This is a genomic window from Streptomyces sp. NPDC020875, from assembly GCF_040641415.1.
Taxonomy (GTDB): Bacteria; Actinomycetota; Actinomycetes; order Streptomycetales; family Streptomycetaceae; genus Streptomyces.
Genome location: NZ_JBFADP010000031.1, coordinates 1 through 56557, shown reverse-complemented (window position 1 = coordinate 56557; position 56557 = coordinate 1). Strand labels below are relative to the sequence as shown.

General features: G+C 71.3%; 52 protein-coding genes (1 of these 52 cut by a window edge). 21 read left to right on the top strand and 31 right to left on the bottom strand.

What is annotated here, in order from left to right; genetic code table 11:
* From AB0G74_RS19345 to AB0G74_RS19330, 4 genes are all read right to left on the bottom strand, one after another.
* Positions 1-570, bottom strand: partial view of a hypothetical protein gene (locus tag AB0G74_RS19345; RefSeq protein WP_361147754.1) — the start only. It extends 1020 nt beyond the left edge of the window; 570 of the gene's 1590 nt are visible here — the first part of the coding sequence; its start codon is at positions 568-570; the stop codon falls past the left edge of the window.
* A complete protein-coding gene (locus AB0G74_RS19340; protein WP_361147752.1) occupies positions 560-1135 on the bottom strand; it encodes a DUF6114 domain-containing protein in 576 nt (191 codons plus the stop codon). Before AB0G74_RS19340 ends, AB0G74_RS19345 begins: the two co-directional genes overlap by 11 nt.
* Positions 1136-1254: 119 nt before the next feature.
* Positions 1255-1908, bottom strand: a complete 654-nt coding sequence (locus tag AB0G74_RS19335; protein WP_361147749.1) for a DUF6230 family protein — start codon at positions 1906-1908, stop codon at positions 1255-1257.
* A gap of 681 nt (positions 1909-2589) precedes the next feature.
* Complete coding sequence (locus AB0G74_RS19330) at positions 2590-3561, bottom strand: tetratricopeptide repeat protein (RefSeq protein ID WP_361147747.1); 972 nt, start codon at positions 3559-3561, stop codon at positions 2590-2592.
* A 337-nt stretch (positions 3562-3898) separates the two neighbouring features.
* Here AB0G74_RS19330 and AB0G74_RS19325 point away from each other — a divergent pair, with 337 nt between their 5' ends.
* Positions 3899-4639 carry a TetR/AcrR family transcriptional regulator gene (locus AB0G74_RS19325; protein WP_361147745.1) on the top strand — a complete coding sequence of 247 codons (741 nt, stop codon included), beginning with the start codon at positions 3899-3901 and terminating at the stop codon, positions 4637-4639.
* Positions 4640-4708: 69 nt separating this feature from the next.
* Here AB0G74_RS19325 and AB0G74_RS19320 read toward each other — a convergent pair whose 3' ends face one another.
* The 4 genes from AB0G74_RS19320 to AB0G74_RS19305 form a co-directional block, all read right to left on the bottom strand.
* Positions 4709-6409: a methylmalonyl-CoA mutase family protein gene (locus AB0G74_RS19320; protein ID WP_361147743.1), complete on the bottom strand. Its 1701-nt coding sequence runs from the start codon at positions 6407-6409 to the stop codon at positions 4709-4711.
* A gap of 126 nt (positions 6410-6535) precedes the next feature.
* A complete protein-coding gene (locus tag AB0G74_RS19315; protein ID WP_361147741.1) occupies positions 6536-6862 on the bottom strand; it encodes a DUF3817 domain-containing protein in 327 nt (108 codons plus the stop codon).
* Positions 6863-6998: 136 nt separating this feature from the next.
* Positions 6999-7508 carry a MarR family transcriptional regulator gene (locus tag AB0G74_RS19310; RefSeq protein WP_361147738.1) on the bottom strand — a complete coding sequence of 170 codons (510 nt, stop codon included), beginning with the start codon at positions 7506-7508 and terminating at the stop codon, positions 6999-7001.
* Positions 7509-7662: 154 nt separating this feature from the next.
* Entirely contained in the window at positions 7663-8010 is a 348-nt protein-coding gene (locus tag AB0G74_RS19305; protein WP_361147736.1) for a DUF3817 domain-containing protein, read from the bottom strand.
* 166 nt (positions 8011-8176) lie between these two features.
* On the opposite strand from AB0G74_RS19305, the gene AB0G74_RS19300 reads away from it, so the two are divergent.
* From AB0G74_RS19300 to AB0G74_RS19285, 4 genes are all read left to right on the top strand, one after another.
* Positions 8177-8815, top strand: coding sequence for an AIM24 family protein (locus tag AB0G74_RS19300; RefSeq protein ID WP_361147734.1), 639 nt, complete (start codon positions 8177-8179; stop codon positions 8813-8815).
* Complete coding sequence (locus AB0G74_RS19295; protein WP_361147732.1) at positions 8816-9466, top strand: AIM24 family protein; 651 nt, start codon at positions 8816-8818, stop codon at positions 9464-9466.
* On the top strand, positions 9463-10248 hold the full coding sequence (locus AB0G74_RS19290) for an AIM24 family protein (protein ID WP_361147730.1): 786 nt from the start codon (positions 9463-9465) through the stop codon (positions 10246-10248). Before AB0G74_RS19295 ends, AB0G74_RS19290 begins: the two co-directional genes overlap by 4 nt.
* Positions 10249-10472: 224 nt before the next feature.
* Positions 10473-10949: a MarR family transcriptional regulator gene (locus AB0G74_RS19285; RefSeq protein ID WP_361147727.1), complete on the top strand. Its 477-nt coding sequence runs from the start codon at positions 10473-10475 to the stop codon at positions 10947-10949.
* A 138-nt stretch (positions 10950-11087) separates the two neighbouring features.
* On the opposite strand, the gene AB0G74_RS19280 is transcribed toward AB0G74_RS19285, so the two are convergent.
* Complete coding sequence (locus tag AB0G74_RS19280; protein ID WP_361147725.1) at positions 11088-12515, bottom strand: HAMP domain-containing sensor histidine kinase; 1428 nt, start codon at positions 12513-12515, stop codon at positions 11088-11090.
* Positions 12512-13177 (bottom strand): response regulator transcription factor, encoded by a 666-nt coding sequence (locus tag AB0G74_RS19275; RefSeq protein ID WP_361147723.1) that lies wholly within the window; start codon positions 13175-13177, stop codon positions 12512-12514. The genes AB0G74_RS19280 and AB0G74_RS19275 overlap by 4 nt, the downstream gene beginning before the upstream one ends.
* Before the next feature lie 117 nt (positions 13178-13294).
* Here AB0G74_RS19275 and AB0G74_RS19270 point away from each other — a divergent pair, with 117 nt between their 5' ends.
* On the top strand, positions 13295-13927 hold the full coding sequence (locus AB0G74_RS19270) for a PepSY domain-containing protein (RefSeq protein ID WP_361147721.1): 633 nt from the start codon (positions 13295-13297) through the stop codon (positions 13925-13927).
* A 1180-nt stretch (positions 13928-15107) separates the two neighbouring features.
* On the opposite strand, the gene meaB is transcribed toward AB0G74_RS19270, so the two are convergent.
* The gene (gene meaB, locus AB0G74_RS19265) at positions 15108-16061 is read right to left on the bottom strand and encodes a methylmalonyl Co-A mutase-associated GTPase MeaB (protein ID WP_361147719.1); all 954 of its coding nucleotides are present in this window, start codon (positions 16059-16061) and stop codon (positions 15108-15110) included.
* A gap of 78 nt (positions 16062-16139) precedes the next feature.
* Positions 16140-17354: an acetyl-CoA C-acetyltransferase gene (locus AB0G74_RS19260; RefSeq protein ID WP_361147716.1), complete on the bottom strand. Its 1215-nt coding sequence runs from the start codon at positions 17352-17354 to the stop codon at positions 16140-16142.
* A 147-nt stretch (positions 17355-17501) separates the two neighbouring features.
* On the opposite strand from AB0G74_RS19260, the gene mce reads away from it, so the two are divergent.
* The 7 genes from mce (at position 17502) to AB0G74_RS19225 (ending at position 27337) form a co-directional block, all read left to right on the top strand.
* Positions 17502-17930, top strand: coding sequence for a methylmalonyl-CoA epimerase (gene mce, locus AB0G74_RS19255; RefSeq protein ID WP_361147714.1), 429 nt, complete (start codon positions 17502-17504; stop codon positions 17928-17930).
* A 168-nt stretch (positions 17931-18098) separates the two neighbouring features.
* Positions 18099-21986, top strand: coding sequence for a polarized growth protein Scy (scy, locus tag AB0G74_RS19250; protein ID WP_361147711.1), 3888 nt, complete (start codon positions 18099-18101; stop codon positions 21984-21986).
* Positions 21987-22178: 192 nt separating this feature from the next.
* Entirely contained in the window at positions 22179-23117 is a 939-nt protein-coding gene (locus AB0G74_RS19245) for a cellulose-binding protein (protein WP_358827610.1), read from the top strand.
* Positions 23118-23242: 125 nt separating this feature from the next.
* Positions 23243-24337, top strand: a complete 1095-nt coding sequence (locus AB0G74_RS19240) for an ATP-binding cassette domain-containing protein (protein ID WP_361147709.1) — start codon at positions 23243-23245, stop codon at positions 24335-24337.
* A 4-nt stretch (positions 24338-24341) separates the two neighbouring features.
* A complete protein-coding gene (locus AB0G74_RS19235; RefSeq protein ID WP_361147707.1) occupies positions 24342-25121 on the top strand; it encodes an ABC transporter permease subunit in 780 nt (259 codons plus the stop codon).
* A 255-nt stretch (positions 25122-25376) separates the two neighbouring features.
* On the top strand, positions 25377-26510 hold the full coding sequence (locus AB0G74_RS19230) for an ABC transporter ATP-binding protein (protein ID WP_361147704.1): 1134 nt from the start codon (positions 25377-25379) through the stop codon (positions 26508-26510).
* Positions 26507-27337: an ABC transporter permease subunit gene (locus AB0G74_RS19225; protein ID WP_361147702.1), complete on the top strand. Its 831-nt coding sequence runs from the start codon at positions 26507-26509 to the stop codon at positions 27335-27337. The genes AB0G74_RS19230 and AB0G74_RS19225 overlap by 4 nt, the downstream gene beginning before the upstream one ends.
* Before the next feature lie 33 nt (positions 27338-27370).
* Here AB0G74_RS19225 and AB0G74_RS19220 read toward each other — a convergent pair whose 3' ends face one another.
* Positions 27371-27700, bottom strand: coding sequence for an ATP/GTP-binding protein (locus AB0G74_RS19220; protein WP_361147700.1), 330 nt, complete (start codon positions 27698-27700; stop codon positions 27371-27373).
* A 238-nt stretch (positions 27701-27938) separates the two neighbouring features.
* Between AB0G74_RS19220 and AB0G74_RS19215 the strand changes: the two genes are divergently transcribed.
* Positions 27939-29006, top strand: a complete 1068-nt coding sequence (locus AB0G74_RS19215) for an LLM class flavin-dependent oxidoreductase (RefSeq protein WP_361147698.1) — start codon at positions 27939-27941, stop codon at positions 29004-29006.
* Positions 29007-29330: 324 nt separating this feature from the next.
* Here AB0G74_RS19215 and AB0G74_RS19210 read toward each other — a convergent pair whose 3' ends face one another.
* A complete protein-coding gene (locus tag AB0G74_RS19210) occupies positions 29331-29723 on the bottom strand; it encodes an SCO5389 family protein (RefSeq protein ID WP_361147695.1) in 393 nt (130 codons plus the stop codon).
* A gap of 309 nt (positions 29724-30032) precedes the next feature.
* Between AB0G74_RS19210 and nucS the strand changes: the two genes are divergently transcribed.
* Positions 30033-30695 carry an endonuclease NucS gene (gene nucS, locus AB0G74_RS19205; protein ID WP_361147693.1) on the top strand — a complete coding sequence of 221 codons (663 nt, stop codon included), beginning with the start codon at positions 30033-30035 and terminating at the stop codon, positions 30693-30695.
* 340 nt (positions 30696-31035) lie between these two features.
* On the opposite strand, the gene AB0G74_RS19200 is transcribed toward nucS, so the two are convergent.
* The 4 genes from AB0G74_RS19200 to AB0G74_RS19185 form a co-directional block, all read right to left on the bottom strand.
* Entirely contained in the window at positions 31036-33681 is a 2646-nt protein-coding gene (locus AB0G74_RS19200; protein ID WP_361147691.1) for an ATP-binding protein, read from the bottom strand.
* A 616-nt stretch (positions 33682-34297) separates the two neighbouring features.
* Positions 34298-34621, bottom strand: a complete 324-nt coding sequence (locus AB0G74_RS19195) for an STAS domain-containing protein (protein WP_361147689.1) — start codon at positions 34619-34621, stop codon at positions 34298-34300.
* Between the two features lie 372 nt (positions 34622-34993).
* Positions 34994-35842 carry a 3-hydroxyacyl-CoA dehydrogenase family protein gene (locus AB0G74_RS19190; RefSeq protein ID WP_361147687.1) on the bottom strand — a complete coding sequence of 283 codons (849 nt, stop codon included), beginning with the start codon at positions 35840-35842 and terminating at the stop codon, positions 34994-34996.
* Between the two features lie 127 nt (positions 35843-35969).
* Positions 35970-36632, bottom strand: coding sequence for a TetR/AcrR family transcriptional regulator (locus tag AB0G74_RS19185; protein WP_361147685.1), 663 nt, complete (start codon positions 36630-36632; stop codon positions 35970-35972).
* Positions 36633-36746: 114 nt separating this feature from the next.
* Between AB0G74_RS19185 and AB0G74_RS19180 the strand changes: the two genes are divergently transcribed.
* The 3 genes from AB0G74_RS19180 to AB0G74_RS19170 all read left to right on the top strand — a co-directional run bounded on the left by AB0G74_RS19180 (position 36747) and on the right by AB0G74_RS19170 (position 39047).
* Positions 36747-37529: an ATP-binding cassette domain-containing protein gene (locus AB0G74_RS19180; protein ID WP_361147683.1), complete on the top strand. Its 783-nt coding sequence runs from the start codon at positions 36747-36749 to the stop codon at positions 37527-37529.
* 161 nt (positions 37530-37690) lie between these two features.
* Positions 37691-38440 (top strand): ABC transporter permease, encoded by a 750-nt coding sequence (locus AB0G74_RS19175; RefSeq protein ID WP_361147681.1) that lies wholly within the window; start codon positions 37691-37693, stop codon positions 38438-38440.
* Between the two features lie 34 nt (positions 38441-38474).
* The gene (locus AB0G74_RS19170; protein WP_361147679.1) at positions 38475-39047 is read left to right on the top strand and encodes a cob(I)yrinic acid a,c-diamide adenosyltransferase; all 573 of its coding nucleotides are present in this window, start codon (positions 38475-38477) and stop codon (positions 39045-39047) included.
* An 83-nt stretch (positions 39048-39130) separates the two neighbouring features.
* Here the strand turns inward: AB0G74_RS19170 and AB0G74_RS19165 are convergent, their stop codons facing one another.
* On the bottom strand, positions 39131-39775 hold the full coding sequence (locus tag AB0G74_RS19165; protein ID WP_361147677.1) for a hypothetical protein: 645 nt from the start codon (positions 39773-39775) through the stop codon (positions 39131-39133).
* 159 nt (positions 39776-39934) lie between these two features.
* Here AB0G74_RS19165 and AB0G74_RS19160 point away from each other — a divergent pair, with 159 nt between their 5' ends.
* The 3 genes from AB0G74_RS19160 (at position 39935) to AB0G74_RS19150 (ending at position 43907) form a co-directional block, all read left to right on the top strand.
* Positions 39935-41167: a histidine kinase gene (locus AB0G74_RS19160; protein ID WP_361147675.1), complete on the top strand. Its 1233-nt coding sequence runs from the start codon at positions 39935-39937 to the stop codon at positions 41165-41167.
* Positions 41164-41850 carry a response regulator transcription factor gene (locus AB0G74_RS19155; RefSeq protein ID WP_361147673.1) on the top strand — a complete coding sequence of 229 codons (687 nt, stop codon included), beginning with the start codon at positions 41164-41166 and terminating at the stop codon, positions 41848-41850. The genes AB0G74_RS19160 and AB0G74_RS19155 overlap by 4 nt, the downstream gene beginning before the upstream one ends.
* 221 nt (positions 41851-42071) lie before the next feature.
* Positions 42072-43907: a glycosyl hydrolase family 18 protein gene (locus AB0G74_RS19150; protein WP_361147821.1), complete on the top strand. Its 1836-nt coding sequence runs from the start codon at positions 42072-42074 to the stop codon at positions 43905-43907.
* A 503-nt stretch (positions 43908-44410) separates the two neighbouring features.
* Here the strand turns inward: AB0G74_RS19150 and AB0G74_RS19145 are convergent.
* From AB0G74_RS19145 to glyA, 12 genes are all read right to left on the bottom strand, one after another.
* The gene (locus AB0G74_RS19145) at positions 44411-44872 is read right to left on the bottom strand and encodes a DUF2550 domain-containing protein (protein ID WP_361147671.1); all 462 of its coding nucleotides are present in this window, start codon (positions 44870-44872) and stop codon (positions 44411-44413) included.
* A 176-nt stretch (positions 44873-45048) separates the two neighbouring features.
* Complete coding sequence (locus AB0G74_RS19140; protein ID WP_361147669.1) at positions 45049-45432, bottom strand: F0F1 ATP synthase subunit epsilon; 384 nt, start codon at positions 45430-45432, stop codon at positions 45049-45051.
* Between the two features lie 185 nt (positions 45433-45617).
* The gene (gene atpD / locus AB0G74_RS19135; RefSeq protein ID WP_358827630.1) at positions 45618-47060 is read right to left on the bottom strand and encodes a F0F1 ATP synthase subunit beta; all 1443 of its coding nucleotides are present in this window, start codon (positions 47058-47060) and stop codon (positions 45618-45620) included.
* Positions 47060-47974 carry a F0F1 ATP synthase subunit gamma gene (locus tag AB0G74_RS19130; RefSeq protein ID WP_361147667.1) on the bottom strand — a complete coding sequence of 305 codons (915 nt, stop codon included), beginning with the start codon at positions 47972-47974 and terminating at the stop codon, positions 47060-47062. The genes atpD and AB0G74_RS19130 overlap by 1 nt, the downstream gene beginning before the upstream one ends.
* A 20-nt stretch (positions 47975-47994) precedes the next feature.
* Positions 47995-49590 (bottom strand): F0F1 ATP synthase subunit alpha, encoded by a 1596-nt coding sequence (gene atpA, locus AB0G74_RS19125; RefSeq protein WP_361147665.1) that lies wholly within the window; start codon positions 49588-49590, stop codon positions 47995-47997.
* 156 nt (positions 49591-49746) lie between these two features.
* The gene (locus AB0G74_RS19120) at positions 49747-50562 is read right to left on the bottom strand and encodes a F0F1 ATP synthase subunit delta (protein WP_361147663.1); all 816 of its coding nucleotides are present in this window, start codon (positions 50560-50562) and stop codon (positions 49747-49749) included.
* Positions 50559-51119, bottom strand: a complete 561-nt coding sequence (locus AB0G74_RS19115; protein ID WP_361147661.1) for a F0F1 ATP synthase subunit B — start codon at positions 51117-51119, stop codon at positions 50559-50561. Before AB0G74_RS19115 ends, AB0G74_RS19120 begins: the two co-directional genes overlap by 4 nt.
* Positions 51120-51161: 42 nt before the next feature.
* Positions 51162-51392 carry an ATP synthase F0 subunit C gene (gene atpE, locus AB0G74_RS19110; protein ID WP_358827635.1) on the bottom strand — a complete coding sequence of 77 codons (231 nt, stop codon included), beginning with the start codon at positions 51390-51392 and terminating at the stop codon, positions 51162-51164.
* Positions 51393-51479: 87 nt separating this feature from the next.
* Positions 51480-52292: a F0F1 ATP synthase subunit A gene (gene atpB / locus AB0G74_RS19105; protein ID WP_361147659.1), complete on the bottom strand. Its 813-nt coding sequence runs from the start codon at positions 52290-52292 to the stop codon at positions 51480-51482.
* 225 nt (positions 52293-52517) lie between these two features.
* On the bottom strand, positions 52518-52964 hold the full coding sequence (locus tag AB0G74_RS19100) for a hypothetical protein (protein ID WP_361147819.1): 447 nt from the start codon (positions 52962-52964) through the stop codon (positions 52518-52520).
* Positions 52965-53228: 264 nt separating this feature from the next.
* Positions 53229-54602, bottom strand: a complete 1374-nt coding sequence (locus AB0G74_RS19095; protein WP_361147657.1) for an MraY family glycosyltransferase — start codon at positions 54600-54602, stop codon at positions 53229-53231.
* Positions 54603-54708: 106 nt separating this feature from the next.
* The gene (gene glyA, locus AB0G74_RS19090; protein ID WP_361147655.1) at positions 54709-55995 is read right to left on the bottom strand and encodes a serine hydroxymethyltransferase; all 1287 of its coding nucleotides are present in this window, start codon (positions 55993-55995) and stop codon (positions 54709-54711) included.
* Positions 55996-56557 lie beyond the last annotated feature (562 nt).

Below are 56557 nucleotides of genomic sequence, written 5' to 3'. Positions count from 1 at the left end.
GGGCGCGACCCCGGGCCCGGGCGGCGGCGACGCGGACGCCCGGGCGGTCGGCCGTACGGACGGTCGTACGGACGGCGGAGCCGCGGCCTGCTTCCTGACCGCGCCCTCCTGCGTCACGGCACCGTCCGGGACTCCCGTGCCCCCGACGTCCCCCTGACTCCCCGGCTTCTCTCCCGTACCGCCCTCCCCCGCCTCTTCCGGCTCACCGGGCGTCGGGTCCGGGGCGGACGACGGCCCCGGCGACGGAGTTTCAGCCGGTTCGGCTGTTTCGGATGGTTCGGCCGTACCGGACGGGCCCGGCGTCGGCTTCTCCCCCGGCGGGGGCTCGTCCGAGCGGGTCACACAGGGCCCGGGGGCGTACGGAATCCGGTCGTCGGCTATCGCCAGGCGCGGGGTGAGCCCCATCCCCATCAGTACGGCCGTCGGCATCGCCGCGAGCGCGATGACCTTGCCCGTCGGGGTCTGGAGCTTGCTCAGCAGGGACTTGCGGGGCGCCGCGTGCCGGGGGCCCTCGCGGCCGTGCGGGCCGGTCGTCCCGGCCGGATCCGGCGGAGAGACATCACCCTGCACTGTTCCTCCCACCGTCGGGCTCTGTGGTGGTGGACTCCCCGGATACCTCCGTCTTCTCCATGGAGACGGGCGGTGTCACGGACTCGGCCGGTGCGGCCGGAGCGGACACCGCCGCGACACCTCTGGTCAATGGACCGGGGTCGGTGTCCTGTGGCGGGACCGGCTCGCCGGGTGCCCAGGCGACCGAGAGCGCACCGCCGACCAGGGCCAGTACGAAGCCCATCAGGAAGCCGCCGAGGTTGGCGACGGGAATGGAGATCAGCGCCAGCAGGATCGCGGCGATCCCGGCGAAGACCCGGACGATGTGGTGGAACCACATCGTGAAACCGAGGGTGACCAGCAGTACGCCGATGATCAGCGACGCCGCCCCCGCCGTGGTCGACAGGGAGAGGGTGACATGCCCGAGCTTGAGGGTCGCGTAGGGGAAGTAGGCGATCGGGACCCCGCCGAGCATGGTGAACAGCCCCGCCCAGAACGGCCGCTGCCCCCGCCAGTCACGGAACCGCCGCCGGATCGCGCGAAGGACGTTCTCGTTCTGCCCGGTGGCCATGGAGTCGGCGCTCATGGAAAAACAGCTCCCTGGAACTGGTGTCGCTGGTGGTGAGTGGGGCGGGCGGTCACAGCCGCACCGGTGTCACCGCCCGCCCGGGAAGGAGTTCTAGAGCCCCTCTTCCACAGGAGGGCCTAGAAACACTCGACTCCGGGGCCGGAGCCCTTCTTGATCTTCATATCCAGACCGCCGAGCGTGAACGTGCCCGCCGTGGTGGCCCACGCCCGCTGTTCCACCTCGGTGAGCACGGCCTTGTCGGCCTGCTGGGCGAATCCGTTCGGCTGGATGTCGTCCTTGACGGCGGGCCCCTTCCCCACCTTTGCGTCGTCGGTGTGCTTGGCCGCGATACCGATGTCGATATCGGTGAACGTGGCATCACCCTTGAGTTCGGAGATGTCCAGATAAAGATTCTTGGCGGTGACGGATTTGTCGCCGTAACCCGCCTTCAACTGAAGGGTGAAGGTGCCCAGCAGCGGCACCTTGGTGACCACCGACTGGCACATGTCCTCGATCGTCGCGGACTTGAAGGTCGAGACCATGACCGGCCGGCCGATCGTCTCGTCCCCGTCGAGTTCCGCGTACGCGTCGACCACGCCCCCGTACTGAGAGAACCCCTGGCCGTCCAGATAACCGGCCCTGACCTTGAACTCCTGGCCCGACACGGCGAAGGACGCCGCGAGCGCCCCCTGAGCCAGGCCGACACCGATCGCGGCCGTGGCGGCCACACTCGGCACCATGACTATGGCGAACCTTTTCCATCTGGTTCCGCCACGAGCCACAGACTCCATGACTTGTTCCTCCTTCTCGGACGTACCACCCCGGAGGCGGACGACGGACGCCCGTCCGGAGATGGGAGAAGTGCTACGTCCCCGGAAAGGAGAGCGCTTGCGGTCCGGGCGCGCAGCGCGTCCGGAACACCGGCGATCACCCCCGAGCGACAACCACTGATCGCGCCTGACGCGTCAGGCGCGACCTCGGGTCGGACAGGCCCTGCCGTACGGAGTCGTACGGACGACAGGTACCCCCCTGTCCGCGTCCGGCGTGCCGCCGGCCGGCCCGATGGGGACCCACCGATCGCGGGGGCACGGCGGCAACCGGGCCGGTGCGATAGTGGACCGAGCGTGCCGATCGTTGTGCATTCCGAGCCGTGACACAAGGGGCTTGGTTACTGGCCAGTAACTCTTCGGCGACCGCCACCCCGTCACGCCACTCCGGGCAGCCACACAGGGTGCGGCGCCACCCATGCCAGAAGCGATGAAAGCCAGTAAAAACGGGGCGAAAGACGGCAGTTGACTTACTGCGAGTAACAGGGCTTCACTTTACCAATTTTTGGTAAAGCGCTTTCATCACCCGTCACGGGCGCCCCGGAGGCGGTACGGAATCCGTACCTCCGCGACCGCCGCCCCCGCGCGCGAAGACCGGCCGCCGACCGCCGCCGGGCGGACCCGGCGGCCGGTCGTGACGGCGGTTCAGAACAGTACGCGCGCCAGCGCCCCGCGGGCCGCCGTCACCCGGGGGTCGTCGGCCCCGACGACCTCGAACAGCTCCAGCAGCCGGACCCGCGCGGCGTCGCGCTCCTCGCCCGCGGTCCGCCGGACCGTCTCGATCAGCCGCCCGAAGGCGTCCTCGACATGACCTCCGACGAGATCGAGATCGGCCGCCGCGATCTGGGCGACGACATCGCCGGGCCGGGCCGCCGCGTCCTGGCGCACCTGCTGGGCGTTCAGATCCTTGACCCGGCCCAGCAGTTCGGCCTGGGCCAGCCCCAGCTTGGCCTCCGTATTGCCCGGATCGTCCGAGAGCACGTTCTTGTACGCCCGGACGGCGCCGGCGAAGTCACCCGCGTCCAGCGCGTCGACGGCGGCGGAGAGCAGGGAGTCGTACGGCCCCGGGGGCGCGGCCTGCGGCTCGGCGGCGGCGCCTTCGGCACCCGGGTCGACGGTGATCCCGGTCAGCCCGAACCGCTGCTCGGCGACCTCGATCAGCTGGTCCAGCGTCGCCCGGATCTGCTCCTCGGGCGCCGCGCCCTGGAACAGCGGCAGCGCCTGGCCCGCGACCACGGCGAAGACGGCCGGAATGCCCTGGATGCCGAACTGCTGCATCAGCGTCTGATTGGCGTCGACATCGATCTTGGCGAGCACGAAGCGCCCGTTGTACTCCACGGCCAGCCGCTCCAGCAGCGGGCCGAGCTGCTTGCAGGGCTGGCACCACTCGGCCCAGAAGTCGAGGACGACGGGCACCTCGGCCGACCGCTGGACGACATCGCGGTCGAAGCCCGCCTCGTCGACGTCGATCACCAGGCCGGAGGGGGCGACGGCTCCGCCACCGCCCTGGCGAGCGGCCTCGGCACGGGCCTGCTCCGCCTTGGCCTTGGCCTCGTTGGCCGCCTTCACCGCGGCGAGGTCGACGACACCGCTCATGGACATGTTCCTAGGCTGCATGGGTACATCCTCCCCCCTTCGCGCGCGCAAGTGAAAAGCACGGTGTGAAAACCCCGCCAGCGCTGTCCGGAACGGCTCGGACGAGCGGGTTCCCGCGGTCTCCGGCGGGTCGTACGGTCCTGCGGCGGCGCGCGGTCCCCCCTGCGCGCCGGTGGCTGTCGCGAAGAAGGCGGCGGACGCGCCCTGCGGCCTCGCAGTCTCGCGGCCTGTCAAAGGAAGGGGCGCCCACATTTTCGCTACGCTTCGTAGCGTAACCGTGGCGGTACTGTACCGTGCCGGACCCCCGCCGTGAAGTGGATCACAAGGATCCGTCTACCCGCGGGTATGGTCACTCGTCATGCAGAGTCGGCAGAGCCGCCGGAACCACCGGGGACGTCCCAGGACCGCCGGAACCGATACGGCGATCCTGGACGCGACCCGCGCCACCCTGGTCGACCTCGGCTGGTCGAAGCTGACCATGGGCGAGGTCGCGGCCAGGGCCGGGATCGCCAAGACCACCCTCTACCGCCGCTGGGACAACAAGAACGACCTCGTCGTCGACGCGGTCGCCGTCCTCTTCGACGAGCTGAGACCGCCCGACCGGGGCAGCCTCGCCGCCGATATGGAGGACGTCGTCCTCCAGTTCGCGGCGCTGCTGGAGCGCCCGGAGGCCCGGACCGCCCTGATGGCGGTGGTCGCGGAGGGCGCCCGGGACGAAGCGCTGCGGCGCCGGATCCGCTCCGCGATCGTGGACCGCCAGAAGCGGCTGGTCCTCCAGGGACGGGCCCGGGCCCAGGCCCGGGGCGAGCTGCCGTACCGCGACGCCGGACCGGGCCCGGCGGACGGCACGGCGCCCGGGCCCGGCATCCGTACGGCGGAAACCGGCACGGACACCGAAACCAGGACGGACACCGATGCCGGCACCGGGACCGAGACGGAGCCGCTCGCCGGAACCGACACGGAGGCCGATCTGATCTTCGACGTGGTCGCGGGCGCCGTGGTCCACCGGACCCTGGTCAGCTCCGCGCCCGTGGACACCGCCTGGGCCCGCTCCCTGACGTCCCTGCTGCTCGGCGGACTCCTCCCGCCGCCCCGCTGACCCCGGGCCGGAGGCGCGCCCGGGGCCGTACGGCTCCGGTACCCGCCGGATCGCCGTACGGCCCGGGGCTCAGAACCCGGGCGGCTCCGTGTACGTCCCCCACTCGTCCCGCAGCACCCCGCAGATCTCGCCCAGGGTGGCCTCCGCGCGGACCGCGTCCAGCATCGGGCCGATCATGTTGGTCCCGCTCCTGGCCGCCGTCAGCATCGCGGCCAGGGACGACCGGACCCGGGCGTCGTCCCGGTGGGTGCGCCGGTCGGCCAGGACCCGGACCTGCTCGCGTTCGACCTCGTGGCTGACCCGCAGGATCTCCAGATCGCCGGTGACGGAGCCGTGGTGCACATTGACGCCGACGACCCGCTTCTCCCCCTTCTCCAGCGACTGCTGGTAGCGGAAGGCGGATTCCGCGATCTCGCCGGTGAACCAGCCGTCCTCGATGCCGCGCAGGATCCCGGAGGTGACCGGCCCGATCGGGTGCCGCCCGTCGGGGTGGGCCCGGCGGCCCCGCTCCTTGATCTGTTCGAAGATCCGCTCCGCGTCGGCCTCGATCCGGTCGGTGAGCTGCTCCACGTACCAGGAGCCGCCGAGCGGATCGGCGACATTGCCGACGCCGGTCTCCTCCATCAGCACCTGCTGGGTGCGCAGGGCGATCTCGGCGGCCTGGGCGCTGGGCAGGGCCAGGGTCTCGTCGAGGGCGTTGGTGTGCAGGGACTGGGTGCCGCCGAGGACCGCCGAAAGGGCCTCGACCGCGGTCCGTACGACGTTGTTGTACGGCTGCTGCGCGGTGAGCGAGACCCCCGCGGTCTGGGTGTGGAAACGGAGCCACTGCGCCTTGTCGGTGCGGGCGCCGTAGACGTCGCGCATCCAGCGCGCCCAGATCCGCCGGGCGGCCCGGAACTTGGCGATCTCCTCGAAGAAGTCGAGATGGGCGTCGAAGAAGAAGGAGAGTCCGGGCGCGAAGACGTCCACGTCGAGGCCGCGGCTCAGGCCCAGCTCGACATAGCCGAAGCCGTCGGCGAGGGTGTACGCCAGCTCCTGCGCGGCCGTCGCCCCGGCCTCGCGGATGTGGTAGCCGGAGACGGAGAGCGGCTTGTAGGCGGGGATGCCCGCCGCGCAGTGCTCCATCAGATCGCCGATCAGCCGCAGATGCGGCTCGGGCTCGAAGAGCCACTCCTTCTGGGCGATGTACTCCTTGAAGATGTCGGTCTGGAGCGTGCCGTTCAGTACGGCCGGGTCGACGCCCTGGCGCTCCGCCGCGACGAGGTACATACAGAAGACGGGGACGGCGGGTCCGCTGATCGTCATCGAGGTGGTGACGTCGCCGAGCGGGATGTCCTTGAAGAGGACCTCCATATCGGCGGCGGAGTCGATGGCGACCCCGCAGTGGCCGACCTCGCCGAGGGAGCGCGGGTCGTCGGAGTCCCGGCCCATCAGGGTGGGCATGTCGAACGCGACCGAGAGACCGCCGCCGCCCGCGGCCAGGATCATCTTGTAGCGCTCATTGGTCTGCTCGGCGTTGCCGAACCCGGCGAACTGGCGGATGGTCCAGGTCCGGCCCCGGTAGCCGGTCGGATGGAGCCCCCGGGTGTACGGGTACTCCCCCGGCCAGCCGATCCGCTCGAATCCCTCGTACGTGTCACCCGGCCGGGGCCCGTAGACCGGCTCGACCGGGTCGCCGGAGAGCGTCGTGAAGTCCGCGTCGCGCTTGCGGGCCTTGTCGTAGCGGGCCTGCCAGCGCCGGCGGCCCTCCTCAATGGCGTCAGCGTCCATACCCCCAAATTACTAGGACGTCCTAGTAAATGTCGATGGAAGAACGCCGTACGAGGGATCCGTACGGCGTTCGGGCGGCTCGACGCCTGGTCGCCGGGGTACGGGCGGGGTGCGACGGGGTGCCGGTTACGCCTGGACGGGCTCCGGGGCCGTACCGTCGATCAGCGCCTGGGTCTCCCGGCTGATCTTCGGCTCGACGAAGAAGGAGGCGACCGGGATGCAGCCTGCGGCCAGCACCCACAGCAGCTTGCCGAAGGGCCACTTCGCCTTGGAGCCCAGATCGAAGGCGAAGATCACATAGACGATGAAGAGGACACCGTGGATCTGGGAGATCACCATGGTGTCGCCGGTCTCGAAGCCGTACTTCAGCACGATGGCGCCGGTGAACACCAGAAGCCAGACGGCGGTGATGTACGCCATCACCCGGTAGCGGGTCAGCACGGTTTGTTTCATGGCGCCGAGCCTAACGGGGCGCGGATACCACCTCGCGGCCGGGGGTGTCCAGCCCCGGCGCGCGCCGGAGCGCCGGAGGGCGCCCGCGGAGCGCGTACGAGGTCACCGGAGCGCCGGGCCCGCCGCGCCGCCCGGGTCACGCCTCGTCGAAGTCCTGGGCGGCCACCCGCAGCGGCCGGAGCATCGCGAAGATCTCGGCGCACTCGTCGGCGTCGTACGTGCCGAGACCGAAGTCCATGGCCATCAGGTCCCGGGTGGCGGCCTCGACGACCTCCCGGCCCTTCTCCGTGATCGACGCCAGGGTGCCGCGGCCGTCGTTGGGATTGGGCCGCTTCGCCACCAGACCCGACCTGACCAGCCGGTCGACCGTATTGGTGACGGAGGTGGGGTGGACCATCAGCCGCTCGCCGATCTTGGACATCGGCAGCTCACCGGCCTTGGAGAAGGTGAGCAGCACCAGCGCCTCGTACCGGGCGAAGGTGAGCCCGTACGGCTTGACGACGGCGTCGACCTCGGCCAGCAGGATCTGGTGGGCCCGCATGATCGAGGTGATCGCGGCCATCGAGGGCACCGGGCCCCAGCGCTGCCGCCACAGCTCGTCGGCGCGGGCGATCGGATCGAAGGAGAGGCTGAGCGGCTTGGACACGGGCCGACCCTATCGAGTGACCGCCGAAGCGTGAGGCCCGTCTCGCCCTTCGAACCCCGGCCGGGCCCGGGCCCGGCCGGAACGGCCCGGAAACGCGGACGGGTCGCCCGCCGCGTACTCGACGCGGCGGGCGACCCGTGGGGTCCGCCTGTACTCAGGCCGTTTCGACGGTGCCCTCGCGGCGCGCCCGGGCCGCGATCACCTCGTCGTCCGCCGCCCGCTTCAGCTTGCGCTCGGCGACGAAGCCGCCGAGCGGCACCACCGAGAGCACGAAGTACAGCGCCGCGGTCTTGAACTCCCACTTCGTCCGGTTCCAGGCGTCGAGCCAGAAGAGGACGTAGATGATGAAGAGGATGCCGTGGATCATCCCGAGGGCCGGGACCGCGTTGAAGTCCGTCGTGCGCTTCAGCACCGACGCGATGATCAGCAGGACGAAGGAGACGGCCTCCGGCGCCGAGATCAGCCGGAGGCGGTGGAGGGACGAAGCGGTCTTGATGTCCACGGCGGATGCACCTTTGACTCTTAGACGATCTTGTGAAAGCGCTCACAAGCGCAGCCCCTATTCTGACAGCCGCTTTGCCGAGTCTTTGTCCGGGGTGGCCTTCCGGCCGCCGTGATCCTGCCCACGGACCTGTCCCCGCCCCGCCGGTGCCGGATACCTTCGACCGGTGGCAACCTTCCGGCTCCAGGGGAGCAAGGTGCTCGCGGTCGACCTGACCGGCGACACCGTCAAGGCGAAGAACGGGTCGATGGTCGCGTACGACGGCCGGATGGCCTTCAAGAAGCTGTCCGGCGGCGGTGAGGGCATCCGGGGGATGGTGACCCGCCGGATCACCGGCGAGCAGATGACGCTGATGGAGGTGAAGGGGGAGGGCACCTGCTTCTTCGCCGACCGGGCGTCGGAGATCAATCTGGTCGATCTCACCGGCGACAAGCTCTATGTCGAGTCCAGCAATCTGCTGGCGGTGGACGGCGGGCTGCGGACCGGCACCAGCTTCACCGGACTGCGCGGCGGCGCCTCCGGCAACGGCCTCTTCACCACGACCCTCGAAGGCACCGGCCGGGCCGCGATCATGTCGGACGGCCAGGCGGTGGTGCTCCGGGTGACCCCGCAGTACCCCCTCTCGGTGGACCCGGGGGCGTACGTCGCCCACCAGGGCGAGCTGCGGCAGAACTTCCAGTCCGGGGTCACCTTCCGCACCTTCATGGGCGAGGGCGGCGGCGAGGCGTTCCAGATCCGGTTCGAGGGCGACGGCCTGGTCTACGTCCAGCCGAGCGAGCGGAACACGATCGCGGGTGACGTGTAGATGGCCTTCCGCGAGATCAACTCCAAGATGATCGAGGCGACCGTCGCCCCCGGGCAGCGCCTCTTCAGCCAGCGCGGCGCGATGATCGCGTACCGGGGCGAGGTCTCCTTCACCCCCAGCACCACCGGTGGCGCGGGCGGCATCGGCTCGATGATCGGCCGCCGGGTGGCGGGCGAGGCCACCCCGCTGATGAGCGTCGAGGGCAGCGGTACGGTGCTGTTCGGCCACGGCGGCCACCACATCCAGGTGGTCGAGCTGACCGGCGACACGCTCTATGTGGAGGCCGACCGGCTGCTGGCCTTCGACGGCGCGCTGGAGCAGGGGACGATGTTCCTCGGCTCGCAGGGCGGCGTGATGGGCGTGGTCCGGGGCCAGGTCTCCGGCCAGGGCCTGTTCACCACGACCCTGCGCGGCCACGGCGCGGTCGCGGTGATGGCCCACGGCGGGGTGATCGAACTGCCGGTCGTCCCGGGCCGCCCGGTCCATGTGGACCCGCAGGCGTACGTGGCCCACCACGGCGACATCCGCAACAAGCTCTCCACCGCCCTCGGCTGGCGGGACATGGTGGGCCGGGGTTCGGGCGAGGCGTTCCAGCTGGAGCTGAGCGGCAGCGGCGCGGTCTACGTACAGGCATCGGAGGAGAAGCTGTGACCGGTCCCGGTGGCCTGGTGGCCCACGATCCGACGACCCTGCCGGGCGACGACAACGTCAACCCGTACACCTTCTGTGTGGAGTTGAAGGGGAGCCAGTGGTTCCTCCAGAAGGGGAAGATGATCGCCTATTACGGGCGGATCGACTTCAACGGCATCGGCCACGGCCGGCTCGACCGGCTGCTGCGGACCTCCTTCCACTCGCCGCTGCACGCGGCCGACTGGGTGGTGGCGGAGGGCAGCGGGAAGATGCTGCTCGCGGACCGGGCGTTCGACGTCAACTCCTACGACCTCGACGACGGCAATCTGACCATCCGGGCCGGGAACCTGCTGGCCTACCAGCCGTCGCTGGCGCTGAAGCAGTCGATCGTGCCCGGCTTCCTCACCCTGATCGGGACCGGGAAGTTCGTGGCCGCGTCCAACGGTCCGGTGGTCTTCATGGAGCCGCCGCTGCGGGTGGACCCGCAGGCCCTGGTGGGCTGGGCGGACTGCCCGTCACCCTGCCACCACTACGACCACGGCTATATGACCGGGGTGATGGGCGGGGTACGGGCGCTGACCGGGCTCGGTGGTACGTCGGGCGAGGAGCACCAGTTCGAGTTCGTGGGCGCCGGAACCGTACTGCTCCAGTCGTCCGAGAGCCTGCTGCCGGAGACCGCGACGGGGGCGCCTCCGGCGCAGGCCGGGGTGCCGGGCGGGCCCGGCGGGAGCCAGGCGCAGCACGGCTCGGCCCCGCGTCTGCCCGGCCAGCTGGGGGATCTCCAGCGCCGTTTCGGACTGTGACCGGGGGCACCCGGAGTGTGCGGCGGGGCGGACTGCGCCCCTCGCGCGCTGCGTACACTGCGCAGTCCCACGGGTGGTCGCACGGGCGGTCGCACGAGTGGCCGCGGTACGACCGACGCCGTACGGGGCGCCCGGCGTCCCGGGTGTCGCGCGTCACACCCCCGCGGACCTCCGGCACCTCCCAAAATAGTCCGCCTTTCAACTTTTTTAGGTAGAATCCATCTATGGAGACCGAGACGGCCACCCGCTGGCTCACCGACGACGAACAGCGCACCTGGCGTACGCACCTCGACGTCAGCCGACTGCTGATGCACCAGCTCGAAAAGGACCTCCAGCCGTTCGGCCTGACGAACAACGACTACGAGATCCTGGTCAACCTCTCCGAATCGGCCGAACTGCGGATGCGGATGAGCGATCTCGCCGCCGCCACCCTGCAGTCCAAAAGCCGGCTCTCCCATCAGATCACCCGGATGGAGACCGCCGGACTGGTCCGCCGGGAGAACTGCGAATCCGACCGGCGCGGGCTGTACGCGGTCCTCACCGACCACGGCATGGAGACCATGCGGAAGGTCGCCCCGCACCATGTGGCGTCCGTCCGCCGCCACTTCATCGACCTCATGACCCCGGAGGCGCTGGCCGATCTGCGGGAGTCCCTCACCCCCGTCGCCGAACATCTGCGCGGCCACCGCGGCAAGGTCTGACCCGGGGCGGCACCCGGCGGGCCAGGACCCGGGCCCCGTACCACCGGCGGCGTGCCGGAGTACGGGGCCGGGGCGTTCCGGAACCCGTACGAGCCCGGCCCGTGCGGTCATACGAATGACCGCACGGACGGCCCGGGGTCACGCCGACGGCAACCGCAGTACGAAAAGCGCACCGCCCGCCGGGGAATCCGCCACCATCAGGGTGCCGCCGTGCCGCCGGGCCACATCCCGGGCGATGGCGAGCCCGAGACCCGCGCCGCCCTCGTCCCGGCCACGCGCCTCGTCCAGCCGGACGAACCGCTCGAAGACCCGCTCCCGCTCGTCCTCCGGCACCCCGGAACCGTCGTCGCCGACCGCCAGCACCGCGTCGGCGCCCTCCCGGCGTACCGACACCGTCACCGCCCCGGCCGCGTGCCGCTGCGCGTTGTCCAGCAGATTGCCCAGCACCCGGGCGAGCTGCCCCGGCGACCCCAGCACCTCCACCCCGTCCGCCGCCACCACCGTCACCGGCACCCGGTCCACCGCGCCCCGCTGCGACGACTCCTCCCGGGCCAGCGCCCCCAGATCGACCCGCGACCGCCCCGGCCGCTCCCCCGCGTCCAACCGCGCCAGCAGCAGCAGATCCGCCGCCAGCTGCTGCAGCCGTACGGTGTCGGCCACCGCGCCCGGCACATCCAGCAGCCCCGGATGGGCCTCCCCCACCTCCAGCTGCGTCCGCAGCGACGCGATCGGGCTCCGCAACTCGTGCGAGGCGTCGGCGACGAACCGCCGCTGCCGCTCCACCGACGACTCCAGCGCCGCCAGGGTCTCGTTGGTGGTCCGCGCCAACCGCGCCACCTCGTCCCGCGTCCCCGGCTCCGGCACCCGCCGCGACAGATCCTCGGACGCCGTGATCGCCGCCATCTCCGTCCGGATGTCCTCCACCGGACGCAGCGCCCGCCGCGTCACCAGCCAGGTCACCGAACCCACCACCAGCAGCAGCACCGGAAGACCGGCGAGCATGGCCTCCCGTACCGACTCCACCGCGTCCTGCTCAACCGTCAGCGGCGCGCCCGCGTAGACCGTGACATCCCGGCCCTCGCCGATCGTCACATCCACGGCGGCGAAGACGTACCCGGCCGACTCGCCGTCCACCGTCGCCTCGCCCCGGCTGAACCTCGGCGGCCCACCCGACACATGGCCCCGGTCCGGATCGTCGCCGTCCGGCTCGTCCCCGGTGTCGCCCTCCTCGGGATCCTCGCCACCGGACCGCCGGGGCTCCGGCGTCACATCGGCACTGCCCGTACCCGAGACCTTCTCCAGATCCTTGCTGACCGCGACCGTCCGGCCGTCCTCGTCGACGACCTGCACCGGCCGGTCCTCCGTCGACGGTACGGTGATCGGCCCCGCGTCGCCCTCCGCCGCGATCCGCGACGCCACCTCCCGGGCCGTGACCTCCGCCTGCAACTCGGCCTGATCCGTCAGATATGCCCGCAGCACCATCAGCACCGCGAACCCCGCCGCCACCAGCGCCACCGCCACCACGGCCGTCGCGCCGATCGTCGTCTTCGCCCGTACCGACCTCATCGCGGCGCCACCAGCCGGTAGCCCGCACCCCGCACGGTCTGGATGTACTGGGCGCCCAGCTTCCGGCGGAGCGCGCTGATGTACACCTCGATGATGTTCGGATCCCCGTCGTAGGCGAAATCCCAGACGTGCTCCAGGATCCGCGCCTTGCTGACCACATCGCCCGCGCGGATCGCCAGCTGCTCCAGCACCGCGAACTCCTTCGCCGTCAGCGTGACCTCCCGCTCCGCCCGGTACACCCGGCGGGCCGCCGTCTCCACCCGGAGATCCCCCACCACCAGCGACGGAGACACCGCGCCCCGGCCCCGGCGACGCAACAACGCCTTGATCCGGGCCGTCAGCACGACATACGAGAACGGCTTCGTCAGATAGTCGTCCGCACCCGTGTCCAGGCCCTCCGCCTCGTCGTACTCGCCGTCCTTCGCGGTCAGCATCAGAATCGGCACGTCGTTCCCGGCCGCCCGCAGGGCGCCGCAGACCCGGTAGCCGTTCATCCCCGGCAGCATGATGTCCAGAATCACCAGGTCGTAGCCGCCCTCGGAAGCCCGGTGCAACCCCTCCGTACCGTCGTGCACGACATCCACGGCATAGCCCTCGGCGGTCAGTCCCCGGGCCAGGGAGAGGGCGAGACGGCGCTCGTCCTCGACGATCAGCAGACGCATGACCACAGGGTCGCAAACCCAAGCTGAAGAAGGCTTCAGGTGACTTCAGCAAGCCTTCAGGTGCACTCCGTCACCTTGGGAACGTCCAGTCAGCCACGACGACCGACGGGAAACCCCATGAAGCGCAAGATCGTCCTCGCCACCGCCGTGGCCGCCCTGATGGCGGGCGGCACCTACACGGCGTTCGCCTCGTCCGGCGCGCTGTCCGGCACGCCCTCCGCGTCCTCCTCCTCCGCCACCTCCGGCGACGGCGCCGCGCCCGTCTCCCGGATCTCCGTGACCCAGGCGACCGACGCCGCCCTCGCCAAGTTCCCCGGCACCCTGGAGTCCGCCGACCGCGACGACGACCGCGGCCACTGGGAGATCGAGATCCGCGCCACCGACGGCAAGGAGCGGGAGGTCACGGTCGACGCGGTCACGGGCGAGGTGCGTGCGGACGACGACCGCGATGACGCGGACGACTCGGACGACCGCGACGACCGCGACGACCGCGACGACCGCGACGACCGGGACTCCGGGGACGACCGGGACTCCTCCGACTCCCGGGACGACGACGCGTCGGCGGCCGGCGCGAAGACCACCGCCCGCCAGGCGACCGACGCGGCACTCAAGCTCCACCCCGGCACGGTCACCGAGGTCCAGTTCGACGACGGCCACTGGGAGGTCGAGGTCCGCGGCGACAACGGCAAGTCGTACGACGTCGACGTCAACGCGACCACCTCCAAGGCGACGACCAGCCCCGACGACTGACGCCTCCCGCGGGGGCGCCTCCCGCTGTGGGGTTCCTGGTCCCCGGGCCCCCGGTGTGGGGTTTCCCGCCTCGTGCGGGGTCTTCGCGCCTCGCGCCCCGGGCGCCTGGTGCTGGGCCCCCGTTGCGTGCGGGGCCGTTCGCGCCTCAGGCGCCGGCGGGGCTGTTGAAGATGTGACCGTCACTCCGGCGGTATGCGGGCGCACTTGTGCAGCGTCGGGAGGGTCGGTGGCCTCCGGGCTCACCTCCTCACGGACGGCGGAAGTGGGGTTTCCTGGGAGGCAGACCCGGTCTTTTCCGCCGTCCGTTGCGGGGGCGACCCTGCACCCCCCGACCACGCCGACTGGACATGCTGCTCGGGGCTGAAGCCCGTCCCGGGGAGGGGAGGGTGCGACCTGATGTTGTCGGTCCACCCGCACCCCGGTGGCTGGCTGGTCGCGCAGTTCCCCGCGCCCCTGGCTCCCCCGTTGCCGCCCTTGGAAAGGTCCCCGCCCCTCATCTCGGGGCCGGGACCCATAGGCAAGGGCCCCGGCTCCTTCTCCCGGGGCGGGGCCCTTTTCAGGGCCGGTGAGGGGAAGGTGGTTAGGGGCGCGGGGAACTGCGCGACCAGCCAGCCACGGTCCGCAGACCGCGAACAACACCAGGCTGCTGGGCGCGGCCCGGGTTGTGGGCCTCACCCGGAGGACCAAGGCGCTGGGGGTCCCCCCATTGCCGAAGGCACAGGGGGCGGAACTGCGCGACCAGCCAGCCACCCAGGCGCGGGTGGACTGACAACACCAGGTGGCACCCGTCCCCTCCCCGGGACGGGCTCCAGCCCCATGACGCATGTCCAGTCGGCGTGGTCGGGGGGTGCAGGGTCGCCCCCTGGGGGTCCCCCCAAAGGCAGCTTTGGGGGAGGATGGCGGAAAAGACCGGGTCTGCCTCCCAGGAAACCCCACTTCCGCCGTCCGTGAGGAGGTGAGCCCGGAGGCCACCGGCCCTCCCGACGCTGCACAAGTGCGCCCGCATACCGCCGGAGTGACGGTCACATCTTCAACAGCCCCTTGGGGGTTCCCCCAAAGGCAGCTTTGGGGGAGCCTGAGGCGCAAGCAGCCCCGCCGCCGCAAGGAACCCGAGAACAAAGGGCCGCACGCCGCGAGGAACCCCGGCACCAGGAACCCCACAGCGAGCAGCGCCCCGGGGCTACCCCGTGAGGCCCTCCAGGAGTGTGTCGGCCGCGCCGTAGGGGTCGAGGGAGCCCGCGACCACGCGGGACGCGAGCGCGTCGACTCGCCGGTCGCCGTGGAGGTCCGCGATCCTCGCGCGGAGGGCCGTGACGGCGATGGTCTCCACTTCGCCCGCCGCCCGCCGCAGCCGGCGCTCCGCGAGGACGCCGTGTTCTTCCATCCAGGCGCGGTGTTTGTCGAGGGCCGTGACGACCTCGTCGATGCCTTCGCCGCGCGCGGCGACGGTCTTCACGATGGGTGGGCGCCAGTCGCCGGGGGCCCGGGCCTCGCCGAGGCCGAGCATGTGGTTGAGTTCGCGCGCGGTCGCGTCGGCGCCGTCGCGGTCGGCTTTGTTGACGACGTAGATGTCGCCGATCTCCAGGATGCCCGCCTTGGCGGCTTGGATGCCGTCGCCCATGCCGGGGGCGAGGAGGACGACGGAGGTGTCGGCCTGGGCGGCGATCTCGACTTCGGACTGGCCGACGCCGACGGTTTCGACGAGGACGATGTCGCAGCCCGCGGCGTCGAGAACGCGTACGGCCTGGGGCGCGGCCCAGGCGAGTCCGCCGAGGTGGCCGCGGGTGGCCATGGAGCGGATATAGACCCCGGGGTCGGACGTGTGTTCGGACATGCGGACGCGGTCGCCAAGGAGGGCTCCGCCGGAGAACGGGGACGACGGGTCGACGGCGAGTACGCCGACCCGTCGGCCGGTTCTGCGGTAGGCGCTGACCAGCGCGGAGGTGGTGGTGGATTTGCCGACGCCGGGCGAGCCGGTCAGCCCGACGACGTACGCGTTGCCGGTGAGCGGCGCGAGCGCGGCCATCACTTCCCGCAGCTGGGGTGACGCCCCCTCGACGAGGGAGATCAGCCGGGCGACGGCGCGGGGGTGTCCCGCCCGTGCCCGGTCGACCAGTTCGGGGACGTCCACCATGGCTCCACTCCTCACGTCTGTTCGCGGCATCCGCCGTCTCGACCACTGTCCCGTCGGGGGGGGACCCCCCGGGGCCCGCTACTGCGCGTCGCCGGGTGCCGGGACCCGGAGGATCAGCGCGTCGCCCTGGCCGCCGCCGCCGCAGAGGGCGGCCGCGCCCGTGCCGCCGCCGCGCCGGCGCAGCTCCAGCGCGAGGTGGAGCACGATCCGCGCGCCGGACATGCCGATGGGGTGGCCCAGGGCAATCGCGCCGCCGTTGACGTTCACCTTTTCCGGGGACACTCCGAGGTCCTTCATGGACTGGACGGCGACCGCCGCGAACGCCTCGTTGATCTCGATCAGGTCGAGGTCTTCGACGGCGATGCCTTCCTTGGCGGTGGCGTGGAGGATCGCGTTGGAGGGCTGGGAGTGGAGGGAGTTGTCGGGTCCGGCGACATTGCCGTGGGCGCCGATCTCGGCGATCCAGGTCAGGCCGAGTTCCTCGGCCTTGGCGCGGCTCATGACGACGACGGCCGCGGCTCCGTCGGAGATCTGGGAGGAGGTGCCCGCGGTGATGGTGCCGTCGGCGGCGAAGGCGGGCCGGAGCCGGGCCAGGTTCTCCGCGGTGGTCTCGGCCCGGATGCCCTCGTCGTCGGTGAGGACCACCGGGTCGCCCTTGCGCTGGGGGATTTCGACGGGGGTGATCTCGGCGTCGAAGAGGCCGTTCTTCCGGGCGGCGGCGGCCCGCTGGTGGGAGGCGGCGGCGAGGGCGTCCTGTTCGGCCCGGCCGATGCCGAGGCGGGCGTTGTGCTTCTCGGTCGATTCGCCCATGGCGATCTGTTCGAAGGAGTCGGTGAGGCCGTCGTGGGCCATGGCGTCGAGCATGCCGACGGCCCCGTATTTGAAGCCTTCGCGGGACTTCGGCAGCAGATGGGGGGCGTTGGTCATGGATTCCTGGCCGCCCGCGACGACGATGTCGAACTCGCCGGCCCGGATCAGCTGGTCGGCCAGGGCGATGGCGTCGAGTCCGGAGAGGCAGACCTTGTTGACGGTGAGTGCCGGGACGCCCATCGGGATGCCCGCCTTGACGGCGGCCTGGCGGGCCGGGATCTGTCCGGCGCCCGCTGTCAGCACCTGGCCCATGATCACGTACTGGACCTGTTCGGGGCCGATGCCCGCCCGGTCGAGGGCGGCCTTGATGGCGAATCCGCCGAGGTCGGCGCCGGAGAAGGACTTCAGAGAGCCGAGCAGCCGCCCCATGGGCGTGCGTGCGCCCGCGACGATCACCGTGGTGTTACCGGTCGTACCTGACATGGGCAACGATCCCTTCCGGCTCGGACGCCGAGGAGTGAACGAGGGTTTACTACAAATGTACTGAGCGGCCTGCCGGAAGGTCACGACGCGCTCCGTGTGACGGCGCGCACCTTGCGCAACCGGGGGCGGCCCGTTCCACTGGTTGCCATGCTGACGCGTATCGACCACATCGGGATCGCCTGCTTCGACCTCGACGCGACCGTCGAGTTCTACCGGTCCACGTACGGCTTCGAGGTCTTCCATTCGGAGGTCAACGAGGAGCAGGGGGTACGGGAGGCCATGCTGAAGATCAACGAGACTTCCGACGGGGGCGCCTCCTACCTCCAGCTGCTCCAGCCGACCAGGGATGACTCACCGGTCGGGAAGTGGCTGGCCAAGAACGGCGAGGGGGTCCATCACATCGCCTTCGGCACGGCCGATGTCGACGGGGACGCCGAGGCGATCCGGGGGAAGGGTGTCCGGGTGCTGTACGACGAGCCTCGGCGCGGTTCGATGGGGTCCCGGATCACTTTCCTGCACCCCAAGGACTGCCACGGCGTACTGACCGAACTCGTCACCTCCGCAACGGAGCACTGACCCGAAGGATTCCCGGCCCGGTAGAGTGGGCGGTTCCGGGCCGGGGCCGGGTCGGGGCCGCGACGCGTCCTCTCATATTGTTCTGTCACCATTCCCCGGGGGCCGTTCGCCGGGCGGGCGGTGTTTGTGCGGGAGAAGTTGCGACCAGGGGACGGATGGGACCGCGTAGTGCGGGGCTACGAACGCCAGGAGAGCCACCGAGCTGACGACGACGTCCTCTCTCGGTTCGAGGCCGATATGGACCGGCTGAAGACCGAGCGGGAGAAGGCCGTCCAGCACGCCGAGGACCTCGGCTACCAGGTCGAGGTATTGCGGGCCAAGCTCCACGAGGCACGCCGCGGGCTGGCGGCCCGTCCCGCGTACGACAATCCCGATCTCGGCTATCAGGCCGAGCAGATGCTGCGGAACGCGCAGGCCCAGGTCGACCAGATGCGGTCGGACGCCGAGCGCGAGCTGCGGGACGTCCGGGCGCAGGCGCAGCGGCTGCTCCAGGAGCACGCCGAGCAGCAGGCCCGGCTCCAGGCGGAGCTGCACGCGGAGGCCAATCAGCGGCGGCAGCGGCTCGATCAGGAGCTGGCGGAGCGCCGGCAGACGGTCGAGGCGCATGTCAACGAGAACGTGGCGTGGGCCGAGCAGCTGAGGGCTCGTACGGAGTCGCAGGCGCGCCGGTTGATGGACGAGTCCCGGGCCGCGTCCGAGCAGTCTTTGGCGCAGGCGCGCGCGGAGTCCAAGCGGCTGACGGACGAGGCCCGTTCGCGGCTGGGCGCGGAGGCGGAGGCGGCGCGTACGGAGGCGGAGGCGCTGCTGCACCGGGCCCGCCGGGACGCGGAGCGGATGCTGAACACGGCGTCGGCGCAGGCCCAGGAGGCCACCGGGCACGCGGAGCGGCTGCGTTCGTCGACGACGGCGGAGGCGGAGCAGGCGCGGCAGCAGGCGGCGGAGCTGAGCCGGGCGGCCGAGCAGCGGCTGGCGGAGGCCGACGAGCGGCTGCGGGAGTCGCGGGCTGAGTCGGAGCGGCTGGTCGCCGAGGCGAAGGACGCGGCGGCCCGGCAGGAGGCGGCCGCGGAGTCGCTGAGCGAGCAGCGGACCCGTACGGCGAAGGCGGAGGTCGCCCGGCTGGTGGCCGAGGCGACGACGGAGGCGGAGGCCGCGAAGGCCGAGGCCGAGCAGGTGCTGGCGGATGCCAGGTCGGAGTCGGAGAAGCGGCTGGCGGAAGCCTCGGAGAAGGCGCGGACGATCGCGGCCGAGGACGCCGCCGCGGCTGTCGCCAAGGCCGCCAGGGATGCCGAGGAGGTGCTCACGAAGGCGTCGGAGGATGCCCGGGAGACCACCCGTAAGGCGGCCGAGGAGGCCGAGCGGATCCGTCGTGAGGCGGAGTCGGAGGCGGACCGGCTGCGCGGTGACGCGGCGGAGCAGGCCGATGACATCAAGGGCGCGGCCAAGGACGACACGAAGGAGTACCGGGCTCGTACGGTCGAGCTGCAGGAGGAGGCCAGGCGGCTGCGCGGCGAGGCCGAGACGCTGCGGTCCGAGGCGGTCGCCGAGGGCGAGCGGATCCGTACGGAGGCCCGCCGGGAGGCGGTCCAGCAGATCGAGGAGGCGGCGTCCACCGCCGAGGAGCTGCTGACGAAGGCCCGGTCGGACGCGGACGAGCTGCGGGCGGGCGCGGGCAGCGAGAGCGAGCGGATCCGTACCGAGGCGATCGAGCGGGCGACGACCCTGCGCCGTCAGGCCGAGGAGACGCTGGAGCGGACCCGGGCGGAGTCCGAGCGGCTGCGAGTGGAGACCGAGGAGCAGACGGACGCCATGCGGGTGGCGGCCGAGCAGGCCGCCGACACGCTGCGCGACGAGGCCGAGCGGGCGGTGGCGGCCCGTCAGGAGGAGGCGGCGCGGGCGGTGGCCCGGCTGCAGTCCGAGGCGGAGGCCCGGCTCGGGGCCGCCGAGACGACGTTGTCGGAGGCGCGGACCGAGGGCGAGCGGCTGCGGCGCGAGGCCGCCGAGGAGGCCGACCGGCTGCGGTCGGAGACGGCGGAGCGGATCCGGACCCTCCAGGAGCAGGCCGACCACGAGGCGGACCGGCTGCGGACCGAGGCCGCGGCGGACGCGGCGACGGCCCGCGCGGAGGGGGAGAACATCGCGGTACGGCTGCGCGGGGACGCGGCGGCCGAGGCGGAGCGGCTGAAGACGGAGGCGCGGGAGACCGCGGACCGGCTGCGGACCGAGGCCGCGGCGGCGGCCGAGCGGGTGGGTGCCGAGGCGCAGGAGGCGCTGGCGGCTGCCCAGGAGGAGGCCGTACGGCGGCGCCGGGAGGCCGAGGACACCCTGGGCGCGGCCCGTTCCGAGGCCGACCGGGAGCGGGAGCGGGCCCGGGAGCAGAGCGAGGAGCTGTTGGCGTCGGCCCGTAAGCGGGTCGAGGAGGCGCAGTCCGAGGCGCAGGCGCTGACGGAGGACGCGGACCGGCGGGCGTCGGAGACGGTGGCGGCGGCCGAGCAGACCGCGAAGCAGGTCCGGGACGCGGTCGCCGGGCTGCACGAGCAGGCCGACGAGGAGATCGCGGGGCTGCGGTCGGCGGCCGAGCACGCGGCGGAGCGGACCCGTACCGAGGCGCAGGAGGAGGCCGACCGGCTGCGGTCCGACGCGCACGCGGCGGTGGAGCGCGCCACCGAGGACGCGGCCCGGCTGCGGGAGCGCGCCCAGGAGGAGACGGACGCGGCGAACGCGCTGGCGGAGCGGACGGTCACGGACGCGATCGCCGAGGCGGAGCGGCTGCGGGCGGATTCGGCGGAGTACGCCCAGCGGATGCGGACGGAGGCGTCCGACACGGTGGCGTCGGCCGAGCAGGACGCGGCCAGGACCCGGGCGGACGCCCGGGACGACGCCAACCGGATCCGTTCGGAGGCGGCGGCGCAGGCGGACCGGCTGGTCGGCGAGGCGGCGTCGGAGGGCGACCGGATCCGGGCCGAGGCGCAGACGGTGCTGGACGAGGCGCGGACGACGGCCGACAAGCGGCGGGCGGACGCGGCGGCGCAGGCCGACCAGTTGCTGTCGGAGGCCCGGGGCGACGCGGAGCGGCTGCGGGCCGAGGCGGCGGAGACCGTGGGTTCGGCGCAGCAGGCGGCGGAACGGATCCGGGCCGAGGCGCAGAAGACGAAGTCGGAGGCCGAGGCGGCGGCGGAGCGGCTGCGGGCCGAGGCGCGGAACGCGGCGGACCGGGCCGTGGACGAGGCCCGGGAGGCGGCGGCGAAGCGGCGCCGGGACGCGGCCGAGCAGGCGGACCAGTTGGTCAACCGGGCTCAGGAGGAGGCGCTGCGGGCGGCTCTGGAGTCGGAGAAGCAGGCCGACGCGATGGTCGGCGCGGCCCGCAAGGAGGCGGAGCGGCTGGTCTCGGAGGCGACCGTGGAGGGCAACTCCCTGGTGGAGCGGGCCCGGGCGGACGCGGACGAGCTGCTGGTCGGTGCGCGCCGGGACGCCACCGCCATAAGGGACCGGTCGGACGAGCTGCGGGTCCGGGCCGAGTCCGAGGTGGAGGAGTTGCACGAGCGGGCCCGCAGGGAGACGGCCGAGCAGATGAAGGTGGCCGGCGAGCGGGTGGACCATCTGGTGAAGGCGGCCACCGAGCAGCGGAACGAGTCGGCGCAGAAGGCGAAGGATCTGCTGGCGGAGGCGAACTCCGAGGCGAGCCGGGTCCGGATCGCGGCCGTGAAGAAGGCCGAGGGTCTGCTGAAGGAGGCCGAGGCGAAGAAGGCCGGGCTGGTCCGCGAGGGGGAGCAGATCAGGGCCGAGGCCGAGTCGGAGGCCCGCCGGATGGTCGGCGACGGCAAGCGGGATCTGGATGTGCTGGTACGCCGCCGGGAGGACATCCAGGCGGAGATCTCCCGGGTGCAGGACGTGCTGGAGGCGCTGGAATCGTTCGAGGCTCCGGGCGCGGCCGACGGCAAGGGCCCGAGACCCGGCGGCGGTTCGGCCGACGGCAAGGGCGGCGGCCCCCAAGGGGGCGTCAAGGCGGGCGCGTCGGCGGGAGTTAACCGTTCGGGCGGCAAGTCGACACGGTCCTAGGGCGTGTTGCGAAAGTCCGGCCCGGGCCGTGTCCGGTGGATCAGGAGAGTGCTCCGGGGTCCATCGGACACGCCCCAGGCACTCAAAAGACTGCATATTCTCCAGATCAAACCCGTATCCGCTCGATGACACACCGCTTCGGCCCCTAGGATTCCCCCTATCACCTCACCGGTCTCTTTCGACAGGAACCCCATGAGCGACACTTCCTCCCCCTTCGGCTTCGAGCTCGTGCGGCGTGGTTACGACCGCGGTCAGGTGGACGACCGCATTACCAAGCTCGTCGCCGATCGTGATAGCGCCCTGACCCGGATCACGTCTTTGGAAAAGCGCATCGAGGAACTGCACCTCGAGACGCAGAACGCCCAGGCGCAGGTCAGCGACGCCGAGCCGTCGTACGCCGGACTGGGCGCCCGGGTCGAGAAGATCCTCCGTCTCGCCGAGGAGGAGGCGAAGGACCTGCGCGAGGAGGCCCGTCGCGCCGCCGAGCAGCACCGGGAGCTGGCCGAGTCCGCCGCCCAGCAGGTGCGCAATGACGCGGAGGCGTTCGCCGTCGACCGCAAGGCGAAGGCGGAGGACGAGGGCGTCCGGATCGTCGAGAAGGCGAAGGGCGACGCCAGCCAGCTCCGTTCGGACGCGCAGAAGGACGCGCAGTCCAAGCGGGAGGAGGCGGACGCGCTCTTCGAGGAGACCCGCGCGAAGGCCGCCCAGGCCGCCGCGGACTTCGAGACGAACCTGGCCAAGCGCCGGGAGCAGTCCGAGCGTGATCTGGCGTCGCGTCAGGCGAAGGCGGAGAAGCGGCTGGCGGAGATCGAGCACCGGGCGGAGCAGCTGCGCCTGGAGGCGGAGAAGCTTCGTACGGACGCCGAGCGCAGGGCCCGTCAGACGGTGGAGACCGCGCAGCGTCAGGCCGAGGACATCGTGGCCGACGCCAACGCCAAGGCCGACCGGATCCGCAGCGAATCGGAGCGCGAGCTGGCGGCGCTCACCAACCGCCGCGACTCGATCAACGCCCAGCTGACCAATGTCCGCGAGATGCTGGCGACGCTGACGGGTGCCGCGGTGGCCGCGGCGGGCGCGCCCGCCGACGACGAGCCGATCTCCCGGGGCGTTCCGGCGCAGCAGTCCCGCTGACCCGGCGGTCTCTCCGGACCCACCCTTCGGGGCGGCACCGCCGTGACGGATCGTCCGGTCAAATGAGTGTCAAGCCCCCCGCCACCCGAGTGGCGGGGGGCTTCGCGCGCCTTTAGCGTGTCTGCATGATCGAGCTGGAGGGTCTCACCAAGCGCTTCGGGACGAAGGTCGCCGTCGACCGGCTGTCGTTCCGGGTCCGGCCGGGCATGATCACCGGTTTTCTGGGGCCGAACGGGGCGGGCAAGTCGACCACGATGCGGATGATGCTGGACCTCGACATCCCGACCGCGGGTTCGGTCCGGATCGACGGCCGCCACTACCGCGATCTGGCGGAGCCGCTGAAGTACATCGGCGCGCTGCTGGACGCCAAGGCGATGCACGGCGGGCGGAGCGCGTACAACAATCTGCTCTGTCTCGCCCAGTCGAACCGGATCCCGGAGTCCCGGGTCGCCGAGGTGCTGGATGTGGTCGGGCTGACTCCGGTGGCCCGAAAGAAATCGAAAGGATTTTCCCTCGGGATGGGGCAGCGGCTCGGTATCGCCTCGGCGCTGCTGGGCGATCCCGAGATCCTGATGTTCGACGAGCCCGTGAACGGACTCGACCCCGAGGGCATTCACTGGATCCGCAATCTGATGAAGGGGTTGGCGGCCGAGGGCCGGACGATCTTCGTCTCCTCGCATCTGATGAGTGAAATGGCCCTGACCGCCGACCATTTGATCGTGATCGGGCAGGGGAAACTGCTCGCGGACACCTCGATGGCGGAGTTCATCCGGCAGAACTCGCGGAGTTACGTACGGCTCCGCTCGCCGGAGCCGGAGCGGCTGCGGGACGTTCTGCACGGTGCCGGTTACCGGGCGCTGGAGTCGGCCGGGACGCTGGAGGTCGACGGCGCGACCACCGAGGCGCTGGGTGAGCTGGCCGCCGCGCACGGGGTGGCCCTGCACGAGCTGAGCCAGCAGCGGGCATCCCTTGAGGAAGCGTTTATGCAGATGACGGCGAGCGCGGTGGAGTACCACGCCCACGGCACCCCGTCCGGGCCGGGCTTCGGCCGGGCCCGGGAACAGGCGCAGGGCCAGGAACAGGAACGAGGCCAGGAACCCTCGCAGGGGCCGGGCCAGGCACGGGGACCGGGCCAGGGGCGGCCGGGGTGGGGCGCCGGGTGGTCCGCGCGTCCCGGCGGGACCGACGAGGGCGGCGACGGCCGCGGCAAGGGAGCCTGACGCGATGGCCTCGGTACCCGCGGTCCTCCGCTCGGAGTGGACCAAGATCCGTACGGTGTCGTCCACGGTCTGGACGCTCGCCTCGGCCTTCGTCGCCACGGTGGCGATCAGTGCCGCGCTCTGCGCCGTCTACAACGCCACCTTCGACGACATGCCCGACGCCCAGCGGCTGACCTTCGACCCGGTGCTGGCCGGGTTCTCCGGGATCGTGCTGGGCCAGCTGGCGATGGTGGTCTTCGGCGTCCTGGTGGTGGGCACCGAGTACAGCTCCGGCATGATCCGGACGTCGCTGGCCGCCGTGCCCCGGCGGGGTACGTTCCTCTTCGGCAAGATCGCGGTGGCCACGGCCCTGGCGCTGGCGGTCGGCCTGGTCACCAGTTTCGTCACCTTCTTCATCGGACAGGCCCTGCTCGGCGAGCACCGGACATCCCTGGGCGACGAGAACGTGCTGCGCGCGGTCTTCGGCGCCGGGCTCTACATGGGGCTGATCGCCCTCTTCTCGATGGCCGTGGCCGCGATGCTGCGCAGTTCGATGCTGTCGCTGGGCATTCTGATGCCGTTCTTCTTCCTGGTCTCCCAGATCCTCACCGCCGTCCCCAAGGCGAAGGACGTCGCGCGCTATTTCCCGGATCAGGCGGGTTCCAAGATCATGCAGGTGGTGCCGGGCGCAATGGGCAGCGACAAGGCGCCGTACGGCCCCTGGGAAGGGCTCGGGATCATGGTGCTGTGGATCGTCGCGGCCCTGATCGGCGCCTATCTGGTGATCAACAAGCGGGACGCCTGAGGATCCTCCGGGCGGGCGCGTCCGACGCTTCCGGCGGGGCGACGGAAAGTGTCTGGAAGATGACGCTCCGCAGGGGCGCGCGAGCCAGTCGCGCGCGCCGGGCAAAACCACCCGAACAGGGTGTACACGGGCAATGAACGACGCGTCACTCCTGCGGGGGAACCGCCGGTCGGCGGATATCCTCGTAAGCCTTACGGGGGGCACGCGGCGACGAAGCCGACGGCCCGGAACCTCTGACGCCGATGGGGCAGGAGCATGATCGAGGCAGTCGGCCTGACAAAGCGCTACGGCACCACGACGGCGGTGGAGAACCTCACCTTCCAGGTCAGGCCAGGCGCGGTAACCGGATTCCTCGGGCCCAACGGCGCCGGGAAGTCCACCACCATGAGGATGATCCTCGGCCTGGACAATCCCACCTCCGGGACGGTCACGGTCGGCGGCCGGCCGTTCCGCGCGGCGGTGAACGCGCCCCGCGAGGTCGGCGCGCTGCTGGACGCCAAGGCGGTGCACGGCGGGCGGACCGCCCGCAATCACCTGCTGTCCCTGGCCCAGCTGGCCGGGATCCCGGCCCGCCGGGTGGACGAGGTACTCGGCGTCGTCGGCCTCCAGGACGTGGCCCGGCGCCGCTCCAAGGGCTTCTCCCTCGGGATGGGCCAGCGGCTGGGCATCGCGGCGGCCCTGCTGGGCGACCCCCGGGTACTGCTCTTCGACGAGCCGGTGAACGGACTCGACCCCGAGGGCATCCTCTGGGTCCGCAATCTGATGAAGGCACTGGCCGCCGAGGGCCGTACCGTCTTCGTCTCCTCCCATCTGATGAGCGAGATGGCCCTCACCGCCGACCATCTCATCGTCATCGGCCGGGGCCGGCTGCTCGCCGATATGAGCGTCCGGGACTTCATCGCGGCCAACTCGGCGGGCTATGCCCGGGTCCGTACGCCGCAGGACGAGCCCGAGCGGCGCGAGAAGCTCTCCGGGGTGCTCGCCGAGGCCGGGGCCCGGGTGATGCCCGAGCCGGACGGCGCGCTGCGGGTGATGGGGCTGCCGCTGCCCCGGATCAGCGATCTGGCGCACGAGGCCGGCGTCCGGCTCTGGGAGCTGTCACCACACCAGGCGTCCCTGGAAGAGGCGTATATGCGGATGACGCAGGGGTCCGTGGACTTCCGCTCCAGCCAGGACGAGAAGTCCGGGCTGCGGGAGCAGCCGCCGTTCGGGGCGGCGCCGGAGGTCGCCCCGATGCCGGTGGGCGGCTGGTACGCCCCGCCCCGGCCGGAGGAGAATCCGTACGCCGCCCCGGTCGTACCGTCCGCCGCCCCCGGAGGCCCGGCTCCCCTGCCGCCCGCCCCGCCCGTGCCGCCCGCCCCGCCGACCACGCCCGAGGACGCCCGATGACCACGCCCCACCCGCAGCCGGGCGCCCCCGCCGTGTACACCTCGCCGATCCCGGTCCGGCCGGCCCGGCTCACCGACGCGATCACCTCCGAGTGGACCAAGATCCGCTCGCTGCGATCCACCATGTGGACGCTCGGGGCGATGGTCGGTCTGCTCTTCGGGGTCGGCACCCTGCTCGCCTGGATCGCCCACGAAACGACCGAGGAGAGCGATTTCGTCCGCGACGACATCCTGGCCCTCGGCTTCTTCGGCGCCGTCCTCGCCAGTATCTGCGTGATCACCCTCGGGGTGCTGACGATCACCTCCGAGTACGGCACCGGGCTGGTCCGGACCACGATGACGGCCTGTCCCTCCCGGGCCCGGATACTCACCGCCAAGGCGATCGTCTACTTCGCCCTGGTCTTCTCCGTCAGCACGGTGACTACCCTGCTCCTCGGCATGGTCCAGGTCGGCATCGCGGGCGGGGAGCCGAGCGGCGGGCAGTGGCTCCGCGCCACCCTGGGCGCCAGTCTCTATCTGGCCCTGCTCGGACTGCTGTCGCTGGCCGTGGGATCGCTGATCCGGCACTCCGCGGGCGCGATCACCATCATGCTGGGGTTCGTGCTGCTGCCGCTGGTGATGGCCCTCTTCATGGCCAGCTCCGAGGGGCTGCGGACGGTCAGCGAATGGCTGGTCCAGTACTCGATCCCGAGCCAGCTCGGGATCATCTACGAGGGCGAGATGATGTCGGGCGGTCCGAGCGCCCCGGCGGCCCTGGCGATCATCGCGGTACTCGCGGGCGCCACCCTGGGCGGCGCCTACGCCGCGCTGGAGGCCCGCGACGTCTGATCGGCCGCGACAGCCGCCGTACGCCCGCGGGCGTCAGTAGCGGGGCGCGTTACGGGACCGCCGTACCCGGCTGGTGCGGCGGTCCTTCGCGTTCCAGCACGCCTTGTGCCAGTGCCGCCGGTCGTCCACCCCGCCGTGCTCCGGCCAGGCCACCACATGCGGTACGGAGGACGGGATCTCCTGGTCGCACCCGGGACAGCGATACCGCTTGCCCTCGGCCGACGCCCCGGCCACATGGCGGACCGACCATTCCTCTCCCTGCCATGACTCGGTACTGCCGAAGCCGCCGTACCGGTCGCCGGGGTCACCGGCCGTCGCTGGGGACTTGTCGCCGCCCTTGGGGCGGTTGCGGCGGGGAGACACGCGGCACCTCACGGGGCGAGTAGGGACGTTTCCGGGGATTCCTGGCGGTTTCCCGCGCAGTCCAGCCTACGGGCCGACGCCCCGGGTAGCCGCACCCGGGAGGGTGACGGATCGGGCCGCCACACGGGCGGGTTGGCGGACTATCCGATAAATCTCGCCATCGCCCGTGCCTTTGGCACGTGTCAGACGTTAGTGCGGGCAGGGGGAGCGCCGGGTCGGCCGTGAGGAGGCAGAAGGCATGCGCGTGGGTACGTTCGTCCTGGCCGCCCAGTTCCCGGGCCAGGGGCGGGGGGAGGCCCTGCACCGGGCGGTGCGGACGGCCGAGATCGCCGAGGAGACCGGGCTCGACTCCGTCTGGCTGGCGGAACACCATTTCGTGCCGTACGGCGTCTGCCCGTCGGCCGTCACCCTGGCGGCGCTGCTGCTGGGCCGGACCCGCCGGATCGGCGTCGGGACGGCGGTCAGCGTGCTGCCGAACGCCCATCCGGTGGCGCTCGGCGAGCAGGCCGCGCTGCTCCACATCACCAGCGGCGGGCGGTTCTCCCTCGGAGTCGGCCGGGGCGGCCCCTGGATCGATCTGGAGGTCTTCGGCTCGGGCATCGGGGCGTACGAGTCGGGCTTCCCCGAGTCGCTCGATCTGCTGCTGCGCTGGCTCCGGGAGCCCGCGGTCGGCGCGGACGGCGAGCGCTACCGGTTCCGCGCGGTCGACGTCGTACCGCGCCCGGCGGATCTGCTGGAGAGCCCGCTGCTGCTGGAGGCCCCCGCCCGGCCCGGCGGCCCGGCCCCGCACCCCGAGGTCGTGGTCGCGTGTACCTCCCCCGGCGGGGTGCGGACCGCCGGGGAGCGGGGACTGCCGATGCTGCTCGGCATGCACTGCGACGACGAGGAGAAGGCGGAGATGGTCGCCCTCTGGCGGCGGCACGCCCTGGCGGCCGGCCACTCCCCCGACGACGTGGCCGCCGCCGGACATGTCTCGGCCGGGGTGGTCCAGCTCGACGACCGGGCCGGGGACGCCCGCGAGCGGCTGCTGAAGGCGATGCCGGGGTGGCTGCGCCTCGGGCTCGGCGCTCATCGGACCGTCGACGACAGGACGCGGGCGATGCGCGATCCGGTGGCGTACACCGAACTGCTGTGCTCGCTCCACCCGGTGGGACCGCCCCGGCTCGCGGCCGACCGGCTGGCGGCCACGGCGGAGCGTACCGGCATCACCCGGTTCGCCCTGCTCGCCGAGGGCTCCGGCGACCCGGCCGCCACCGAGGCGACGCTGCGCGGCCTGGCCGGTGAGGTACTGCCACTGCTGGTCTGAGCACCGGGCGCGGCCAGGTCGTTTCTTTCGGATCAGGCTGGGATAGGGAGCGGGGTCTGGTGCCGTGGATCGCAAGGCGGAGGAATGAGCCACTGCGGTGGGGGTACCGCCCGCGCCGTTAGGCGCAGGGGGCCATTGGCGATTGACGACAACGCGGCGAGGCGCGGTGCCAGGGCACGCGAGCCCCAGCAAAATCCGAAAGAGACGGCCTAGCCCCCCGTCCGGGAACGTCCCGGCGGGGGGCCTACGGAGCCGCCCTCTCCGCACGGCCGGACGCCCCGCATCTCCCGCGATGCGAGGCCGCTCCGTCACCGCGCACAGGTCTCAGCAGTCGCGTAGCTCCGGCGACTGGTTGAGCAGCTGTCCCCGGGGCGAGGTGAAGCGGGCGAGCCGCTCGTCCACCGACGGGTCCAGCGGGAACACCGCGACGCGGTGGCAGTTCTGGAACGCGAGACGTACTCCGAAGTGCCGCTGGAGCGCACCGCGAATGGCGTCACTCGCCAGCGCGCGCAGCAGTTGGCCACGTGCCTGCTCGTCCGGCGGAGGCGTCTGGTTGTCGGCGAACTCACCGCCGTCGACCTTCAGCTGGGCCACCAGGGAACTGATCATCTCCCATGCGAAGGGCAGGGAGGTCCGGACGCAGTCGACGAAGGCGGCTTCGTCGACCTCGCCTCGCTCGGCCTGTTCCAACAGAGCCGGTGAGACGTCGAGCGACATGGGTTCTCCTCTCGCGACCCCCCATCCCCAGGGGGCCTTACGGGCAGGGAAGAAGGCATCGAACGGCACCGAATACGCCGACATGGGCATGGCGCATGACGACGCAGAGTGCACGGCCGACGACCTCCCGCATCCACGGTAAGTGCGCCGTCCCGCCCGCACCAGAAGATTGGGCATACAACCAGCCAGAAACGAACGGGGACAAGTGGGACGACCCGAAGGCGCTCAGCCAAGCTCAGTACCGGGTGCGGACGGAGGAGCGCAGGCGGAATCGCGCGCCGCCGTGTGCGTCGAGTAGCGTTGCCGACCATGCGCCTCGTCATCGCTCGCTGCTCCGTGGACTACGTGGGCAGGCTCACCGCCCACCTCCCCTCCGCTCCCCGTCTGATCCTCGTGAAGGCCGACGGCAGCGTCTCCGTCCACGCGGACGACCGGGCGTACAAACCGCTGAACTGGATGTCCCCGCCCTGCACCCTCAAGGAGGGCGACGGCACCGTCTGGACGGTCATCAACAAGGCGGGCGAAAAGCTGATCATCACCATGGAGGAAGTTCTCCACGACTCCTCCCACGAGCTGGGAGTCGACCCCGGTCTGATCAAGGACGGTGTCGAGGCCCACCTCCAGGAACTCCTCGCCGACCGGATCGAGACACTGGGCGAGGGCTACAGCCTGATCCGCCGCGAGTACCCGACGGCCATCGGCCCGGTCGACATCCTCTGCCGGGACGGCGCCGGCGCGACGGTCGCGGTCGAGATCAAGCGGCGCGGCGAGATCGACGGCGTCGAGCAGCTGACCCGCTATCTGGAGCTGCTGAACCGCGACCCGCATCTCTCGCCGGTCCGCGGCGTGTTCGCGGCCCAGGAGATCAAGCCCCAGGCCCGGGTCCTGGCGACGGACCGCGGCATCGGCTGCGTGGTCCTGGACTACAACGCGCTCCGCGGCATCGAGGACGACAAGCTCCGCCTCTTCTGATTCTCCGGGGGGACCTCCAGCGCCCCCGAGTTCTCCGTCTTGAGGCCCCTCTGAGAAGGGGCCCGACTCTCACGAGGGCTGCGAGGAAGGCAACCAGGGGCGCGGGGAACTGCGCGACCAGCCACCGACCGGGCGCGGCCCGGTACGTACGGTCGTCCGCAGACGCGACCGCCCCTGGAGCCCGGGGCGGCAGCTCGCCGTAGACCTTCTGTTCGGAGTTCCGCCCGCGCGCCGTCGTGGGTTGCTCGCGCAGTTCCCCGCGCCCCTGGTTGCCCCTCTTGACGCCCTCGCAGAGAGACGGGCCGCCTCTCAAGGGCGATAAGGGGGAGAGCGCGAGGGACTACGGCGAATCGCTGGCACCCGGCTGCGGCTGGGGGGCCGGGGCGGAGGACGTGGACGTGCCGGAGGCGACCGGCGCCGACTCCGCCTGCGGCGGCGACTGCGAGACCGTCGGCGGCTTGGACGACGCGGGCGCCGAGGGGGACGGCGGCTTCGAGGACGCGGGCGCCGACGACGACGGCGGCCGGCTCGTCGGCGCGGTCGAGCCCGGTCGCGACGGCCGGGACGGCGTCGAACGGGTCGGCCCGGGTTCCTGCGGGGCCGTGGACCGGGTGGGCCGCGGGGACTCCGGGGCCTGCCGCGAGGCCGAAGGCTCCGTCGGCACCCGGGACGCGGACCGGGTCGGGTCGACGGTGCCGGGCGGGTCCTCCGGCGCGGCGTCCGTCGTCTGCGGCGGCTCCTCCCGCGTCCCGTCCTCGGTGGCGGACTCGCCGGTCCCCACCCGGGTCGTGGGCGCCTTGTCGTCGGAGGCGGGGGCGATGGTGAGGAAGGTGCCGAGGGCGGCGACGATGACCGCGCCCGCGCCCGCCGCGACCAGGTTGCGCCGGGCGCCGAGCAGTACTCCGAGGCGGCGTCCCGGCCGCCGTCCGCCGGGTTTCCCGGGCCGTTCGTCGCCGAATCCGGGTGTCTGTGCCATATCGATGACCGGCTGGGGCACGGTCAGCGGTTCGGAGATCGCCGCCCCGCCGCCGATCGACAGCGGCGGCCGGGACGGCACGGCGAGCGGCGGATGGTCGTCGGACCGTACCTCCGGCCAGGCTTCCAGGGGCGCGGGCGGCTCGTCGGGCACCGGGTCGGCGAGCGGCGGCGGGACCGCCGCCGGTACGGGGACCGGGACGAGTTGGGGTTTGGCCGGGCCGCCCGGGCCGATGGCCCGGGGCTCCGGCGCCGCGGTGAGCGCGGCGGGCCCGGCGGCCCGGGTCTCCCGGTCGGTGACCAGGGCGAGGGCCCGGCGGCCCGCGACGGTGCCGTTCTTGTCGGCGAGCGCGCCGCGCAGGGCGATGGACGCCTCCAGTTCGGCCCGGGCCCGGCCGAGGCGTTCGGTGCAGAGGGCGAGTACGCCGAGTTCGTGGTGGAAGTACGCCTCCTCGGCGACCTCCCCCGCTATTCGGGCCGCTTCGGAGCCCATCCGCAGCGCGCTCTCCCAGGCCGTCCACTGGAGTCCGGCGGCGAAGACGGGGGCGGCGGCGCGGGCGAGCCGTACGGCCGTACTGATGTGTCCGGGTACCCGGTCCGTCAGCAGCGCCGACAGGGTGGCGAGTACGGCGTCGGTCTCGACGGCGACGCGTTCGGCGCTGACCGAGGGGTGCGCGGTCCACCAGGCGTAGTGCCCGGCGGCGGTGTGGGCGCGGGCGCCCGCCCGGACGGGGTCGGTGCCGTCGGCCCCGTACCCCTTCTCCTTGAGCTGGTCGAGCGCGCCGGGCGCGAGCCGGTAGCGGGATCCGGCGGGCGACAGCAGTCCGCAGCCGGTGAGTTCGCCGAGGGCCGTATCGGCGTGGGTGTCGCCGATGAGGGCGGGCAGGTGTGCCTGGTGCGGCACCTCGCCGCCGAGGGCGACGGCGAAGCGCAGGGTCTCCCGGGCCGATTCGCTGAGCCGGGAGGCGAGCAGCGCGGCGGGCGCCGCGCCCTGGCCGAGCGTCGGCAGCCGTACGGAACGGTTCGCGGGCGCCTCGAACGGCGAGGCGTCCTCGGCGGCGTCGTCGTCCGGGTCTCCGGCGGCGCCCGCACCGGTCCCGGTGTCGGCGCGCAGGGCGTCGTACTGCCGCAGCAGGGCACCGGCCTGGACGAAGCGGAGCGGCAGCCCCTCGGACTCGAACCAGAGGTCGCCCGCCCAGTTCCGTTCGTCCTCGGTCAGTTCACGGCCGACGAGTCCGGTGAGCAGTCGGAGCGCCCCGGCGCGGCTGAGTCCTTCGAGTTCGATGTGGTCGGCGAGGGGGCCTCGGGTGTCGTCCGCGGACGGGTCGTCGGCGGGCCGGGCGGCGACCAGGAAGGCGCACTCGGGCGCGGAGTCCAGCAGGTCGTCCAGGGCCGGGCCGCCGGTCTCCAGGTCGTCGAGGACGACGACGGCGCCGATCCCGGCGACATGGGTGAGGAGTTCGGCGCGGTCGGGCCGGTAGCGGTCGGTGCGGTACACGGTGGTGTAGAGCGCGTACAGCAGGTCGGTCGCGGTACGGCCCGCCCCGTTGAGCCGGATCACGCCGTCGGGGGCGAGCCCGGCGCAGTCCTGGGCGACGAGGTCGAGCAGGGCGGTACGGCCGGAGCCGGGCGGGCCGGTGAGGCGTACGGAACGGCCCCGGCGCAGCAGCCCCGTCAGTCGTTCGCGGATCTCGTCGCGTTCGACGAGGGCGACGGGCGGGGCGGCGGGCCCGGCGGGCACGGGCGGCTGACCGGCCCGGTCGTGGGCGGCGCGTTCGGCGTCGGTACGGCGCCGGGGCGGCTCGGGCCAGTCCTGGTCGCCGGGCGCGCCGCCGGGCGGGCGGAGCGCGATCTCGCTGCCGTCGACGGGGTTGACGGAGAGCAGATGGTCGCCCGCGAGCACGGGGACGATCCGCGCGGTTCCGGCGGCGGGGTGGGCGAAGCCCTCCACCGCGGGGTCGCGCGGGGCACGCGGCATGCCACTGCTCTCGCCGGAGCTGGCCCTCTTCATCGTCTCCCTCGGCTTCATCGGCTCCATTGGTTTCCGGCCCCCCGGAGATGTCGTCAGGTGTCGTCACGCGGTTGAGCGCCGCGGCGATCCGTTGCACGGGGCGCGGCGGCGGGCAGGGGGCGGCGGCGGAACCGAACCCTGGACGCTGGCAGCGTATCCCCCCACACCAGGGGTACCGCGCGGTCGGTCACATCACGATCCCATGAGAACTCCCCGCGCCACCCTTCCACGCCTCTCCCGGGCCGCGCGCCCGGCTGCCTGATGTTGTTCGCGGTCTGCGGACCGTGAGTGGCTTGTCTCGCAGTTCCCCGAGCCCCTGAGTTGCCCTCCTGACCACCCTCGTAGAGAGGCGGGCTCCCCATCTCAGGGGCGGTCCCGGGGAGGCATTCAGGGGGGCGGAACTGCGCGACAAGCCACGACGGCGGGGCAGACCGCCGACAAGGTTCAGGCGCTGGGCGTGACCCGGGTAGTGGGTCGGTGCCCGGGGTGGCCAAGGCGCTGGGGGTTCCCTCATCGCCGAAGGCACAGGGGGCGGAACCGCGCGAACAGCCGCCTGCGGGCCGCGGACCGCGAACAACGGCCGGCCGCCCTTGGAAATTGGAAACGCGAGGCGGTGTCAGACGCGTGGCAGCGACTCCGCCGCCAGGCCGCCCTCGATCGCGAGGATGCGGTGGAGGCGGGTGGCGACCAGCAGGCGCTGCATCTGCGGGGGTACCCCGCGCAGTACGAGCCGTCGTCCGCAGCGCCCGGCACGGCGGTGGGCGCCCATGATGACCCCGAGCCCGGTGGCGTCCCAGGAGTCGAGGCCGGTGAGGTCGAGCACCAGGTCCCCGTCCCCGTCGTCGACGGCCGAGTGCAGGACCGTACGGGCGTCCGCCGCGCTGCGGACGTCGAGGCGGCCCCCGACGACCAGCTCGGTGTGGTCGCCCCTGATGTGCATACGCTCTCCCCGAGATGTGCTTCGACCGCCGTGCGGCGGGAGCCGTACGGCGCCGCGCGGGCGCCGTCCCGGCGCGCCGCGGCCGTCTTTACTGTCGTCCGTCGCCGTGCGGACCGTTCGCATCGCCGGTCCCGTCGGCCCCGCGGGTCCGTTCGGCCCGTCCAGTCCACTGCGGTTCTCCATCAACTGACGGCCCAACGGGCCGCACAGTTGCTGGTTGTAAGCGAACCGATACCGAAATCACTCCTAAGGGTGATCGACGAGGCCGGTGGGCCCGGTCGTACGGGCCGTGGCAGCGGCCCGTTCCGGTATCGGCGGGGTGGTCGGGGCGCGCCGGGGCGCGCCCTTCAGCACCGGACGCGGTGGTCCGCGTCAGTACGTGTAGAAGCCCTGCCCGCTCTTGCGTCCGATGTCACCCGCGTCCACCATCCGGCGCATCAGCTCCGGCGGGGCGAACTTCTCGTCCTGGGACTCGGTGTAGATGTTGCCGGTGGCGTGCATCAGGATGTCGACGCCGGTGAGGTCGGCGGTGGCCAGCGGCCCCATGGCGTGGCCGAAGCCGAGCTTGCAGGCGAGGTCGATGTCCTCGGCGGAGGCGACGCCGTTCTCGTACAGCTTCACCGCCTCCACGACCAGTGCCGAGATCAGCCGGGTGGTGACGAATCCGGCGACGTCGCGGTTGACGACGACGCAGGTCTTGCCGACGGACTCGGCGAAGGAGCGCGCGGTGGCGAGGGTTTCGTCACTGGTCTTGTAGCCGCGGACCAGTTCGACCAGCTGCATCATCGGTACCGGCGAGAAGAAGTGCACGCCGACGACGCGTTCCGGGTGTTCGGTGACCGCCGCGATCTTGGTGATCGGGATGGCGGAGGTATTGGAGGCGAGCACGGCGTCGGCCCGGACGATCTTGTCCAGCGTCCGGAAGATCTCGTGCTTGACCTCAAGCTTCTCGAATACGGCCTCGACGACGACATCCGCGTCGGCGACCGCTTCGAGTTCGGTGGTGGTGGTGATCCGGGCGAGCGCCGCCTCGGCGTCCTCGGCGGCGAGCTTCCCCTTGGACACGAACTTGTCGTACGAGGCTCTGATCGCGTCGGTGCCACGGGTCAGGGCGTCGTCGGTGATATCGCGCAGTACGACGTCCCAGCCCGCCTGGGCGGAGACCTGTGCGATACCGGACCCCATGAGTCCGGCCCCGATGACGGCGAGCTTCCCGGCCACGGCGACACCCCTTAACACTCGTTCACTTTTTCGCCTCTCGGCGGAGGTTAGCGTCCGCGGGCGGCCGTGTGGTGCCGAAGAGATGCGCGTCACGCTCCGTCCGGCCGACATCACACCCGGGAGCGGCTCAGGCCGTCTCTTTCGGATCCCGCCGGGGCGCCCGGACGGCGTAGCCGAGGAGGCGCGGGGAGAGCAGCGTCTCGATCTCGTCGAGGACGGCGAGGGTGTCGCGGGAGACGTCCCGGGGGTTCCGTCCGGCTGTCATCCCGTGCCGTACGGCGTCCATGACGGAGCGGTGGATCCAGTCGAGCTGGCCCGCGACGAGGGCGGGCAGCGGGTCGCCGGGGTCGGTGCCGGTCTCCTCGCGGAGGGTCTCCTCCAGCCGTTCGACGGCCTGCTGTTGGAGCCGGGCGAGTCCGGCGCGCAAGGTCGCCGCGTCCTGGAGGACCAGCAGAAAGCGTTCCTGTCCGGCGTCGAGGCCGATCCGGGGCGAGACGGCCTCGACCTCGGCCCGTACCTCGCGCAGTACGGCTCCGGCGGCGGACTCCCCCGTCTCCCGGCCGCGTACCCAGCGGGAGAGCTGTTCGACCAGGTCGTCGCCCCGGTCGAGGAAGAGGTCCTCTTTGGTGGCGAAGTAGTTGTAGACGGTGTTGACGGACAACTCGGCGGCCTCGGCGACCTCGGCGATGGTGACTGCGTCGAAGCCGCGTTCGAGGAAGAGGCCGGTGGCGGTGTCGGAGATGTGCTGCCGCGTCCGGCGCTTCTTGCGCTCCCTCAGTCCCTCGGCCATGCCGCCATCCTACCTTTACCGCATCCTGCCCATTTTAACAACCCACTCCAATTTTATGGCCGATCAATCTTTGGAGTCATTGCAAACTTTCATCGACTCTGCTTCGGTGGGCGCATGGCAGTCATCAGTACGTCCGGTCTGACCCGGACCTTCACCACCCGTCAGGGCCCGGTCGACGCCGTCCGCGGGATCGACCTCCGGGTCGGCGCCGGTGAGATCGTCGGACTCCTCGGCCCCAACGGCGCGGGCAAGACGACGACCCTGCGGATGCTCACGACCCTGCTCCCGCCCACCGGGGGCGCGGCCACCGTCGCCGGACGCGACCTGGTCCGCGATCCGGCGGGGGTCCGGGCCCGGGTCGGCTACGTCGCCCAGTCCGGCGGTCTCGATCCCCAGCTGTCGGTGCGGGAGGAGCTGACCACCCAGGGACGGCTCTACCGCCTGTCGCGCAGGGCCGCGGCCCTGCGCACCGGGGAACTGGCCGGACTGCTCGGCCTGGACGCCCTCCTGGGCCGTACCGTCGCGTCGCTCTCGGGGGGCGAGCGCCGGCGGCTCGACATCGCCATGGGGCTGACCCACCGCCCCGCCGTGCTCTTCCTCGACGAGCCGACGACCGGGCTCGACCCCGGCAGCCGGGCGGACGTCTGGGAGCTGGTCCGGGGGCTCCGCCGGGAGCTGGGCACCACGGTCGTCCTCACCACCCACTATCTCGACGAGGCCGACGCGCTCGCGGACCGGGTGGTGATCGTCGACCGGGGCCTGATCGCCGCGGAGGGCACCCCGGAGGAGCTGAAGCGCGCCCACGCCGGGGCGGACGGCGCCACGCTCCAGGACGCGTTCCTCGCCGTCACCGGCCGTACACCGGTCCCCGTCGGCACCGGTCCGACCTCGGTGTGACCCGGGACCGCCACCCCCGGCACCACCGGCACCGTCACCGCCCGGACCGCGACCGCCGGGACCGGCCCCATCACCGCCACCGCCACCGCCGGGACCGTGTTCCACCGCCGCCCCGGCCCGTCCACGGCTCACCCCCGGCTCACCAAGGAGACGACCCGACCGTGCTGCTGCGCGACACCGCCCTGATCTTCGGCCGCTACGCCCGCCAGACCCTGCGCTCGGGCATCCATCTGGCCTTCGGGATCATGATGCCCCTGCTCTATCTGATCTTCTTCGGCCCGCTCCTCACCGAACTCCCGCTCGGCGGCCGGGGCGACTCCTGGCAGATCCTGGTACCCGGGCTGCTGCTCCAGCTCGTCCTCTTCGGCTCGGCCTTCGCCGGGTTCGGGCTGATCGTGGAGCGCGGCCACGGCGTCCTGGAACGGATGCGGGTCACCCCCGTGAGCCGTACGGCCCTGCTGCTCGGCCGGGTCCTGCGGGACGCCGCCCTGCTGGTCCTCCAGTCCGTCCTGCTGGTGCTCGCGGCGCTCGCCGTCGGGCTGCGCGCACCGCTGGCGGGCGTACTGATCGGCTTCGCCTTCGTCGGCGTCCTGGCCACGGCGCTGGCGGCGCTCTCGTACGCCCTGGCGTCCCTGCTGCCCGTTCCGCAGACCTTCGGACCGATCGTCAACGCCACCGTCATGCCGGTGATGCTGCTGTCGGGGCTGATCCTGCCGACGGCCATCGGACCCGGCTGGCTGGACACCCTCTCCCGGCTGATGCCGCTGCGCCATCTCGTGGACGCGGTCCGGGCCGCGTACACCGGCTCGTACACCGGCGCCCCGATGCTCTACGGCTCCCTCGTCGCCGTCGCCCTCACGGCGGCGGCCGTGGCGGTCGGCACCCGGGCGATCCGCCGCCCGGGCGGCTGACCCCGGGGCCCGGGGACATCATTACGCTGGCCGTATGGTGAATCTGACGCGTATCTACACCCGCACCGGCGACGACGGGACCACGGCGCTCGGCGATATGAGCCGGGCGCCCAAGACCGACCTCAGGATCGCCGCCTACGCCGACGCCAACGAGGCCAACGCCGCGCTCGGCACCGCGATCGCCCTCGGGGCGCTCCCGGAGGAGGTCGTGAAGGTACTCGTCCGGGTCCAGAACGACCTCTTCGACGTCGGCGCCGATCTGTCGACCCCGGTCACCGAGAACCCGAAGTACCCCCCGCTGCGGGTCGAGCAGTTCTACGTCGACCGGCTGGAGGCGGACTGCGACCGCTTCCTGGCCGAACTCGACAAGCTGCGCAGCTTCATCCTCCCCGGTGGTACGCCCGGCGCGGCGCTGCTGCACCAGGCGTGTACGGTCGTCCGCCGCGCCGAACGCTCCACCTGGGCGGCGCTGGAGGTCCACGGCGAGACCATGAACCCGCTGACGGCGACCTATCTCAACCGGCTGTCGGATCTGCTCTTCATCCTGGCCAGGACGGCGAACAAGGACCGCGGCGATGTGCTGTGGGTCCCCGGCGGCGAGCGGTAGGCCCATTCGCGCGACACGCGCCGGGCGGGCCCGGGAACCCGCGTGTTCCCGGACCCGCCCGGCGGCTGCCCCCGGGGCGCCGGTCAGAGCCGCTTCGCGGCCCGCTCCGGCTCCCGGTCGGCGGCGTCGTCCCCCGACTCCGCCGCCGCCGCCCTCGTCGCGGCCGGGAGGTCGTTGCCCCAGTCGTCCTTGCCCTCGGGCGCCTTCGGCGGCCGGATCAGGTACCAGAGCGCCACCAGACCGTGGATGCCCGCGATCCGCCACGCCTGGGCCAGCCACCCCCACAGGCTGCCGTCCCGGCCGCTGTCACCCACATAGGCGATGGCGAGCAGCAGCAGGGCGCTGGCGGTCGCCGCGCCGATCACGGTGCCGCGCCAGAGCCTGGCCTCGTACGCGGTGCGCGCCCGGCCGTACGACGGGGCCTTCCGGGGCGGAGGGCCGCCGCCGAGGCGATGGGCGGCGATGCCGTCGAGCCACTTCACCGTGCGGTGGCCGTGGCCGACGGTGTAGCCGATGTACAGCGCCGCCAGGCCGTGGGTCCAGTTCGCCTCGGCGCCGTTCCTCAGGTCGATCGCCGTGGCGACCAGCAGGACGACCTCCAGCAGCGGCTCGCAGAGCAGCAGTGCCATGCCCAGCCGGGGCATCCTCAGCAGATAGCGCGCCCCCAGACCGGCCGCCAGCAGGACCCAGAAGCCGACCTCGCAGATGACGATCAGGGTGACGATCACGACGGTTCTCCTCTCACCCCTCCAGGCTCCCCGCGGGGCCGCCCGGATTCGTCGTCGCCCGAGACGAGATGCACCGGCCCCGAACTGCATCCTTCGATGTAGCGCCGGTTCACTCCCCCGTCCGAGGCGCCCGCGGGGTCCGCCGTGTTTGATGGGGATGTGCGACTCCCCCGACCCCATCGCGTAGATGTCCTGATCGCCGGGATGTCGCTGCTCGGCGGCATCCTGCTGTGGTCGCTCGGGCTGTTCATGCAGCGGCCGGAGACCAGCCCGCTGCCGCCGTGGGCCGCCCTCGTGCCCCTGGTGGTGATCTGCTGCCAGGCGGTGCTCCGCCGGACCCGCCCCCTGACCGCCCTGGCGATCAGTTGTCTGGCGCTGATCGGGGACCTGTTCACGGTCGGCTCGCTGGTCACCGTGATCGTCTTCACGGACGCGGTCTACAGCGCCACGGTCTACGGCCCCGACCGCTTCGCCCGGCACGCCCCCAAGGTCACCGGCGTACTGACGGTCGCCGTCACCGGCGTACTGATCGCGATCTTCCAGGAAGCCGAATCCCTGCTCCTCGGGGTGGTCTTCGGGCTGATCACACTGGCCCCGGCGACCACCGGGGCCATCGTCCGCAACCACCGCCAGGCGGCCGAGGCGGCCCGGCTGCGAGCCGAGCAGACCGCCCTGCTGGCCGAACTGGACCGCACCCAGGCGATCACCGCCGAACGCTCCCGGATGGCCCGCGAACTCCATGACATGGTCGCCAACCACCTCTCCGCGATCGCCATCCACTCCACCGCCGCCCTCTCCCTGGACGACCCGGTGACCAGCCGGAACGCCCTGGAGGTGATCCGGGAGAACAGTGTCGCGGGGCTGACCGAGATGCGTCGGCTGATCGGACTGCTCCGGAGCGACAGCGACGACTGGGAGCCCGCCGCCCGGCCGTCGCTCGCAGGTCTGGAGTCGCTGCTGACCCAGGCCGGGGCCAATGGCGCCGCCAGCGGCCTCGGCTTCACCCTCGACACCACCGTCGACGGCGTCCCCGCCGAGGACGGCCCCGGGGCGATCTCCCTCCCCGCCCCGGTCGAACAGGCGGTGTACCGGATCGTCCAGGAGTCGCTGACGAACGCGTTGAAGCACGCGGCACCGGGCCAGGTCGCCGTCAGCCTCGACCACCGTACGGGCGAATCGCTGACAACGACCGTGACCAGCCCGTACGGCGCGCGGACCGGTCCCCGCGCCCCCGGCTCGGGGGCCGGTCTGGTGGGGATGCGGGAGCGAGTGGTCCTGCTCGGCGGGGAGATCGACGCCGGACCCGAACCGGCACCCGGCGGCGGACCCGGCAAGGTCTGGCGGGTCCGCGCCGTACTGCCCGTACACGACGACAAGGAGCCCGACGCATGACCCCGGAAGCCCCTCAGCCCGGCGAGCCGTCGCCGCCCGTACGGGTCCTGGTCGCGGAGGATCAGAGCGCCGTACGGGCCGGGCTGGTGCTGATCCTGCGCAGCGCCCCGGACATCGAGGTCGTCGGGGAGGCCGCGGACGGCGAGGAGGCGGTCCGGCTCGCCCGTGAACTGCGCCCCGATCTCGTCCTGATGGACGTCCAGATGCCCAAGCTGGACGGGGTGTCCGCGACCCGTCAGGTGGTCGCCGACGGGCTGGCGGACGTACTGGTGCTGACCACCTTCGATCTGGACGAGTACGTCTTCGGCTCCCTGCGGGCCGGGGCCGCCGGATTCCTGCTCAAGGACACGGAAGCCGCAGATCTGCTGGCGGCGGTACGGACGGTGGCCGGGGGCGAGGGGCTGATCGCGCCGGCGGTGACCCGCCGGCTGATCGCGGAATTCGCCACACCCCGGCCGGTTCGCGCCCCCGGCGGGCCGGACCCCTCGATCCTGGACGCGCTGACTCGGCGCGAGCGTGAGGTGCTCTCCTGTCTCGGCGAGGGGCTGTCGAACGCGGAGATCGCCGAGCGGCTGCGGATGGCGGAGGCCACCGTGAAAACCCATGTGAGCAGGCTGCTCGGAAAGCTGGAACTGCGCAGCCGGGTCCAGGCCGCGGTCCTGGCACAGGAGTTGGGCATATGACGGAGAGTTACTCACAGCCGTGACGGATGGGGCGGGAGAGGTCTCGCCGGGGCGGTGCAACGTGGTCTGGACCTATTGACGATTGGTCCAGACCTTCCTACTCTCACCGGAACACACGCTGCGGTGAGCCACGCAGAGTGCCCAGTGCACGGTTCCATCTGGTCCCACCCCCACTGTCCGGACCTCCTCAAGGAGTACCCGTGAGCACTCAACCCCCACCAATGCACGTCCCCGGAAACCGGTGGTCGCTCAGATCCCGGGTGGTCGCGGCTGTGGCCGCGCTCGTCGTCCCGCTGGCCGCCATGGTCGGCCTCGCCTCTCCCGCCCAGGCCGCCACCTCGGCCACGGCGACCTACACCAAGGGCTCATCTTGGGGTAGCAACTTCGAGGGCAAGTGGACGATCAAGAACACCGGTACCACCACCATCAACACCTGGACTGTCGAGTGGGACTTCCCCGCCGGCACGCGGGTCACCTCCGCCTGGGACGCCGACGTCACCAACGTCGGCGACCGCTGGACCGCCAAGAGCAAGTCCTGGGCCGCGCCGCTGGCCCCGGGTGCCTCGGCCTCCTTCGGCTTCAACGGCACCGGCACCGGCGCCCCCGCCAACTGTAAGCTCAACGGCGGCTCCTGTGACGGCGGCGTGGTCCCGGGCGACGACCCGCCGTCCGCGCCCGGCACCCCGGCCTCCAGCAACGTCACGGAGACCAGCGCCACCATCACCTGGGGCGCGGCCACCGACGACAAGGGCGTCAAGGACTACGACCTCTTCCGCGACGGCATCAAGCTCGCCACGGTCGCCGGTCTGACCTTCACCGACAACGGGCTGACCAAGGCCACGGACTACAGCTACACCGTCCAGGCCCGGGACAACTCCAACCAGCTCGGCCCGCTGAGCGCCGCCCACTCCTTCCGCACCCCCGGCATCCCCGGCGGCGGCGGTAACAAGATCAAGATGGGTTACTTCACCAACTGGGGCGTCTACGGGCGCAACTACCACGTGAAGAACCTGGTGACCTCCGGCTCCGCCGCGAAGATCACCCACATCAACTACGCCTTCGGCAACGTCCAGAACGGCCGCTGCACCATCGGCGACTCCTACGCCGACTACGAGCGGATGTACACCGCCGACATGTCCGTCGACGGCGTCTCGGACACCTGGGACCAGCCCCTCCGCGGCAACTTCAACCAGCTGCGGAAGCTGAAGGCGAAGTACCCGCACATCAAGATCCTCTACTCCTTCGGCGGCTGGACCTGGTCCGGCGGCTTCGGCCAGGCCATGCAGAACCCGGCGGCCTTCGCCCAGTCCTGCTACGACCTCGTCGAGGACCCCCGCTGGGCCGATGTCTTCGACGGCATCGACCTGGACTGGGAGTACCCCAACGCCTGCGGCCTGACCTGCGACAACAGCGGACCGGCCGTCATGAAGACCATGGCTCAGGCGTTCCGCGCCAAGTTCGGCGCGAACAACCTGGTCACCGCCGCCATCACCGCTGACCCCAAGCCCGGAGGCAAGATAGAGGCTGCGGATTACGCGGGCGCGGCGCAATACATGGACTGGTACAACGTGATGACGTACGACTTCTTCGGTGCCTGGAACGCACAGGGACCGACGGCGATGCACTCGCCGCTCACCGCGTACACGCCCATCCCGGACCCGCAGTGGACCTCCGCCAACGCCATCGCCAAGCTGAAGGCCATCGGCGTACCGGCCAGCAAGCTGCTCCTCGGTGTCGGCTTCTACGGCCGCGGCTGGACCGGTGTCACCCAGGCGGCACCGGGCGGTACGGCCACCGGACCGGCCCAGGGCACCTATGAGCCCGGCTTCGAGGACTACAAGGTCCTGAAGACGAGTTGCCCGTCCACCGGCACCGCGGGCGGCACGGCCTACGCCAAGTGCGGCAGCAACTGGTGGGGCTACGACACCCCGGCCACCATCGGCTCCAAGATGAACTGGGCGAAGAACCAGGACCTCGGCGGAGCGTTCTGGTGGGAGTTCAGTGGCGACACCAGCAACGGTGAGATGGTCACCGCGGTCCACAGCGGACTGCAATAACCGCGAGGACCCGGGTCGCCCACCGCGTCCGGTGAGCCGCCCGTGAGTTAACGGAAGGGGCCGAGACCACGTCTCGGCCCCTTCCCCCGTTCCGGGCCCCGCCCGGCGGCCCTGATGTTGTTCGCGGCCTGCGGGCCGTCCGTGGCTTGTCGCGCAGTTCCCCGCGCCCCTAAATGCTCTCCCCAGCGCCGCCTCTGGAAAGGGACCCGTCTCGTCGCGAGGGCGGTCAGCTGGGCAACCAGGGGCGCGGGGAACTGCGCGAGCAACCACAGACGGCGCGCAGGCCGCGAACAAGATCAGGCGGCTGGGCGCGGCCCGGGTAGTTCGGGGCGGCGCCGTGGAGGGCCAAGGCGCTGGGGGTACCCCCAGCGCCGAAGGCATAGGGGGCGGAACTGCGCGAGCAACCACAGACGGCGCGCGGTCGCCGACAAAGCACAGCCCCGCCGGGCGGAAAGCGCGTCCGGTCATGAACAGGGCGCGGCGCACCCCACAGCCGGGAGCGACTACGCCACGTTGACCCGTTGCCCCGGCGGCGCCGCCTCCAGCCACGCCAGGAAGCCCGTCAACGCGTCTTCGCTCATCGCGAGTTCGAGCCGTGTCCCCTGGTGGACGCAGCCCAGGACGACCGCGTCGGAGAGGAGCGCCAGCTCCTCCTCGCCTTCGGGGGTGCGCCGGCCGACGACCTCGATCGCGGCGCGTTCCAGGACCCGGCGCGGCCGGGGCGCGTACGAGAAGACCCGGAACCACATGATCCGGTCACCGCTGTAGCGGGCGACGCCGTATACCCAGCCCTTGCCCGGCGGCAGGCCGGCCGAGTCGGGGTCGTCGGGGACGTCCCACCGCAGTGAGCAGTCGAAGGTGCCGCCCGAGCGCTGGATCAGTCGGCGGCGCAGCCCGAAGACGAACAGCCCGATCCCCACCAGTGCGACGACTGCGAGCACACTCACCAGCACCGCGAGGAACATCGCCGCCGACCTCCTCGCGTCGTCGTATCCGAACCCGGACCCGGAACCGAGCCCGATAACTGTCCCGTACCGAAAACTACTCGCACCCGCATTGCCTCAGCCGCGACCCGGTCTGGAGGGTTCCAGTCCCGGCCGCGGCTGAGGGCGACGTCTGTCGGCGTCTGTCGGCGCGATGCTCAGCGCACCGCCACCGCACGCAGCCGGACGTCCGCACGGCGCTCGGCCGCCGCGTCCGAATCCGACTTGGCCCGCTCCAGCGCCCGCTCGGCACGCTGGGCGTCGATCTCGTCCGCCAGCTCGGCGATCTCCGCCAGCAGCGACAGCTTGTTGTCGGCGAAGGAGATGAATCCGCCGTGTACGGCGGCGACGACCGTCCCGGCACCCTCGGGGGTGCTGGTACGGATGGTCACCGGGCCCGACTCCAGCACACCGAGCAGCGGCTGGTGACCGGGCATGACGCCGATGTCGCCGGACGCGGTGCGCGCGACGACCAGGGTGGCCTCGCCGGACCAGACCTGGCGGTCGGCGGCGACCAGCTCGACATGCAGCTCAGCAGCCAAGGGTGGCTCCTCGGGTCACCACCCGGCGGCTTCGCCGGGTGTCGGTTCATCAGTCTAGTAGGGCGCCGTACGCGATCGCGCCGGGGCCCGCTCCGGCACGCGGCCGGAATGGCGGTGGCGGGGGTGAGGAAGGGCGAGGGGGTGGGGACGGGCCCCGCCCCCTCACCTCACCAGATCACCGGGGGTCAGGAGACGCCCAGCTCCTTGGCGTTCTTCTTCAGGTCCTCGATGCCACCGCACATGAAGAATGCCTGCTCGGGGAAGTGGTCGTACTCGCCGTCGCAGATCGCGTTGAACGCGGAGATCGACTCGTCGAGCGGCACGTCCGAACCGTCCACACCGGTGAACTGCTTCGCCGCGTGGGTGTTCTGGGAGAGGAAACGCTCGACCCGACGGGCGCGGTGGACGACCAGCTTGTCCTCTTCGCCCAGCTCGTCGATACCGAGGATCGCGATGATGTCCTGGAGGTCCTTGTACTTCTGGAGGATCCCCTTGACGCGCATGGCGGCCTCGTAGTGGTCTGCGGCGATGTACCGCGGGTCCAGGATCCGGGACGTGGAGTCCAGCGGGTCCACGGCCGGGTAGATGCCCTTCTCGGAGATCGGACGGGAGAGCACCGTCGTCGCGTCGAGGTGGGCGAAGGTGGTCGCCGGGGCCGGGTCGGTCAGGTCGTCCGCGGGGACGTAGATCGCCTGCATGGAGGTGATCGAGTGACCACGGGTCGAGGTGATGCGCTCCTGGAGGAGACCCATCTCGTCGGCCAGGTTCGGCTGGTAACCCACCGCGGAGGGCATCCGGCCGAGCAGGGTCGACACCTCGGAACCGGCCTGGGTGAACCGGAAGATGTTGTCGATGAAGAAGAGCACGTCCTGCTTCTGCACATCGCGGAAGTACTCCGCCATGGTCAGACCGGCCAGGGCGACCCGGAGCCGGGTGCCCGGGGGCTCGTCCATCTGGCCGAAGACCAGCGCCGTCTTGTCGAGGACGCCGGACTCCTCCATCTCGTCGATGAGGTCGTTGCCCTCACGGGTGCGCTCGCCGACGCCCGCGAAGACGGAGACGCCCTCGTGGAGGTTGGCGACACGCATGATCATTTCCTGGATCAGCACGGTCTTGCCGACACCGGCACCACCGAACAGACCGATCTTGCCGCCCTTGACGTACGGGGTCAGCAGGTCGACGACCTTCAGGCCGGTCTCGAACATCTCGGTCTTGGACTCGAGCTGGTCGAAGGCGGGGGCCTTGCGGTGGATCGCCCAGCGCTCACCGACGTTGGCGTTCTCCTCGGGGTGGTTCAGCACCTCGCCGAGGGTGTTGAACACCTTGCCCTTGGTGAAGTCGCCGACCGGGACGGTGATGCCCGCACCCGTGTCGGTCACCGGCGCCTGGCGGACCAGACCGTCGGTGGGCTGCATGGAGATGGTGCGGACCACGCCCTCACCGAGGTGCTGCGCGACCTCCAGGGTCAGCGTCTTGACCGCGCCGTCCTGGGCGGGGTCGGCCACCTCGACGTGCAGCGCGTTGTAGATCTCGGGCATCGCGTCGACGGGGAACTCCACGTCGACGACCGGGCCGATGACCCGGGCGACGCGGCCCGTGGCGGCGGCCGTCTCAACAGAGGTCGTCATTACTTGTCACTCCCCGCGGTCGCGTCGGCCAGGGCGCTGGAGCCACCGACGATCTCGCTGATTTCCTGGGTGATTTCGGCCTGGCGGGCCGCGTTGGCAAGTCGGGAGAGCGTATTGATCAGCTCACCCGCGTTGTCGGTCGCCGACTTCATCGCGCGGCGCCGGGCCGCGTGCTCGGAGGCGGCGGACTGGAGCAGGGCGTTGTAGACCCGGCTCTCGACGTACCGCGGCAGCAGGGCGTCGAGGACGTCCTCCGCCGACGGCTCGAAGTCGAACAGCGGGAGGATCTCGGTCTTCCCGTCCGTCTCCTCCGCCTTCTCGAGGCTGAGCGGCAGCATCCGGTTCTCCACCGGCGTCTGCGTCATCATCGACACGAACTCCGTGAAGACGATGTACAGCTCGTCGACGCCGCCCTCGGCGGTGTCCTTCTGGACCGCCTCGATGAGCGCCGCGGAGACCTTCTTGGCGTCCGCGTACTCCGGGCTGTCGGTGAAGCCGGTCCACGAGCCCGCGACCTTGCGCTCACGGAACCCGTAGTAGGCGACACCCTTGCGGCCGACGATGAAGCTGTCGACCTCCTTGCCCTCGCCGCGGAGCCGCTCGGTGAGCCGGTCGGCCGCCTTGATGGCGTTGGAGGAGTAGCCGCCCGCCAGTCCGCGGTCGCTCGTGACGAGCAGTACCGCGGCCCGGGTGGGGCTCTCCGCCTCCGTGGTCAGGGGGTGCTTGGTGTTCGATCCGGTCGCCACCGCCGTGACCGCGCGGGTCAGCTCGGTCGCGTACGGCGTGGAGGCCGCCACCTTGCGCTGCGCCTTGACGATGCGCGAGGCGGCGATCATCTCCATCGCCTTGGTGATCTTCTTCGTCGCGCTGACGGACCGGATGCGACGCTTGTAGACCCGGAGCTGCGCTCCCATGAGTCAGGTCCCTTCCGTCGTCACTTCGAGACGTTGGCGGCCGGGGCGTCCTCGCCGAGGAGCTTGCCGTCGTGCGTCTCGAACTGCTTCTTGAACGCGGCGATGGCGTCCGCGACCGCGGTCAGCGTGTCGTCCGACATCTTGGCGCCCTCGCGGATGGAGAGCATCAGGCCGGACTCCTCGCGGTGCAGGTACTCCAGCAGCTCGCGCTCGAAGCGGCGGATGTCCTGGACCGGGACGTCGTCCATCTTGCCGGTGGTGCCGGCCCACACGGAGACGACCTGGTCCTCGGTGCGCATCGGCTCGTACTGCGGCTGCTTCAGCAGCTCGACCATGCGCTTACCGCGCTCCAGGGACGCCTTGGAGGCCGCGTCCAGGTCGGAACCGAAGGCGGCGAACGCCTCCAGCTCACGGAACTGGGCGAGGTCCACCCGGAGCCGGCCGGAGACCTGGCGCATCGCCTTGTGCTGGGCGGAGCCACCGACGCGGGAGACCGAGATACCGACGTTCAGGGCCGGGCGCTGACCGGCGTTGAACAGGTCGGACTCCAGGAAGCACTGGCCGTCGGTGATGGAGATGACGTTGGTCGGGATGAACGCCGAGACGTCGTTGGCCTTGGTCTCGACGATCGGCAGACCCGTCATCGAACCGGCGCCCATGCTGTCGGAGAGCTTGGCGCAGCGCTCCAGCAGACGCGAGTGCAGGTAGAAGACGTCACCGGGGTACGCCTCACGGCCCGGCGGGCGGCGCAGCAGCAGCGACACGGCGCGGTAGGCGTCGGCCTGCTTCGACAGGTCGTCGAAGATGATCAGGACGTGCTTGCCCTCGTACATCCACTGCTGACCGATGGCCGAGCCGGTGTAGGGGGCCAGGTACTTGAAGCCCGCCGGGTCGGACGCCGGGGCGGCGACGATGGTGGTGTACTCCAGGGCGCCGGCCTCCTCCAGCGCGCCGCGCACGGACGCGATGGTGGAGCCCTTCTGGCCGATGGCGACGTAGATGCAGCGGACCTGCTTGTTCACGTCGCCCGAGCGCCAGTTGTCGCGCTGGTTGATGATCGTGTCGACGGCCAGGGCGGTCTTGCCCGTCTGGCGGTCGCCGATGATCAGCTGGCGCTGGCCGCGGCCGATCGGCGTCATGGCGTCGACGGCCTTGTAGCCGGTCTCCATGGGCTCGTGGACCGACTTGCGCTCCATGACCGTGGGGGCCTGCAGCTCGAGGGCGCGGCGGCCCGAGGTCTCGATCTCGCCGAGACCGTCGATCGCGTTGCCGAGCGGGTCGACGACCCGGCCGAGGTAGCCCTCGCCGACCGCGACCGACAGGACCTCGCCGGTACGGGTGACCGACTGCCCCTCCTCGATACCGCTGAACTCACCGAGGACGATCGCGCCGATCTCGCGCTCTTCCAGGTTGAGCGCCAGGCCGAGGGTGCCGTCCTCGAACTTCAGCAGCTCGTTCGCCATGGCCGAGGGAAGACCCTCGACCTTCGCGATGCCGTCGCCGGCCAGGCTGACCGTACCGACCTCCTCGCGCGAGGCCGCGTCCGGCTTGTACGACTGGACGAAGTTCTCCAGCGCGTCCCGGATCTCCTCCGGCCGGATCGTGAGCTCCGCCATCAGGTTCCCTGCTCTCCTTGTTGGGCCCGAAGTTTTCTTGGGGTCTGGGGGCGACCCCCAGGAATCTTCTGCAATCTCTGCACGGCCCAACCGGGCCGCTGTCTTGCCAGTTCAGTTGTGCGCCGCGGTGCGCGACGGCCGACACACTGGGTGTGTTCAGCCGGCGAGCCGGCGCTTCGCCTCGTCGAGACGGTCGGCGATGGTGCCGTTGATGACCTCGTCACCGACCCGGACCGAGATTCCGCCGATGACCGTGGGGTCCACCTCGAGGTTGAGGTGCATCTCACGGCCGTACAGCCGGGCCAGTCCGGCGCCGAGGCGCTCCTTCTGGCCGTCGCTGAGCGGTACGGCGGAGGTGACCACGGCCACCATCCGGTCCCGGCGGGCCGCGGCCAGCTTGGACAGGGAGTCGATTCCCTGTTCCAGGCTACGTCCCCTGGGCACGGTGACCAGTCGTCCGACGAGACGCCCGGTGACGGGGTTCGCCCGACCGCCGAGCAGGCTGTCGAGCAGTTCGCCCCGGCGGGACGGAGCCGCTGCCTTCTCGGTCAGCGCGGACCGCAGTGCGGGGTTGGCGTCGACGATCCGGCCGAACCGGAACAGCTCGTCCTCGACGTCGTCGAGGGCGCCCGCCCGCTGCGCCGCGGTGAGGTCGGCGATGTTCGCCAGCTCCTCCAGCGCGTCCACCAGGTCGCGCGAGCGCGACCAGCGGGAGCGGACCGCTCCGGAGACCAGGTCGGCGGTCTCGCCGCCCACCTGGCCGCCCAGCAGCCGTCCGGCCAGCTCGGCCTTGGCGTCGCCGTTCTGCGCCGGGTCGGTGAGGACCCGACGCAGCGACACCTCGCGGTCGAGCAGAGCGGTGACGGCCGCCAGCTCACCGGCGAGCTTCGCCGCGTCGACCGACGTGTTGTCGGTCAGCGCGTCGAGCGACTCGCGTGCGGTGGCCAGTGCCTCTCGGCTCGCTCCGTTCACCGGGCGACCTCCGTCTTCACCGTGTTGCCCGCCTCGAGCTCGTCGAGGAAGCGGTCGATCGTCCGGCTCTGCCGGGCGGTGTCCTCGAGGGACTCGCCCACCAGCTTGCTCGCCAGGTCGGTGGCGAGCTTGCCGACGTCCTGGCGGAGCGCCGCGGACGCGGCCTTGCGGTCGGCCTCGATCTGGGCGTGGCCGGCGGCGATGATCTCCTCGCGCTGGCGCTGCCCCTCGGTCCGCATGTCCTGCACGATCGTGGCGCCCTGCTCGGTCGCCTCCTGGCGGAGCCGGGCGGCCTCGTGCCGGGCCTCGGCGAGCTGGGCCTTGTACTGCTCCAGCACGCTTTCGGCTTCGGTCCTGGCCGCATCGGCCTTCTCGATGCCGCCTTCGATGGCCTCGCGGCGCTCTTCCAGAGTGTTCTTGATATTCGGGAGGAGCTTCTTGGCCAGGAAGAAGAAGACGATCGCGAAGGCGATGGTGCCGATGATGAGCTCATCGGGATGCGGGAGCAGCGGCGGCATCGGCTCCCCCGCTGCCGCGATGTCAATCAGGGCGCTCACATCAGTGCCTTCCGTGAAATGAGGTGGGCTTCCGTCCGGGGATTACGACGGGTAGACGAAGCCCATGACGATGCCGATGAGGGCGAGCGCCTCACAGAAGGCGAAACCCATGATCTGGTTGGTACGGATCAGGCCGGCCGCCTCGGGCTGCCGGGCGAGGGCCTGGGTGCCGTTACCGAAGATGATGCCGACGCCGACGCCGGGGCCGATCGCGGCGAGACCGTAACCGATGGCGGCAACGTTTCCGGTGAGAGCGGCGAGGGTCTGGGACATGCCGGTTCTTCCTTCTCTTTCAAGGACCCGGTGGGGGTTGGCCACCGGAGATCTGGGGTGAGGTGTGGTGCGCTACGAACAGGTGGCTCAGTGGTGCTCGGCGAGCGCGCCCTGGATGTAGTTGGCGGTCAGGAGGACGAAGACGTACGCCTGGACCGCCTGGATGAACAGCTCGAACACGATCATCACCATGACCAGGATGAACGAGGTGCCGGCGTACAGGACGCCGATGCCGTTCAGCAGGTACCAGCTGGCGACGGTGAACATCACGATGAGCAGATGGCCCGCGAACATGTTCGCGAACAACCGGACAGCGTGGGTGAACGGCCGGATGATCAGGTTCGACAGGAACTCCAGAACCACGATCAGCGGAAGGATCGGGCCGAGTTCCTTGTTGTAGCCGGTGATGTTCTTCCAGCCACCGACGAAGCCGTGCTTCTTGAAGGTCAGTCCGACCCACAGGAAGTACACGAGGAGGGCGAGCACCACCGGATAGGCGATGAGCGAAGTGACCGGGAACTGGGCGACCGGGATGATCGACCACAGGTTCATGATCCAGATGAAGAAGAAGAGCGACACCATCAGCGGGACGTACTTCTCGCCGTCCTTCTTGCCGATGATCTCGTAGACGACGCCGCGGCGGACGAAGTCGTAACCCGCCTCGCCGATCATCTGTACCTTGCCCGGAACGAGCTTCGGCTTGTTGAAGGCCGCCCAGAAGAAGCCGACGACGATCAGCGTGCTCGCGAAGGCGAGCAGCATCGGCTTGTTGAAATCGAAGCCACCGACCGAGAACAGAGGGTCGTACATGAAGGTGTGGAGCCCGGGGGCATTGAATCCACACCCACTGAAGATCTGACAGTCGGCCTCGAAGGCGAGCATCTGGGGGTCAGCACTCACCGCGGGCTCCTTCAGCGTGGCGCATAGGTACGGCAACCTCGTTGTGTCGGCGCGGCGGACAGCCGCGGTTCGGCACGGGACTGGTGTAACGGATGGTGGGGCGGCGGGCGGGCCATGAGCCTCGCGGATGAGCGGACGTCAGCTCAGATGCCCGCGCCCGCAGTGCCGCAGTTGGAACCGGACGATAGCAGGAACGCGAAAGGCCATTTATCCCGCCCCTACTCTTCACGTCGTGGACCCCGTCTTCCGGGGCTCCCGGGCGCCCGTAGCCTCGGATTCCCCGGGTTCGACGTAAAGGATCTTGGCCTTCATGTAGGCACGGGCCTGTGCCGTGACCCAGACCAGGGTCGCCACGACGAGCGTCAGGGCGAAGACCTGGGGGTCGAAGAGTTCGGTGTTCTTGAAGACCATCAGGAAGACGAAGAGGAGCAGCAGCTGCGTGGTGTACAGCAGCATCCCCATGGCCTGGAACAGGTGCGGATACTGCTTGGCGGTGCGCTGGAGCACCACCAGACCGATCCCCATGAAGAGGATGACCACCAGCGTGGCGACGGCGGCGCCGATCGCGCCCTTGCCGCCCTCGATCCCGGCGGCGACGCCAACGGCGATCAGGCCGGTGACGGCGGTCGGAACCGCGGTGTGCAGAAGGGTGCGTGCGTCATTGGACGGCATGGCGGCATCTCCGCTTGCTGGTGGTGGCAGTGGTGTCGTCATGGACGAGCGTAAGCCGGGTCCGAGACGTGTCCTCGGGGGCCGGAGGACCGTCGCACTACGGTCCTTCGGCACTGTCGCCGGTTCTCGTGAATCGTATCACAAGCTATTTGAGGAGACCTTTACCCATACGTGTGCCTGCCATCACACATGAGAGTGAACCCGCCCGTGTGTGCACGGATTTCGGGGTGCCAAATCTGCTAAGAGGCCCCGACATGGGAAAAGTCACCCGCGCGATCCGGCCTTCCGCCGCTCGGACGACCGCGAACGGCCGCCGATCGCGGTCGCCCCGTTGACACCCTCCGGCGTCCGGGTGCGGGCCCCGCCCGACTCCTCCGCACCACCGGGCACGGCCGTACCGTCCGCCTCGGCGGATCCGGCGGCGTAGGAGTGCGCGGGCTCCGGTTCCGTACCCGCGGGGCGCTTACGGCGCCGGTAGCGGGGCGGTACGAACGCCTCCGCCCAGCGCGGCGCCCGCGGCGTGAACCGGGGCAGCAGAAGCAGCACCAGACCCACCGCGCTCAGCCCCACGATCACCATCACGATCCACAGCGACGCGGAGTGCACCGAGTAGCCCACCACACCGAAGGCGAAGACCGCCGACCAGAAGTACATGATCAGCACCGCCCGGCTGTGCGAGTGCCCGATCTCCAGCAGCCGGTGGTGCAGATGCCCCCGGTCCGCGGCGAACGGCGACTGGCCCTTCCAGGTCCGGCGGACGATCGCCAGCACCAGGTCGGCGACCGGGATGGCGATGATCGTCAACGGCAGCAGCAGTGGGATGAAGACCGGCAGCATGGCATGGGTGGCGTCCCGGGCGGAGCCCTCGTAGACGAAGATCCGCAGGGTGTCCGGGTCGACCTGCCCGGTCACCGAGATCGCCGACCCGGCCAGCACCAGACCGATCAGCATCGACCCCGAGTCGCCCATGAAGATCCGCGCGGGATGCATGTTGTGCGGCAGGAAGCCCAGGCACATGCCCATCAGGATCGCCGTGAACAGGGCGGCCGGGGCCGCCGCCTCGATCATGTTCCCGACCCAGAGCCGGTACGAGTAGAGAAAGAACGCGGCGGCCGCGATGCAGACCATGCCGGCCGCGAGACCGTCCAGCCCGTCGACGAAGTTCACCGCGTTGATCGTGATCACCACGATCGCCACCGTCAGCAGGGTGCCCTGCCAGGAGGTGAGCGAGACCGTGCCGACACCCGGGACCGGAATCCAGAGAATGGTCAGACCCTGCATGACCATCACACCGGCGGCGATCATCTGACCGCCCAGCTTGATCAGGGCGTCGATCTCGAACTTGTCGTCGAGAACGCCGATGATCCAGATCAAGGCGGCGCCCGAGAGCAGCGCCCGGGGCTCGTTCGACAGCTCGAAGACACTGCTGAGATTGGTCAGATGATCCGCGACCAGCAGCCCCGCGCAGAGCCCGAAGAACATGGCGATACCGCCGAGCCTCGGCGTCGGTTCTCGGTGCACGTCGCGCGCCCGGATCTCCGGCATCGCACCGGTCGCGATGGCGAACTTCCGCACCGGACCGGTGAGGAGATAGGTCACCGCGGCCGTGACACAGAGCGTCAGCAGATAATCACGCACGGGCTGCCCCACAGGAATCGCTGGCCATCTCAGCCCCACACCCTAGCCGTGGTGGCCGCATGGTGGAGGACAAGCGGGCGGCGCGGACGGTTGCAGCCGATCGCGATCACCCCGGATAAGGCGGAAATCTACCGGCCAGCGCGGCGGCCTCCGCGCGCAAGGTCCGCACCTCCTCGCCCTCGGCGTACAGCGCAGCGGTACAGAGCACCGCGATCCGGGCCATCTCGGCCTCCCCCATCCCCTGGGTGGTCACCGCCGCCGTCCCCAGCCGCAGTCCGCGCCCCTCTCCGTACGGCAGCGGGCAGGTGTCGAGAACCAGCCCACAAGCCGCCAGACGGCCGCGTGCCGTCCTCCCGTCCACTCCCAGGGGTGCGGGGTCCACCCCGATCAGATGAGTGTCCGTACCGCCCGTGAGCACCGCGAAACCCTCCGCCTCCAGACCGGCCGCCAGCACCCGGGCGTTGGCCACCACCCGATGGGCGTACGCGGCGAAAGCCGGGGCCGCGGCCTCCCCGAACGCCACCGCCTTCGCCGCGACCGTGTTCATCTGCGCCCCGCCCTGCGTGAACGGGAAGACCGCGCGGTCGATCCGCCCCGCCAGCTCGTCGCCGCAGAGCAGCATCCCGCCGCGCGGACCCCGCAGCACCTTGTGGGTCGTCGCGCAGACGACGTCCGCGTACGGCACCGGACTGGGCGCCGCGCCGCCCGCGATCAGCCCCGCCGGATGACCCGCGTCCACGATCAGCCGCGCCCCCGCCTCGTCCGCGATCTCCCGGAACAGGGCGTAGTCCGGGTGCCGGGGATAGGTCACCGAGCCGCAGACGATCGCCGCCGGGCCGCGCGTCCGCGCCAGCCGCCGCACCTCGCGGTAGTCGATCAGACCCGTCTCCCGGTCGACCCCGTAGCCGACGAAGTCGAACCAGCGGCCGGAGAAGTTCGCGGGCGAACCGTGGGTGAGATGCCCGCCGAACGGCAGCCCCATCGCGAGCACCGTGTCCCCCGGCCGCAGCAGCGCCGCGTACGCCGCGATCACGGCCGCCGAACCCGAATGCGGCTGTACGTTGACGTGCTCGGCGCCGAACAGGGCGGCGGCCCGGTCCACGGCGATCCGCTCGGCCGCGTCCACGATCTCGCAGCCACCGTGGTGCCGGGCGCCCGGATAGCCCTCCGCGTACTTGTTCGCCAGCGGGGAGCCGAGGGCCGCGAGCACGGCGGGCGACACGAAGTTCTCTGCGGCGATCAGCTGGAGGGAGCCCGTCTGCCGGGCCGTCTCCCCCGCGATCACCTCGGCGATCTCCGGGTCCTGCCGGGCCAGCGGGCCGCCGCCTCCGCCTCCGGCGGTGGTGTACGGCCCCGGGCCCGCGGCGCTGCTCTCTACGGTACGTACGCCCATGACGCACTCCGACCCTCGCGGTCCGACTGCCTCCACTCTATGCCGCGCGGCATGGCCCCGCAGGCCCCCGGCGGCGACGCCGCCCCTGCCGCGCGAGGGGTGCATCGGCGGCTCTCCCACCGTCGTGGCCGTTCACGCAGTTCCGCCCCCTATGCCTTCGGCAATGGGGGGACCCCCAGCGCCTCGGCCCTCCCGGGCATCGCCCCAAATACCCGGGTCTCGCCCGAGGGCCTGATGCTGTTCCCGGCCCGCGGCCCGCCTGTGGCCGTTCGCGCAGTTCCCCGCGCCCCTGGTTGCCCCTCTCACCGCCCTCCCAGAGAGGCGGGTGCCCCTTTTCAGGAGCGGTGCCAGGGAGAGCATTTAGGGGCTCGGGGAACTGCGAGACAAGCCACAGCGCCGCCGCAGACGCGCACACTGCCCAGCCGGGCAAGGACATCCGGCGGCTCTCCCACCGTCGTGGCCGTACGCGCAGTTCCGCCCCCTATGCCTTCGGCAATGGGGGGACCCCCAGCGCCTCGGCCCTCCCGGGCATCGCCCCAAATACCCGGGTCTCGCCCGAGGG

Bases quoted from the DNA above. Each gene is read 5' to 3' on its own strand.
- AB0G74_RS19340 (WP_361147752.1), bottom strand. From the start codon at position 1,135: ATGAGCGCCGACTCCATGGCCACCGGGCAGAACGAGAACGTCCTTCGC.
- AB0G74_RS19335 (WP_361147749.1), bottom strand. From the start codon at position 1,908: ATGGAGTCTGTGGCTCGTGGCGGAACCAGATGGAAAAGGTTCGCCATA.
- AB0G74_RS19330 (WP_361147747.1), bottom strand. From the start codon at position 3,561: ATGCAGCCTAGGAACATGTCCATGAGCGGTGTCGTCGACCTCGCCGCG.
- AB0G74_RS19325 (WP_361147745.1), top strand. From the start codon at position 3,899: ATGCAGAGTCGGCAGAGCCGCCGGAACCACCGGGGACGTCCCAGGACC.
- AB0G74_RS19320 (WP_361147743.1), bottom strand. From the start codon at position 6,409: ATGGACGCTGACGCCATTGAGGAGGGCCGCCGGCGCTGGCAGGCCCGC.
- AB0G74_RS19315 (WP_361147741.1), bottom strand. From the start codon at position 6,862: ATGAAACAAACCGTGCTGACCCGCTACCGGGTGATGGCGTACATCACC.
- AB0G74_RS19295 (WP_361147732.1), top strand. From the start codon at position 8,816: ATGGCCTTCCGCGAGATCAACTCCAAGATGATCGAGGCGACCGTCGCC.
- AB0G74_RS19285 (WP_361147727.1), top strand. From the start codon at position 10,473: ATGGAGACCGAGACGGCCACCCGCTGGCTCACCGACGACGAACAGCGC.
- AB0G74_RS19280 (WP_361147725.1), bottom strand. From the start codon at position 12,515: ATGAGGTCGGTACGGGCGAAGACGACGATCGGCGCGACGGCCGTGGTG.
- AB0G74_RS19275 (WP_361147723.1), bottom strand. From the start codon at position 13,177: ATGCGTCTGCTGATCGTCGAGGACGAGCGCCGTCTCGCCCTCTCCCTG.
- AB0G74_RS19270 (WP_361147721.1), top strand. From the start codon at position 13,295: ATGAAGCGCAAGATCGTCCTCGCCACCGCCGTGGCCGCCCTGATGGCG.
- meaB (WP_361147719.1), bottom strand. From the start codon at position 16,061: ATGGTGGACGTCCCCGAACTGGTCGACCGGGCACGGGCGGGACACCCC.
- AB0G74_RS19260 (WP_361147716.1), bottom strand. From the start codon at position 17,354: ATGTCAGGTACGACCGGTAACACCACGGTGATCGTCGCGGGCGCACGC.
- mce (WP_361147714.1), top strand. From the start codon at position 17,502: ATGCTGACGCGTATCGACCACATCGGGATCGCCTGCTTCGACCTCGAC.
- AB0G74_RS19245 (WP_358827610.1), top strand. From the start codon at position 22,179: ATGAGCGACACTTCCTCCCCCTTCGGCTTCGAGCTCGTGCGGCGTGGT.
- AB0G74_RS19240 (WP_361147709.1), top strand. From the start codon at position 23,243: ATGATCGAGCTGGAGGGTCTCACCAAGCGCTTCGGGACGAAGGTCGCC.
- AB0G74_RS19235 (WP_361147707.1), top strand. From the start codon at position 24,342: ATGGCCTCGGTACCCGCGGTCCTCCGCTCGGAGTGGACCAAGATCCGT.
- AB0G74_RS19230 (WP_361147704.1), top strand. From the start codon at position 25,377: ATGATCGAGGCAGTCGGCCTGACAAAGCGCTACGGCACCACGACGGCG.
- AB0G74_RS19225 (WP_361147702.1), top strand. From the start codon at position 26,507: ATGACCACGCCCCACCCGCAGCCGGGCGCCCCCGCCGTGTACACCTCG.
- AB0G74_RS19215 (WP_361147698.1), top strand. From the start codon at position 27,939: ATGCGCGTGGGTACGTTCGTCCTGGCCGCCCAGTTCCCGGGCCAGGGG.
- AB0G74_RS19210 (WP_361147695.1), bottom strand. From the start codon at position 29,723: ATGTCGCTCGACGTCTCACCGGCTCTGTTGGAACAGGCCGAGCGAGGC.
- nucS (WP_361147693.1), top strand. From the start codon at position 30,033: ATGCGCCTCGTCATCGCTCGCTGCTCCGTGGACTACGTGGGCAGGCTC.
- AB0G74_RS19200 (WP_361147691.1), bottom strand. From the start codon at position 33,681: ATGAAGAGGGCCAGCTCCGGCGAGAGCAGTGGCATGCCGCGTGCCCCG.
- AB0G74_RS19195 (WP_361147689.1), bottom strand. From the start codon at position 34,621: ATGCACATCAGGGGCGACCACACCGAGCTGGTCGTCGGGGGCCGCCTC.
- AB0G74_RS19185 (WP_361147685.1), bottom strand. From the start codon at position 36,632: ATGGCCGAGGGACTGAGGGAGCGCAAGAAGCGCCGGACGCGGCAGCAC.
- AB0G74_RS19180 (WP_361147683.1), top strand. From the start codon at position 36,747: ATGGCAGTCATCAGTACGTCCGGTCTGACCCGGACCTTCACCACCCGT.
- AB0G74_RS19170 (WP_361147679.1), top strand. From the start codon at position 38,475: ATGGTGAATCTGACGCGTATCTACACCCGCACCGGCGACGACGGGACC.
- AB0G74_RS19155 (WP_361147673.1), top strand. From the start codon at position 41,164: ATGACCCCGGAAGCCCCTCAGCCCGGCGAGCCGTCGCCGCCCGTACGG.
- AB0G74_RS19150 (WP_361147821.1), top strand. From the start codon at position 42,072: ATGCACGTCCCCGGAAACCGGTGGTCGCTCAGATCCCGGGTGGTCGCG.
- AB0G74_RS19145 (WP_361147671.1), bottom strand. From the start codon at position 44,872: ATGTTCCTCGCGGTGCTGGTGAGTGTGCTCGCAGTCGTCGCACTGGTG.
- atpD (WP_358827630.1), bottom strand. From the start codon at position 47,060: ATGACGACCTCTGTTGAGACGGCCGCCGCCACGGGCCGCGTCGCCCGG.
- AB0G74_RS19130 (WP_361147667.1), bottom strand. From the start codon at position 47,974: ATGGGAGCGCAGCTCCGGGTCTACAAGCGTCGCATCCGGTCCGTCAGC.
- atpA (WP_361147665.1), bottom strand. From the start codon at position 49,590: ATGGCGGAGCTCACGATCCGGCCGGAGGAGATCCGGGACGCGCTGGAG.
- atpE (WP_358827635.1), bottom strand. From the start codon at position 51,392: ATGTCCCAGACCCTCGCCGCTCTCACCGGAAACGTTGCCGCCATCGGT.
- AB0G74_RS19100 (WP_361147819.1), bottom strand. From the start codon at position 52,964: ATGCCGTCCAATGACGCACGCACCCTTCTGCACACCGCGGTTCCGACC.
- glyA (WP_361147655.1), bottom strand. From the start codon at position 55,995: ATGGGCGTACGTACCGTAGAGAGCAGCGCCGCGGGCCCGGGGCCGTAC.